Origin of the sequence: Paractinoplanes deccanensis (assembly GCF_016862115.1) — a bacterium.
Taxonomy (GTDB): domain Bacteria; phylum Actinomycetota; class Actinomycetes; order Mycobacteriales; family Micromonosporaceae; genus Actinoplanes; species Actinoplanes deccanensis.
Genome location: NZ_BOMI01000026.1, coordinates 1 through 50,060, shown reverse-complemented (window position 1 = coordinate 50,060; position 50,060 = coordinate 1). Strand labels below are relative to the sequence as shown.

Below are 50,060 nucleotides of genomic sequence, written 5' to 3'. Positions count from 1 at the left end.
ACATGCCGCGCATCCGCTCGGAGCGTCCGGCGTTCGACGCGAAGTTCCCCGAGCTGGCGGCCGGCGAGCAGTCCATCGCCGGCCCGCCGGAGGGCGGCGCCCGCCCGCTGACCAAGGAGTCGGACGGCGGGGCGACCTACGCCGAGGACATCAGCTCCGACCGGGACCGCTGAGCGCGGGCAACCGTACCGTGAAGGTCGTGCCCATGTGGGGTTGACTGGCCACCTCGATGCGCCCGCCGTGATCGGTGACGATGCGGTGGGCGATGGTCAGGCCCAGCCCGGTGCCGCCGGTGGCGCGCTGCCGGGCCGGGTCGGCCCGCCAGAACCGCTCGAAGACGTGGGGCAGGTCGCCGGCCGCGATGCCCACGCCGGTGTCGCGCACGGTCAGCACCGCCTCGCCGTCCTCGCGGCCCACGCGCACCACCACGCGCCCGTCGCGGTCGGTGTAGCGGATCGCGTTGCTCAGCAGGTTGCCGAGCACCTGGCGCAGCCTGTCCTGGTCGGCCTCCACCCAGACCGGCGCGGGCGCCTCCAGGACGAGCTCGAGGCCCGCCTCGGCGGCGCGGGCCCGGTGGGCGGTCACGGCGGCCGAGGCGAGCTCGGCCAGGTCGGCCGGCGTCCGGGTGTATCCCAGGTCGCCGGCCTCGGCCAGCGCGAGCACCTGAAGGTCGTCGAGGATGCGCCCCTGCAGCAGGGTCTCCTCGTGCAGCGAGGCGAACAGCTCCGGGCTGGGGTCCACCACGCCGTCCGAGAGCGCCTCGAGATAGCCGCGCAGGTTCGACAGCGGGGTACGCATCTCGTGCGCGACGTCCGCGATCAGCCGCCGCTGACGCTCCTCGCTCAGCTCCAGCGCGCTCGCCATGCTGTTGAACGAGGCGGCCAGCCGGGCCAGCTCACTCTCGCCCTTGATGCGCACCCGCACGTCGAGCATGCCCGCGGCGAGCATCTGCGACGCGCCGGTGAGCCGCCGGACCGGGCGGCTGACCTGCCGGGCGATCAGGAACGTGCCGATGAGCGCCACGACGACCAGGCCGGCGGCCCCGATCAGGGCCGGGCGGCCGAAGTCGGCGATGTCGACGGTGCCCCGGGCGCCGAGGTGCAGCCGTAGCGGCACCGCCGAGCTGGTGACCACCGTGTCGGCGTACGCGGCCTCGATGCACTTGCTGCCCAGCGGATCACCCACCAGACGGCGGGGCGCGCCGATGCAGTTGTCCAGGTAGTCCCAGTAGCTCGTGAACCACGCCTTGTCGCCGAGCACCTTGGCCGTGGCCTGTTCGAGGCACGTGGGCGACAGTGCCCGCTGCTGCGGGGTCAGGTACGGCGCCTGGTCGAGGCCGAGGGCCGGCTCGGCGCCGAGGCTCGCGTGGAGGCAGCGCACGTAGACCAGGCCGGTGCGATACTGCGCGGCCTGCCGGACCGCCAGCGCCGCCCGGCTGCCGTACAGCACGTCGGTGGGGGCCGGGCCGTACAGGTCCCGGGGAACGAGGTCGAGCCCCGGCCGGATCACCGACGACGGGCTCGCGCGCGCCGGCCCGGCCGACGGCCCCGGGGTCGCCGCCGGCGCGGGGTAGAGCTCCCCCGGGGCGGGCCGCGGGTTGATGTCGTACCCGATGGCCTGCACGGCGCCGGCGGTCCGGTGCGCCTCGGTGTCCGAGTCGACCAGCACCTGCCCCTCGGCGGTCTGCAACTGGATGTGCAGGTGGGTGCTGTCGGACAGCTGGGTCACCAGGCGGTTGACGCCGGGCCAGTTGCCGTGCCTCAGCCCGTACCGCTGGATCTGCTCCACGATCTCGGCACGGTGCCGGCTCTGCGCCTCGAGGGCGTCGGACACCTCGCGGGAGGCCAGGTTGAGGGTCAGCCACGCGGTCGCGCCGATGGCGCTGAGCGCCACCAGCATGACCAGCAGGAAGATGCGGACCCGGAAGCTCAATGCTCGGCCATCCGATATCCCCGGCCGTAGACGGTCTGCACGTAGAGCGGATCGGCCGGATTCTTCTCGATCTTGCGGCGCAGGTTGACGATGTGCGCGTCGACCGTGCGCTCCGAGACGTCGTGCTCGAAGCCGAACGCCTTGTCGATGATCTGGGCGCGGGTGAAGACGCGGCCCGGCTCCTTGGCCAGCAGCTCCAGGATCGCGAACTCCTTGGCGGTGAGCGTGACCGTGTCGCCGCGCATGCGCACCTCGAAGCGGCCCGCGTCCACCTCGAGGTCACCCACCCGCAGCGGGCCCTCGTCCGAGGAGCCGGCGCGCCGCAGCAGCGCGCGGACGCGGGCGGTCAGCTCGCGCGGGCTCACCGGCTTGGCCATGTAGTCGTCCGCGCCGATGTCCAGCCCGAGCAGCATGTCGTTCTCCGAGGACCGGGCCGTGACCAGCAAGATCGCCACGTTCGACTCGGCGCGCAGGATGCGGCAGACGTCCAGCCCGTCGACCAGCGGCATCATCACGTCGAGCACGAGCAGATCGGGCTTGCGCGTACGGGCGACGTCCAGGGCCGACCGGCCATCACCCACCGTGATCACCTGATGGCCCTCCCGCTCGAGATAGAGGCGGATGAGCTGGGCGTGCTTCGGGTCGTCGTCGGCCACGAGGATACGTGCTGTCACGGGCCGATTCTGACCGAGCGGGGCAACTTTCGACGACGAATGTTGGGTTCATGTGAAGGTCCCGACCGATTGCGATGAGGCCACAAGTTCTTCACAGGAAGCGCCCTACCTTTCCCGGACCGACAGGGGAGGTACGTCATGTGTGGGCTCAGCGTGTTCGTGAGCAGCCGTCCGGCCGCGGGGGCGCCGGACGAGACCTCGGCGGCCGCGTTCGCCGCGGCGCTCGAGTCGATGCACCACCGCGGCCCCGACGACACCCAGGTCGAGTTCGCCGACGGCGCCGCGTTCGGCTTCAAGCGCCTGGCCATCATCGACCGGGCCGAGGCGCAGCAGCCGGTGCACTACCGCGACCGGTGGACCGTCGTGTTCAACGGCGAGATCTACAACTACCGGGAGCTGCGCGACGAGCTCATCCGCGAGCACGGCGCCACGTTCGCGACCGAGGGTGACAGCGAGGTGCTCGCCGCGGCCTTCCACTTCTGGGGCCCGGCGGCGCTGCCCCGGCTGCGCGGCATGTTCGCTTTCGTGGCGTACGACCAGTGGACCGGCACCCTGCACGCGGCGCGCGACCCGTTCGGCATCAAGCCGCTCTACCTGCTCGAGACCGTCGACGGCCTGTTCCTGGCCAGCGAGCGCAAGGCGCTGCTGCCGTTCAGCGGCAACAGCCGCGCCGCCCTCGACACCGACGCGCTCGCGCACTACCTGACCTTCCAGTACGTGCCGGACCCGCTGACCCTGCACCGCCAGGTGCGGCGGCTCCCGCCCGGCCACCGGCTCGCCTGGACCGCCGGCGGCGGCGTGCGAACCGAGCGTTACTTCCGCCCGTCGCTGCGCCCGCTCGCCACGAAGGCCGAGGACGCCCAGGCGGCCATCCGGGACGCGCTGCGCGACAGCGTGCACAAGCACCTGCACGCCGAGGTGCCGGTCGGCGCGTTCCTGTCCAGCGGCGTCGACTCGTCGGCGATCGTGGCGCTGGCCCGCGAGAAGAAGCCCGACCTGCACGTCTTCACGGCCGGCTTCGGCACCGAGGGCTACTCCGAGATCGAGATCGCCCAGGACACGGCCGACCAGCTCGGCGTGAAGCTGACTCCCACCGTGGTCAGCGAGGACGACGTGATCCGCGAGCTGCCCCGCATCATCTACCTGCTCGACGACCCGGTGGCCGACCCGTCGCTGATCCCGCTGTACTTCCTGGCACAGACCGCGTCGCGCTATGTCACCGTGGTGCTGTCCGGCGAGGGCTCCGACGAGCTGTTCGGCGGCTACACCATCTACCGCGAGCCGATGTCGCTGGCGAACGTCGAGCGGCTCCCCGCCGGCCTCAAGCGCGGCCTGCGCGGCCTGTCCCACGCGATGCCCGAGGGCATGCGCGGCCGCAGCTTCCTCGACCGCGGCACCACGCCGATCGAGGAGCGCTACTACGGCAACGCCCGCATCTTCACCCCCGCGGAGAAGGCCGAGCTCCTGCGTTTCACGGCCGAACCCCACACGGCGATAACCTCCCACCTGTACGCGGAGACGGCCGACGTGGACGACGTGGCGTCCATGCAGTACGTGGACCTGCACACCTGGCTGCCCGGCGACATCCTGGCCAAGGCCGACCGCATGTCGATGGCCCATTCGCTCGAGCTGCGAGTGCCCTTCCTCGACCCGATCGTGTACGCGGCGGCAGCCGGCCTGCCGACCGAGCTGAAGCTGCCCCCGCACAGCCGGGTCACCAAGCACGCCCTCCGCGAGGCGATGCGCGGCATCGTGCCGGAGTCGGTCCGCGACCGCCGCAAGCTGGGCTTCCCCACCCCGACCCGGCTCTGGCTCAAGGGCTCCATCGGCGACTGGGTGGACGGCCTGCTCGCCGGCTCGGGCGCCCGCCACCTGCTCGACCTGGACTACGCCCGCAAGCTGCTCGCCGAGCACCGCGCGGGCCACGCCGACAACTCCCGCAAGGTGTGGACGGTAGCCATCTTCTGCCTCTGGTACGCCATCTTCGTCGACGGCACCATCCGCCCGGCGACGACGGCCTTGGCCCCGGCGACGGGCGCGCCGAGCCTGCTGGCGCCGGCCGTGCACGCGTAGGCCCGATCTGCCGGACCGCTCACCTTGCCGGACCATGTGGCGGTGCCCATGGTGATGGTGCGGTCATTTTGACGCCTTGATGGCGCGGGCGCGGCCGTACTCGGCGAGGGTGTGGAAGGCGGCCTTGGGCTCCCACGGCATCCCCGGGTAGGCGGTGCCCGTGCGGCCGCGGGGAAGGACCTTGACGATGCCGAAGCTGCCCCGGTCGAAGTCGCGCTCGGGGTCGTCGGAAGTGGGCAGGTGGCGGCAGGCGAACGTGTAGACGAACGCCGTGTCCACGCCGCCCGCCTCGTAGAGGTCGAGGAGCTCGCGCAGGTAGGCGGCCTGTTCCGCCTCGTTGCGCTCGACGGTCTCGGTGAGCCGGACGGCCCGCGCGGTGCGCTCGTCGTACCCGATGATGTCGCTGCGGCTGCCCCGGGCGGCGGCGCCGGTGAAGGGAGCGCAACCGAACTCGGTGACGGCGACCGGCTTGCCCTGTGCCCTCAGCGCGGCGAGGCTCGCGGGCAGCGCTGCGGCGTTGGTGGCGTCGCGGTACCCGGCGTCGGTCGCGATGAAGTCGAACGGCGCCCAGTCGACCGCCTCCAGAGGGAGCGAAGCGTACCCTATCAACCCGCCGAAGCGGCGGCGCGCGCCGGCCGCGGCCCGGGCCAGCAGCTCGTTGGTCCGCCGCTGCACGCCGGGCAGGATCTCGCGGGTCCGCGCGGGGTCGGCGAGAACCGCCGAGCGCTCGGTCAGGCTGTCGCCGGGCATGAGCCCGATCGTCATCAGGCTGATCTCCGAGCCGGTGAGGAACCGGACCGTCGCGCCCTCGCGCCGGATCCGCTCGGCCCGTTCGGCCGCGTCCAGCAGGAACGCTTCGAGTTCTTCGACGGTCAGGTCGTTGGTGAACGGGCAGTACCACACCTCGAGCCCGACGGCCGCCGCGTGCCGAGCCGCGATCTCCAGGCGATCGGCCACCCCGCCGGTGACGCGGACGGCGTCGGCGTGCAGCTCCTCGCGGATGATCCGCATGTCCTCGGCGACGACGCGGGAGTCGAACGGCTCGTGTGTGGTGGTGCCGACGTTGGTGAAGCCGGTGTCGTAGGTGACGCCCCAAGCACGCATGCTCCGGAGCCTACCCCGATTAAGGTACGATGCGTACCGTGGCAGCACAGCGGCGGCGGGGAGCGGAACTGGAGCGGGCGATCCTGCGCGCGGCCGCCGACGAGCTGGAGGCCAACGGGTACGCCGCCATGACCATGGATCGGGTGGCCCGGCGCGCTGGCACGAACAAGAACGCGATCTACCGCCGGTGGCCGCAGCGGGCCGCGCTGGGCGTGGCGGCGTACAAATATGTGGCCGACGCCCGCACCCCCACGCCCGACACCGGCAGCCTCCGCGGCGACGCCCTGGAGCTGCTGCGCCAGGCCAACGCCACCTGGTCCTCGCCCCGCGGCGCCATCCTCCGCGACCTGCTGGCGGCCGCCGCCGACGAGCCCGCGCTGCTCGACCTGCTGCGCGCGCAGGCGGGCGCCAGTGCCATGAGCGCCGCCTGGTTCACCCTGCTGGCCCGCGCGGTCGCCCGCGGCGAGGCCCCCGCCGAGTCGGTGCACCCCCGCGTGGCGTCGCTGCCCATGACCTTGCTGCGCGGCGAGTACGCGCTGCGGGGCATCCCCGCCGTCCCCGACGAGGTCCTGGTCGAGATCGTCGACGAGATCTTCCTGCCCCTGGTCCGCGGCCGAGCGCAGCCGGTCGCCTAGCGCAGATCGCGGGCGAGCGTGACCGCCTCCGCCGACAGGGCGGTGACCTCCGCCCAGTCCTCCTCGGCGAGCAGGTTGCGCGCCACCATCCACGAGCCGCTGACCGTTCGCACGGATGCCAGCCCCAGATAGTCGGGCAACGTCTTCTGGCTGACGCCGCCGGAGGGCACGAAGCGCATGCCCGGGAACGGCGCCGACAACGCCTCGATGTAGGCCGGGCCGCCCAGCAGTCCGGCCGGGAAGAGCTTCACCTCGTCGAGCCCGAGCGCCACGGCCGCCATCAGCTCCGACGGCGTCGCCACGCCCGGCAGCACGTCGAGGCCGCGCTCCCTGGCCCGCTCGACGACCGCCACCGAGAGTCCCGGGCACACGACGAACTGCGCCCCGGCCTCCGCGACCTGGTCGACATGCTGCGGTGTGAGCACCGAGCCCGCGCCCACCCGCAGCCCGTCGACCTGCCGGGCCCGCCGGATGCCGTCGAGCCCCGCCGCGGTGCGCAGCGTGATCTCGACGGTGTTGATGCCGCCCGCCCGCAGCGCCACCCCGAGCGGCACGGCCTGCTCCGCGTCGTCCAGAACCACCACAGGCAAAATCGGCCCGGTCATCGCACACCTCTTCCCGGTCGGCGGGACCCGCCACGGATGACGGGCCACCTCAGTCGTCCTACCAGTCGTGCATGGAGCCGTCGAGGGCCCGGGCGACCGGCAGGTACCTCGGCTCGTACGGGAACCGGGCGGCGGCCTCGTCGTCGTACGTGATGCCCAGGCCGGGGGCGTCGGACGGATACAGCATGCCGTTCTCGAGGCGCGGGGTGCCGTGGAAGACCTCGTACGTCTCGGGGGTGTGGCCCATGTGCTCCTGGATGCCGAAGTTGGGCACCGCGATGTCCACCGCCACCGCCGCGGCGACCGTCACCGGGGACAGGTCGCTCGCGCCGTGCGAGCCCGTGCGGATCTGGTAGAGGGCGGCCAGGTCGAAGATGCGCCGCAGGTGCGTGATGCCGCCCGCGTGGACCGCCGTCGTGCGCACGTAGTCGATCAACTGCTCGGTGATGAGCTGCTTGACGTCCCACACCGAGCTCAGCACCTCGCCGGTCGCGATCGGGGTGGTGGTGTGCCGGCGGATCAGGCGGAACGCCTCCTGGTTCTCGGCGGGCGTCGGGTCCTCCATCCAGAACAGGCGCAGCTCCTCGACGCTCTTGCCGAACCGGGCCGCCTCGATCGGGGTGAGCCGGTGGTGCACGTCGTGCAGCAGGTGCAGGCCGAAGCCGAACTTCTCGCGCACCTTCGCCAGGTAGAAGGGTGCGAAGTCCAGGTAGGACGAGGTGCTCCACTGCTGCTCCTCGGGCAGTGCGGTCGCCGCCGGCTCGTAGTAGGCGCCCTTGCGGACCCCGTACGTGCCGCTGAGGCCCGGCACCGCCGCCTGCGCCCGGATGGCCTTGAAACCCCTCTCCCGGTACGCCGCCACGTCGTCGAGCAGAGCGGCAACGTCCTCGCCGCTCGCGTGGCAGTAGACCAGCACGCCGTCGCGGGAACGCCCGCCGAGCAGCTCGTAGACCGGCAGCCCGGCGACCTTGCCCTTGATGTCCCAGAGCGCCACGTCGACCGCCGCGATCGCCGTCATCGTCACCGGGCCGCGCCGCCAGTACGCGCCCTTGTAGAGGTATTGCCACGTGTCCTCGATGCGCGCCGGGTCGCGGCCGATCAGCAGCGGCGCCACATGATCCTCCAGGTACGACGCCACGGCCAGCTCCCGCCCGTTCAGCGTCGCGTCGCCGAGCCCGGTCACGCCGTCCGACGTGGTGATCCGCAGTGTCACGAAGTTGCGGCCCGGCGACGTCACGAGCACCTCGACACGGTCGATCGTTGCCATTTTCTCTCCCCGGCCGTAACCGCGCCCGGCGGTCCCTCGTTGGTTCTGCATCATGGCAGGCGGAACCCCTCTCCGGCTGATCGTGCCCGCGCTGGTCGTGGTGATCGCTCATGTCGCCGCGTTCGGCAGGTTCCCCGTGGGGAGCGTGGCGGGCTTGCTGACGGCTGCCTCCGGCGTGGCCGCCGTCGCGATGGCGCGCGCCGCCTTCCGGGGCAGCGCGGCCGGTTCGCGTCCCCGCACCCTCGCCCTGGCCGCCGGCATCGGGCTCGCCGCGCTGGCCGGCGCGGGCGGCGCGATCGCCTCGGCGGTGGCGCCCGGCGTGCTCGTCGACGGCGTCCCGCTGCCCGCCGAGATCACGCTGGTCGCCCTCTTCCTGGTGGCCCTCCTCTTCGTACCGGCGATCCTGCGCCCGCAGCAGCGCCGCAGCGGGCTCGCCCGGCTGCGCGCCGGCCTCGACGTCCTCGGCGTCTGGGCGTGCCTGATGTTCTCGTCCTGGCTTCTGCTGTTCAGCAACGGCGGCGAGCGGCGCGGTGCCGCGATCACCGCGCTGATCTTCGGCGGTGCCGCGGCCACCACGGTCGGGGTCGCGGGCGTGCACGCCGTACGGCACAAGGCGGCTCTCCAATGGTGCGGGCCCGCCGCGGCGCTGCTGCTCGTCGGGATGGGTGCGCTGGTCATCGCCCTGGACTTCCCCGGCAAGACGAACGCGGCGATCGCGGCCGTGGTCGCCGCCGTCGCGATCGACGTGGCCGCCGGCCTGCTCTGGTACGCCTCCGTGCGCCTCTCCCCCGACGACAGCGCCATGCCGCCGCCCGGCAGCGAGCCCGCCGCGACCCTGCCGCTGCTGACGCTGCCCCTCCTCGGGTCGGCGCTGATCACCGTGTATCACCTGCTCAACGGCGGCCGGGTGGACGCGACGGCGATCATGCTGGGCTCGCTGGGGGTGGCCGCGGTGGCGACACGCGAGTGGGTGTCGGCCGTCGCCCTGCACCGGCAGGCCGGTCACCTCGCCGATCAGGGCAACCGGCTGCGGTCGCTCATGTACGGCGCCTCGGACGTCGCCGTGGTGCTCGACGAGAACCTGGCGGTGCGCTGGCAGTCACCGGCCGCGGTCCGGTGGTTCGGGCCGGCGCTCGGCCGCTCGGTGTCGGTCCTGGTCGACCCCGAGCAGGTCGACGAGGTCCACGCCTACCTGGTGGCCCGGATGACCGACCCCACGGCCGTCGAGGAAAGCATCGTGGTGCGCCCCCGGGACCGCCACGACGGACGGGAGACCGAGTGGACCACGAGCGGCGCCGACCCGGCGGAGCCCGGGCACACGCTGGTGGTGCACCTCCGCGACGTCACCAACGTGCGCACCCTGGAGCGGGCGCTCCGCCAGGCCACCCACCTCGACGCGCAGACCGGCCTGGCCAACCGCGAGGGCCTGCTGCGCGCCGCCGAGCTGATGCCCGACGCGGCCGCGATGATCGTCGTCGAGCTGGGCGGGCTCACCGCCGTCGGCGACGTGCACGGGCGCGAGCTCGCCGAGTCGGTCCTCGTCGAGGCCGCGCGCCGGCTCCGCGGCCGGGTGGCCGCCGCCGACGTCGCGGCGCGGGTGGGCGAGACCCGGTTCGCCGTGCTGACCCACCGCGGCGCCGTACGGGCCCATCTGCTCGCCGGTCAGCTCGTCAACGCGCTGTCCGCGCCCTACACGACGGCCGACACCGTGTCGCACCTGTCCGCCTGGGCGGGCCTCGCCGACCTGACCGGTGACGAGCCCGCCGACGAGGTGCTGCGCCGGTCTCAGCTGGCCCTGCGGTCGGTGCGGGCGGAGCCGCCGGGCGCCGTCGAGTGGTACGACGCCGAGATGGAGACCCGCCTGATGCGCCGGTCGACGCTGGAGCAGGACCTGCCCGGCGCCGACATCGACCTGCTCTTCCAGGTCATCGCCGACCCGCGCGACCGCCGCCCGGCCGGTGTCGAGGTGGTGCCGGCGTGGCGGCATCCGACGCTCGGCCCGGTGCCGGTGAGCGAGCTGCTCGACCTGGCGGACGAGCTCGGCATCCTGGCGAAGATCGGTCACCGGGTGCTGCAGACCTCGTGCCGCCTGCTCGCGGACTGGCGGCGCCGGCACGAGGGCCTCTGGCTGGCCGTCGGCGTGCGCCCGCGCCAGCTGCTCGACCCCGCCTTCCAGGCGAGCCTGCACACGGCGCTGGAGGATCACGGCCTGCCCCACTCGGCGCTGGTCGTGGAGATCTCCGAGGACGACGTGCGCAGCCCCGGCGTCGGCGAGCTCGCGGCCCACCTGGGCCGGCTGCGGGCCGAGGGTGTCCGGACGGCGATCGACAACTTCGGCACCGGCCCCACCTCGCTGAGCCGCCTGCGCATCCTCCCGGCCGACCTGCTGAAGATCGACCGGGAGGTCTTCACCGAGCCCGCGGTGATGGACGTCGCCGTGACCCTGGGCCGCCGCCTGGGCATGGAGGTCATCGCCCATGGCGTCGGCGACGCCTCGGACCTGGCCACCGCCGAGGCCGCCGGCTGCCATCTGGTCCAGGGCGACCTGCTGGGCCGCCCGATGCCCGCGGAGCGCCTGGAGGCGCTCCTGCAGGAGCACTGGGACGCGCAGCCGAGTTAGCCCTGCGCCTCGACCGCGAGGTGCTGCCACTCGCGCCACTCGGCGAGGCGCGACTCGTAGTCGGCGGTGGCGATGCCGATCGGCGCCGTGCCGAAGAAGACCCGCAGCGGCGGCTTCTCCGCATCCACGATCTTGAGGATCGCGCCGCGCGTCGCCCGCGGGTCGCCCGGGTGCGCCACCCGCTTGCTGCGGGCTTCCGCTGCCTGCGCACGCACTTGCTCGTACGCGGGAAGCTGCGTCGCGTGCTGCGCCGACGACCCGCCCCAGTCCGTGCTGAAGCCGCCCGGCTCCACCAGCGTGACCTTGACGCCGAAGAGCGCCACCTCCTGCGCGAGCGCCTGGCTGAACCCTTCGAGCGCCCACTTCGACGCGTTGTAGATGCCGATGTTGGCGAACGCCGAGATGCCGCCGATCGACGACACCTGGATGATGTTGCCGCCGCCGGCCTTGCGCAGGTACGGCAGCGCGCCCTGCGTCACCCAGAGCGCCCCGAAGACGTTCGTCTCGAACTGGGCCCGCGCCTCCTGCTCGCTGATCTCCTCGATCATGCCGAACTGCCCGTACCCGGCGTTGTTGACGATCACGTCGAGCCGCCCGAAGTGATCGTCCGCGGCCTTCAGCGCGTCGAGCACCGCCTGCCGGTCGGTGACGTCGAGCTGCAGCGCCAGCACGCTGTCCCCGTACTTCCGCACGAGCTCGTCGAGCGATCCCTTGGTGCGCGCCGTCGCCGCCACCCGGTCGCCCCGCTCGAGCGCCGCCTCGGCCCACTCCCGGCCGAAGCCGCGCGAGGTGCCGGTGATGAACCAGGTCCTGGCCATCGATGTGTCCCTTCTTCGGTTGTCACCCCCACCCTACGACCGCGCGATCGCCCGCTGCCCTGTGCGCCGCGCCGGCTCCGCGAAGGCTCGGGCGAGGCGGCGGATCAACGGCCTCGTCCGGTACGCCGTCTCGCAGCGCATCGAGATCATCGTGTTCGTGCGCTCCACGCCGTCGATCTCGAGGAGGCGGTTCGTGACGTCGTACAGGTCGTCGGTGTCGCGGGCGGCGATGCGCACGATGATGTCGAAGTCGCCCGTGGTGGCGTGGATCTCGAGGACGTTGGGGATGTCCCGCAGCGCCTCGAAGGCCCGCGCGCGGGCGGGCTGGCGCAATGTCATGGCCACGAAGGCGATCAGCGGGTGGTCGAGGGCCTCGGGGCGCACGCGGGTGGTGGGCGCGGTCAGCGCCCGCGCCTCGGCCATGCGGCGCATCCGGGCGCCGATGGTGTTGCGCGAGATGCCGAGCGTGCGCGCGAGGGCGAGCACGCCGGCGTCCGGGTCGGCGTCGAGGGCGAGCAGGATCCGCGCATCGAGCGGATCCAGCTGGTACGGGTTGTCGGACGGCACGGTTTCTCCTCGCGTTCCGGGCAATCGGTCAAGCGAATCGGGCGGAGGTTGCGCCGGCGCCGCGGGCGCCGTGATCCTCTCCGCATGATTGCATTCAATTCTTCGGTGACGACGGCGAGCGCGCCGGCGCCGCGGGCGCTCGAGCACGTCGAGGCGCTGCCGCGCTACGTCACGGCCGCGCCCGCGCCGGCGCCGGACGCGGTGCTTCTCGCGTCGAACGAGTCGCCGTTCGACCCGCTGCCGTCCGTGCGGCAGGCGGTGATCGACGGCAGCGCGCGGCTGCACCGGTACCCGGAGATGCACTCGGGGCAGTTGCGCGCCGAGCTGGGCACCCGGCTGGGCGTGCGGCCGGAGCGGATCGTCGTGGGCACGGGCAGCGTCGGGGTGCTCCAGCAGATCTTCACCGCCTTCGCGCGGGCCGGTGACGAGATCGTGTTCCCGTGGCGCTCGTTCGAGGCGTACCCGATCCTCGCCGGCGCCTGCGGTGCGACCGCCGTTGCCGTCCCCCTCGACGCCGCCGGCGGGATCGACCTGGCCGCGACGCGGTCGGCGATCGGGCCCGCCACCAAGATCGTGCTGCTGTGCCTGCCGAACAACCCGACCGGGACGATGCCGGCGCGCGAGGCGATCGCGGAGTTCGTCGCGGCGGTGCCCCCGCACGTGCTGGTCGTGCTCGACGAGGCGTACCTCGAGTTCACCGGCGCGGGCGACGAGACGATCGGCCTGCTCGCCCGGCACGCCAACCTGGTCCTGGTGCGCACGTTCAGCAAGGCGTACGGCCTCGCCGGCCTGCGCGTCGGCTACGCGGTGGCCCCCGCCGACGTCGCGGACGCGTTGCGCCGGGTGTTCCTGCCGTTCGGCGTGACCGCGCTCGCCCAGCTCGCCGCGCTCGCCTCGCTGCGCGCGGGGGACGAGCTCGCCGCGCGGGTGGCGGCCGTCGTCGCGGAACGCGAGCGGGTTCACCGGTTGCTGCGGGAGCACGGCTGGCGCGTTCCCCGGTCGTACGCGAATTTCGTCTGGCTCGCGGACCCGGGCCGGGCCGCGCCGATCGGCGACCGGCTGCGCGAGAGCGGCGTGCTCACGCGGGTGTTCCCGGGCGAGGGTGTGCGGCTGACGATCGGCACGCCGGAGATGAACGACCGCGCCCTCGCGGCGCTGTCCGGGGTGCGGCCGCGATGAGCGCCGTTCGGCGGCACTCGGCGGCCGAGGACGCTCTCGCCATGGTGACCGGCACGGTGCTGGCCGCCACGGGCGTCTACCTGCTGTCGCGCGCCGGGTTGGTCACCGGCGGGACGGCCGGGCTGTCGCTGCTGCTCAGCTACGCCTTCCCGATGCCGTTCGGCCTTCTCTTCGCCGCGGTGAACCTGCCCTTCCTCGCGCTGGCGGCACGCTCGCGCGGGCCGCGGTTCACGGTGTTGTCGGCGGCCGGCATCGCGGTGGTGCCGGTGCTGTCGGCGCACGGTCCGGCGCTGCTCGGCCCGGTCAGCCCGCATCCGGTCGTCGCCCTGCTGGCCGGCAACCTGCTGGCCGGCACCGGCATCCTGGTGCTCTTCCGTCATGGCTCCAGCCTCGGTGGGTTCAACGTCATCGCCCTGCTCGCGCAGGACCGGTTCGGCGTGCGGGCCGGATGGGTGCTGCTCGCCTTCGACACCGGTGTGATCGCCGGCTCGGCGCTGGTGACGTCACCGCCGGTCGTGCTGGCCTCGGCCCTCGGCGCGGTGGTGCTCAACGCGGTCATCGCCCTCAACCACCGCCCCGACCGGTACGTGGTGCCGGCGGGCGCGGCATGACGGCGGCGGCCGTGGACGGGCTGCACCCCGTTCACGGCCGCCGCGACCGGCTAGCTCTCGAGGTATCCCTCGACACCGGGGCTGCCAGGGCGGCGGCTCTGCCGGACCGCCCCGTAGACCGCGGCCGCCGCGGGGATCAGTGGCATCACGGCGAAGACCGCCGCGTCGCTGCCGGTCACGGCGCTGTAGTTGAGCACGATCAGCAGGCCGATGGCACCGAGCACGAGCGCCGAGACGGCCGGCGCGGCCCGCGAGGCGAACCAGCCGCCCGCGATGCGGCCCCGGGCGCGGGCCACCACGACGCTGACCGAGGCGGCGACCATCATGGTCACCAGCGACAGCGCCGTGATGCCGGAGATCGCCGGGAAGAGCGTCGTGAAGACGTCGGCGCGGAGCGTCACGAAGGGCGCGAGCAGCAGCACCGAGATCGCCACCTGGACCAGCGAGGAGACGTACGGCGACGCGTGCTCGCCGTGCGTGCGGGTCAGCACACGCGGCAGCAGGCGGGCGCGGGCCAGCGCGAACTGGTACCGCGCCGCCATGTTGTGGAAGGCGATCGCCGCGCCGAAGAAGCTCACCGTGATGAGCAGCAGGATCACGCCGCCGGCCCACTCTCCCAGGTAGGCGCTGCCGGTGGCGCTGACGATCGCCCCCGGATCGGCTGCGGCGACGCCGGTGATGTCGGGGTGTGCGGCCACCAGCGTCCAGGTGGAGATCACGAAGACCGCGGCGAGCAACGCCAGCGAGACGTACGTGGCGATCGCGATACCGCGCTGCCCGCCGCGCGCCTCCTCGGAATAGATGGTCGAGGTCTCGAACCCGCCGAAGCTGAGCAGGATGAAGACCAGGCTCAGCGCGAGATTGCCGGTGAACGCCTGGTCCGGCCGCAGCGGGGTGAGCTGCCAGCCCTCGGGCCGCTGCACCGCCACCGCGACGGCGAGAGCGGCCACGAAGACGAACTGGAGCAACGACGAGACGATCGTGACCCGCTCGGCGGTGCGCAGGCCACGCATGCCGAGCAGCGCGAGCAGCGCGAGGGTGACGACGGTGAACACGTACCACGGGACGCGCGCGCCGAGATACTGCTCCACGGCCAGGGAGGCGTAGAAGCCGGCCGCCGCGGACATGCCCGCGGCGGCGGCGTTGTAGGCGACGGTGGCGATGAAGGCGGTCGCGGTGCCCGCCGGGCGGCCCAGCCCGAAACTGACGAAGGCGGCCTGCCCGCCCGCGCTGCGCACGTAGCGGGCGAGCAGGAGATAGCCGGCCGCGAAGACCGCCAGGACGGCCGCGACGGCGACGAAGAGCCCGACCGTGCCGACGCCCACGCCGTGGCCGAGGCTCACGGCGATGTTGGTGGCGAGGGCGGTCAGCGGGGCGGTGGCGGCCACGATCATGAAGACCATTCCGGCCACGCCGATGCTGTCGGGCCGCAGCGCGACCGCGGTGGCCGGGGCGGCGATGGTGGGTTCGCTGGTCACCCGCGCCTCACTCGCCCAGGCCGAGGATGCGGCCGTTCTCGTTCCACTGCCAGTCCCGCTGCTCCGCCGACGGCGAGGGCTCCAGCAGCTCGACGATGTAGTGCGTGACGGTCGCGGGCCCGGCGTTGCGGATGCGGTGCGGGGTCAGGGGCTCGCCGGTGCCGACCGTCTTGAAGAGCACGAAGCCGGGTTCGGCCTGCTGGGTCAGGCCCCAGTCGTCGTCGCCGAGTTGCTGGGCCTGCGCGGTGCCGGCGTCCGGCCAGATGACGACGTGGTCGTGGTGGTGCTGGTGGAAGTCGTACATGCCGCCGTCGCCCGCGAGGGTCATCGCCCAGACGCGGACGCGGTCGTTCTCGAACAGAAGCTTGTCGCCGGGGGCGGAGGTGATGTCGGGATCGGTCATCGCAGCGTTCCTCTCCATTGCGATTGCATGCAATCAATGGTGAGGCTGCGCCCCATGAGACGGGTTACTGCGGGGTTAAATCGCCGTCACGCCAGTTCCTGGAGGCGCGCGACCATCAGGTCACGAGCGGTCTCCAGGTGAGCGAACGCGAGATTGCGTGCACGCGCGCCGTCGTGCAGCTCGATCGCCAGCGCGATCGCCTCGTGCTCGTTGGCGTTCTGCGACAGCAGGCGCACGTCGCCCTGCATCGCCGACCACGAGGTGTTGCGCGGCAGGCGATGGTGCAGCAGCTCGGACGAGGTGGTCAGCTGCCCGTTGCCCGCCGCCTCGAACACCGTCGCGTGGAACAGCGCGTTCGCGGCGTGCCAGCGGGCGCGGGCCCACTCCTCCGAGCGCCCGGCCCGCAGTCCCGACACGACCTCGCGGAACTGCTCGACGGCCCGGTGGAGCCGGCCGAGCTGCTCCGCAGAGGCGCGCTGCGCCGCCAGGTAGGCCGCGTGGCCCTCGAGCAGGCCGCGCACCTCGATCACCTCGGCCACGTCGCGCGCGCTCGGCAGCCGGACCCGGAACCCGCGGTTGGCGATGCGCTCCACCACGCCGAGCGCCTCCAGGCGGCTCAGCGCCAGCGTCGCCGGGGTACGGCTGACGCCGTACTCCTCGGCGAGCTTGGCCTGGCGGATCCAGGCACCCATCTCGAACTCGCCGTCGCTGATCCGGCGCGCGAGCGACTCCGCCACGGCGTCGACGGTGAACGCCCGCTCGGCGCGCACGGCTTGCGGGGACACGGCGTCGGTCATGGGGGCCCATTCTAGGAGTACGACGGTCAACGGCCGGCGGCGTAGCCGAGCCCTCCGCGCGGGTTCGCGGCGGCGGAGAGCTCGCCGGTGGCCGGGTCCCGCCCGACCGCGGACAGCCGGCCCAGCGACCAGGGGCCGCTCACCGTCACGATGTGACCTCGTCGCCGCAGGCCGGCGACAACCTCGTCGCCGAGGCGCTCCTCCACGACCAGGCCACCGGGCTCCCAGGTGCGCGGCCAGAACGAGCTGGGCACGTGCGTGGTGTGGAAGACCGGCGCGTCGATGGCCCGCTGCGGGCCGTACCCGCCGATCAGCCGGCGCAGCACGTACGGCAGCTGCCACTGGTCCTGCTGGTCCCCGCCCGGGGTGCCGAGCGCCTCGACCACCTCGCCGTCGCGCACCAGCATCGTCGGCGACAACGTGGTCCGCGGGCGCCGCCCCGGTCGCAGCGCCGCCGGGGCGCCCTCGTCCAGCCACGTCATCTGGAGCCGCGTTCCGGCGCAGAAACCGAGCTCGGGCACGGCCGGGGACGACTGGAGCCAGCCGCCGGACGGCGTGAGGCTGGCGATGTTGCCGTCCGCGTCCACGACGTCGATGTGACACGTGTCGCCGCGGGTCTCCCCCGAGGCCCGCACGGTCGGCTCGCCCACGCCGGCGCGGTCCGCTCCGTCGGGGGTGCGCAGCTCCGGCACGTACGGAAGGTCACCCCCGGGCCGCCATTCGAGGCTTGCCGCCGGCCCGATCAGGGCGCGCCGCCGGGCCAGGTAATCGTCGGCGAGCAGGGGCTCGATCCGCGCCGTCTCGCCGTAGTGGCCCTCCCGGTCGGCGAAGGCGAGCTTGAACGCCTCGGTCACGTTGTGCACCCCGGCGACCGTCGACGGGTCGAGCTCCGCGTCCGGAAATCCCGAGAGCAGCGCGAGCGCCTGCAGGAGCACCGGGCCCGAGCCCCAGGCGGGCGGCTTGACCACGTCGACGCCGCGGAACGGGTAGGTGAGCGGCCGTTCCCACGTCGGGCGGAACGCCGCGAAGTCCGCCATCGTGAGCACCCCGGCGTGGTCGCCGCCGTCGGCGTGCCGGTGCGGGCGTGCGAGCGTCGCCGTCACACCGCGCGCCACGAACCCTTCGCGCCACGCGACCAGCACGGCGTCCAGGCGCTCGGCCCGGCTCCGTCCCCGCCTCGACTCCTTCACCAGCCGCTCCAGGGTGGCTGCCCAGACCGGGTTGGTGACGGTCTCGCCGGCGCGCGGCACCCGACCGGAGGGCATCCACAGCTCGTACGACGACGGCCAGTGCTCCCGGAACAACGGCTCCACGGTCGCCAGGATGTCGGCCCACCTCCGGTCGACGGGCACTCCCGCATGCGCGTAGTCGATCGCGTACCCGACGACGTCGGCGAACTCCCACGAGCCGTGATCGCGCAGCAGCATCAGCAGCGCCGGGACGGCACCGGGGACGGCCGCCGCCAGGCCGCCCGCGCCCGGCACCGAGGTGAGCCCGAGCGAGCGCAGGTGCGCGATCGAGGCCCGGGCGGGCGCCGGCCCCTGCCCCGCGAGCACCCGGGGATCGCGGCCGCGCGGCGCGACCAGGCCGACCAGGTCGCCGCCCGGCCCGTTGAGGTGCGGCTCGGCGACGTGCAGCACGAAGCAGCCGGCCACCGCGGCGTCGAACGCGTTGCCACCGCGTTCCAGGACGCTCTGGGCCGTGCCGGTGGCCAGCCAGTGGGTGGCGGCGGCCATGCCGTGGCGCCCCTTGAGGGTGGGCCGCGTGGTGAAGGCCGGCGTCACCGCGGTCCCGTCCCCTCGACACCGGCCGAGCTCTCGTTGCGGGCCACGAAGGCGGCCACCAGGGCGGCCGTCTCGTCGCGACGCTCGAAGGCCAGCGCGTGCCGGCCGCCGGCCACGACGGCGAGCTCGGCGCCGGGGATCGTGCGGGCCAGGAACCGCCCGGACGAGAGCGGGATGACGGGATCGTCGTCGCCATGGATCACCAGCGTCGGAGCCGCGATCCGGCCGAGCAGCTCGGTGGTGTCGTGGGCGGCGAGGGCCCCGAGCCGCCGGGAACGCTGCTCGGCGGTGCGCTCCACGACCGAGGCCTGGACGCGGACGAGCAACGCCGGGTCCCGCTGGCCCCGTGAGCTGATCGCGCCGTCGATCAGCCACTGGCGGCGCTGGTCGTCCGGGACGGCCCGGCTGCGGCTCAGATAGTCCCGCACCGGACCGGGCGAGGCGGTGGTGGCGACGAGGATCAGCGAGCGCACCCGCGACGGGTGCCGCAGGGCCAGATGCTGGGCCACGGCGCCGCCGAACGACGTGCCCAGCACGTGGGCCTCGGCCAGGCCGAGCGCGTCCAGGAGCGCGGCGGCGTCGTCGGCGAGATCGCTCAGGCCGTACGGGCCGCTCGCCTCGTCGGCGCCGGTGTCGCGCTGGTCGTACGACAGGCAGCGGATCCACCCGGGCAGCGCCTCGATGAGGTCGAGGTATTGCCCGGCGCCGCTCTCGGCGCCGTGCAGCAGGAGAAGCGGGGTGCCGCTTCCGGTGTCGATGACGGCGGAAGTGTTCATGTTCCGGATCCTCGGGTCAGTGTCAGGTGCCCGGCGACGGCGACCGCCGCGGTGACGAGCGCGGCGACCCCCGCCCCGAGCGCGAAGTGGAGGGTCAGCAGCAGGGCGCCCATCAGCGCGCCGGCGCCGATGAGGGCGACCGCGAGCAGCCGCCGTTGCCAGGGCTGCGGCCGGCCGGCGCCGGCCCGGGAGTCGAAGGCCAGCCCCACCAGCGTCGACGTCACGACCACGGTGGTCACGTCCGGCACGGCGACGGTCCGGGCCGCGCCGGCCTGCAGGCCCATCGCGACGCCGAGCATCGCGGTGGCGATCAACGGCCAGGGCACCGTGCCGGTGGGCAGCGAGCCGGGAACGGCGGACGCGGCGAGCAGCACCGCCACGGCGGCCAGCAGCGAGGTCGTCCGGCCGCTCCAGCCGGGTGCGCCACCGCGAGCGGCCCGGCCGGCGAGGGCCGCACCGGCGACGAAGGCCGCCAGCGCGACGGCCGGGCCCAGCACGGGGAGGCCGTCGCCGCCGGCCAGGGCCATGCCCAGGATCACCACGTTGCCGGTCATGTTGCCGGTGAAGACGCGGTCGAGGCCGAGATAGCCGATCGCGTCGACGACACCGGTGGAGAAGGTCAGGGCGAGCATCGGCGCGGTCGCCACCCGCGGCGGCGCCGTCCGGCTGGTGACGGTCATCAGGCGGCGAGCAGAGGGAACCGGCTGTTGCGGGCGGCCAGCTCGGCGGCGGTCGCCGGCACGAGCAGGTCCCGCGCGTAGGTGACGCCTTCCTGGGCGCGCGTCACGTGCGGGCGCAACCGCCGCTCGTAATCGGCGAACGCCGTCGCGTAGCCGCCGGTCGCCGCGCCCAGCGCCTCGCCCAGCAGGGCCGCGCCGATCATCGCCAGCGACGTGCCCCGTCCCGAGAAGAGCGCGGCGGCGTGCGCGGCGTCGCCGGCCAGCACGACGCGGCCGGAGGACCAGGACGGCATGCGCACCTGGCTGACCGAGTCGAAGTACAGGTCGCTCGCGGAGCGGACCGCGCCGAGCACCAGCTCGCATCCCCAGCCGCGCTCACCGGCGAACGCGTCCTCGAGGAGCCGCCGCTGCTCGCCGAGGCTGTGGTAGTCGTACGGCCGCTCCGGGCTGCGGAAGGCGAGAAAGCCCAGCGTGCGGTCGCCGAAGTCGGAGACGCCCACCATGCGGCCGGGCGCGTTGTAGGTGATGCTCTCGCCGTGCACGCCGCAGCCGAGCGGCAGGTCCACGATGGCGAAGTAGACGTCGAGGTGCCGGCGGAACAGCCGCTCGGGCCCGAACACCGCGCGCCGCACTGTCGAGTGGATGCCGTCGGCACCCACCACCAGGTCGAAGCGGCGCTCGCCACCGCCGGCGAAGGTGACGTTCACCCCGCCGGGATCCTGCTCGACGCCGGCGACGGCATCGCCGAAGCGGAACTCCGCCCGGTCGCCGATCGCCTCGTGCAGGATCGCCACCAAACGGTCCCGGGCGATCTCGATGTCATCCTCGGAGTCCGCGGCCTCGGCGTTCGGCAGCGCCGCCACGGGAGCGCCGGCCGCGTCGACGAAGGTGGTGAACAGGGCCCGGCCGCTGTTCATCACGCGATTGCGCTGGATGTCGCCGAGGATCCCCATCCGCTCGGCCACCCGCAGCGCCGCGCCGCGCACGTCGATCGGTGATCCCGCCGTCCGGAGCGCCGGGGCCCGCTCCACGACGGTCACCTGGTGCCCTCGCGCGATGAGCTGCTGAGCGACGCTCAGGCCCGCGATGCTCGCGCCCGAGACGAGTACTGCCATGCCGGTGCTCCTCGAAGTCAGTCCTGTCCTGCGATGGAGCATTAATAGCATGCAATTGTGTCGCGCAAGTATCAGCTTATCCGAGAGCTCCCTCAGCAAGGCTCCCGCATTGCATGCATTCCAGACGCCCTCGATAGGCTCACGGCATGACATCGCTTGCCGCCCGCACCATCGCCGCCCTTCGCGCCGAGCATGACGAGCTCGCCGCCGCGGCCGCCGCTTTCCCGCCCGCTCAGATCGAGGGACCGTCCGGGGCCTCCGACTGGACCGTCGCGCAGGTCTTCTCCCACCTGGGCAGCGGCGCCGAGATCATGCTCGCCGTCTTCCGGGCCGGCCTGGGCGAGGGCACGGCGCCCGGCGACGGCTTCAACGAGCGCGTGTGGGACCGCTGGAACGCCCTGAGCCCCGCGGCCCAGGCCACCGGCGCGATCGAGTCGAACGCCGCGCTGGTGGCCGCCCTCGAGGCCGTGCGTCCCGAGCAGTACGACGAGATCGCGATCAACCCGGGCTTCCTGCCGGAGCCGCTGCCGCTGGCCTCGTTCGCCGGCATGCGGCTCAGCGAGGCCGCCCACCACGGCTGGGACATCCGCGTCGCCGCCGACCCGGCGGCCGCCCTGCTGCCCAGCTCGGCCGGCCTGATGGCCGAGCACCTGGCCGGCGGCCTGACCTTCTTCCTCGGCTTCATCGCCAAGACCGGCGCGGTGCGCGAGCCGGCCGTCGTCGAGGTCGCCGGCACCCCGTACCGCATCGCCCTGAGCGGCGAGGGCGCCCGCTTCACGGCCGACGCCACCGCCGCGACCGCCACCTTCCACGGCCCCCTGGAGGCGGCCCTGCGGCTGCTGGCCGGCCGGCTGAAGCCGCAGCACACCCCCGCGGACGTCAAGGTCACCGGCAACGTCACCCTCGACGACCTGCGCGCGGTGTTCCCCGGCTTCTAGGAACGGATCAGGTCGGCCGCTCGTTCGGCGACCACCATGACCGTGCCGACCGGGTTGACGGCGGGGATGGCCGGGAAGACCGAGGCGTCGACGACGCGCAGGCCGGCGATGCCGCGCACCCGCAGGTCGGGGTCGAGGACCGTGCCGATGCGGCAGGTGCCGCAGACGTGGTAGACGGTCTGGTGGGTGGCGCGCAGTGCGGCCGACAGGTCCTCGTCGCTGGTCACCGTGGGGCCCGGGAAGACCTCGCGGACCAGCCAGGAGCGGAACGGCTCCTGCTCGGCTATGCGGCGGGCCGCGCGGACGCCCTCGATCAGGATGCGCTCGTCGTGGCCGCCGGGGTCGGTGAAGTAGCCGTAGTCGATCTCGGGCGGGTCGGTGGGGTCGGGCGAGGTGATGCGCACGGTGCCGCGGCTGGCGGGGCGGGCGACGTTCGGGGCGATCTGCACGATCGTGTCGGGCAGGGTGACGCCGTACGTGACGGCGTGCACGGCCCACGCCTCGACCGGGAAGTGCAGCAGCACGTCCGGGCGGGTGGGGTCACCGTCGACGCTGAACATGCCGCCGGCGTCCCAGCCGCTGGCGCACTCCGCCGGCGGCCGCTTCACCGCCTCCCACAGGATCAGGCCCTCGGCGTGGTCCATCAGGTTCTCCCCCACCGGCAGGTCGGCCACGACCGGCACGCCGGCGGCATCGAGCACCGCGCGCGGGCCGACGCCGGAGAGTTGCAGCAGCCGCGCCGAGTCGATGGCGCCCGCCGACAGGATCACCTCGCGCGACGCCCGGAACATCCCGGACGAGGTCTGGACTCCGGTGGCCCGGCCGTCCTCGATGAGCACGCGCAGCGCCCGCACGCCGGTGTGCACGGTGAGGTTCGGCCGCGACAGCGCGTCGTGCAGGTAATGGATCGACGTGGACCCGCGGACGTTGGTGGCCGGCTCGTAGCCGACCTCGAAGAAGCCGACTCCCTCGGCCCGCGAGTCGAGCCGCCCGTCGTTCCATTTCTCCTGCACAGGTACGCCGAGCGCCTTCGCCGCCGCCTCGACCACGTCGGCGACGTAGGCGTTGCGGTCGGCGGGGGCGACCGGGGAGATCGGGATCCGGAGCCGGTCGTAGTAGGGCAGCACCGTCTCGGGGTCCCAGCCCGTGGCGCCGAGCGACACCCATTCGTTCAGGTCGGACGCGAGCGGCCGCCACGTGATCATCGTGTTGGCGGTGGAGCAGCCGCCCAGGATCCGCATGCGCGCCTGCCGGATGCCGCTGTTGCCGCGCGCCTGCGCAACGCTGCGGTAGTCGAGGTCGTACTCGCCCTCGAGCATCTCGGCCCAGCGGCGGATCGACCGGGCGCGCGGCTCGTCCTGGTCGGACGGTCCCCACTCCAGCAGCGTCACGCTGACCGACGGGTCCTCGGAGAGCCGGGCGGCGAGCAGGCTGCCGGCCGTGCCGCCGCCCACGATCAGATAGTCGGTCATCGGTAGTTCACCCAGGTGGTCTTGAGCGCCGTGAACTTGTCCAGCGCGTGCGGCGAGAGGTCGCGGCCGAAGCCGGACTGGCCGAACCCGCCGAACGGGGTGGTGACGTCGAGCGCGTCGACGGTGTTCACCGAGACCGTGCCGGCGCGCAGCCGGCCCGCGACGCGATGGGCCCGCGAGAGGCTGTCCGACCAGACCGAGGCGGCCAGGCCGTAGATCGAGTCGTTGGCGAGCGCGACCGCCTCGTCCTCGGTGTCGAACGCCTGCACGGCCAGGACCGGGCCGAAGACCTCCTCGCGGGAGAGCCGGCTCTCCGGCCCCACTTCGAAGATCGCCGGGGACACGTACGCGTGGCCGGAGCGCCCGCCGTCGAGCACGGCCCGCCCCTCGGTGCGGCCGATCTCCACGTACCGCATGACTCGGTCGGCCTGCGCCGCGCTGACCAGCGGCCCCATGGTGGTGGCGAGATCGAGAGGGTCGCCCTGCCGGATCTGCCGCGCTTTTTCCGACACGAGCGCCAGGAGTTGATCACGGACTGGACGCGCGACGAGCAGGCGTGCGTTGGCCGAGCACACCTGACCCGCGTTCGTGAAGATCCCGAAGCACACACCCGCGGCAACGGCGTCCACGTCAGCGGCGTCGGCGAAGACCACGTTCGCGCTCTTGCCGCCGCACTCCAGCCACACCTGCTTCATGTTGGACTGCCCCGCGTACTGGAGGAACAGCTTGCCCACCGGCGTCGAGCCGGTGAACGTCACCACGTCCACGTCCGGATGCAGCCCGAGCGCGCGGCCGGCCTCCGGGCCCAGACCCGGCACGACGTTGAGCACGCCCTCGGGCAGCCCCGCCGCCATGGCCAGTTCCGCGAGCCGCAGCACCGACAGCGGCGACTCCTCGGCCGGCTTGAGCACCACCGAGTTGCCCGCCGCGAGCGCCGGCGCGATCTTCCAGATGGCCATCTCGAGCGGGTAGTTCCACGGCACGACGGCCGCCACCACACCGAGCGGCTCCCGCGTGACGAGGGCCAGGTCGCCGCGCGCGGTCGGGGCGATCTCGCCGTACGCCTTGTCGGTCGTCTCCGCGTACCACTGGAGGATCGCCGCCGAGCCCGGGACGTCGACGGCCGACGTGTCGCCGATCAGCTTGCCCGCGTCGAGGCTGTCCAGCAGCGCCAGCTCGTCCGCGTTGGCCCGGATCAGCTCGGCGAGCCGCAGCAGCACCGCCTTGCGCTCGCCGGGAGCGGTGGCCGCCCAGCGCGGAAAGGCGCGCCGGGCCGCCGCGACCGCCCGGTCCACGTCCTCGTCACCGCACGCGGCCACCTGGGCCAGCACCTCGCCGGTTGCCGGGTTGACCGTGGGGAACCGCCGCCCGTCGGCCGCCGGCACCGGTTTGCCGTCGATGAAGGCGTCGGTGCGGGGCTCGACGGCGCGGGCGAGAGCGTGCCAGTCAGTCATGAGATCAGGCCTCCTGTACGGCCACCGCGGTCGCGGTGCTGGTGCTGCGCTTCATGAGCACGTAGTAGAGCGGGCAGATCACGGCGAGCCCGACGATCCACGAGATGTCGACGCCGCCGAGGCGCGACGCGATCGGCCCGGTGTAGAGCGTGGTGCTCAGGAACGGGATCTGCACGAGAATGCCGAGCACGTAGCAGGTGATGGCGACGGTGTTGAACCGGCCGTAGACGCCGCCGTCGCGCTCGAACAGCGACGTGATGTCGTAGCGCCCGTGCTTGAGGTAGTAGTAGTCGACCAGGTTGACCGCGGTCCACGGCACCAGCACGCACATCAGCAGCAGCATGAAGTTGGTGAAGTTGACCAGGAAGTTGTCCTTGCCGGCCAGGGCCATCACCATCGCCACCGCGAAAAGGGCGATCGAGATGACGGTACGGGCGGAAGCACCCGGCTGCCAGCGCGGGAAGAGCGTCTGCCCGACCGTGATCGACGAGAGCGCGCCGCAGTAGAGGTTCATGCCGTTGCTGACCGCGATGCAGAGCCCGAAGATCGCGATGACCAGCGAGCCGACGCCGGACGTGAGGTGGCCGAGGCCGGTGACCGAGTCGTCGGCCGGGAAGGCGGCGCCCACGAAGACGCCGAGGATCATGGTGAGCAGCGAGCCGAGGACCGCGCCGGACCAGGTCGCCCAGAAGGCCGGGCGGACGCCGGTGTCGCGCGGCATGTAACGGCTGTAATCCGAGACGTACGGGGCGTACGCGATCTGCCAGAGCGCCGCCAGCGAGAGCACCCCGAAGAAGCCCATCCAGCTGAACGAGCCGCTGCCGGCCGTGCCCGAGGGCAGCCCGTTGACGCCGAGCGCCCAGACGAACGCGATGACGAGCGCCGCGCCGGCGACCACGCTCATCAGGCCGCCGAGCATGTGCAGGAACCGGTAGCCGAGCAGCGGCCCCAGCACGCTGATCGCGCCCATCACCACGATCGACGGGGTTTCCGGAAGCCCGGTGACGCTGGCCAGGGCCTGGCCGCCGAGCACCATGTTCGAGGCGAAGAACCCGACGTACATCAGGATCACGATCACCACGACCAGCAGGCTGCCGTACGAGCCGAACTGTGCCCGGGTCTGCAACATCTGGGGCACGCCCATCTGCGGGCCCTGCGCGGCGTGCAGCGCCATCACGACGCCGCCGACCAGGTTGCCGAGGGCGAGCGCGACGATCGCGGCCCCGATCGGCAGGCCGTAGACGGCGGTCGCCACGGCGCCGGTGGCCACCGTCAGCAGCATGATGTTGGCGCCGAACCAGATGGTGAACAGGCTGCGTGCGGTGCCGTGGCGCTCGGTGACCGGGATGTGCTCGATGGTGTGCGACTCGACCTGGAGCGTCGAGGCGTTCTGTCCGTCCATGGCGTCTCCTGCACAGGCCGTGGGCTGCTACGTGACCTGCACTATCAGTCGTGGCCATCCCATCGGACAAACATTTGTAATCGCTGCTTTGCATCTGTTGAACAGATGCAAAGCGCACACGGCACCGGTCCGTAACAGCCCGGTCATCCACGCGGCGTCAAGGTGACGCTGAGATGTCCGGGCCATCGGCACTGCCGATGCTAAGCATCGGATTTTCGGTGGTAGACCTCTTTCGCCATGCCGACGAAGGCCCGGGCCCGGTGCGTCAGCCGTACGCCGCGCATCCAGGCCACCACGATCTCGAGCGGCTCGACCTCGTCGCGCAGCCGCAGCGCCACCACCGGGCGCCCGTCGTACGTGGTGTCGGCCGCCGGGCGCTGGTTGAGCAGCGCGTAGCCGCGGCCGTGCGCGACCAGCGCCCGCACCGTCTCGAAGCCCGTCGTGCGGTGCCGGACGACCGGCGCGACGCCGGTGCGCGCGATCAGCGCCTCGAAGTAGGCCCCGCTGTGCGGCAGGTCGAGCAGGATCATCGGCTCCACCGCGAGCTCGGCGAGCGAGACCTCAGCGCGCGCGGCCAGGCGGTGATCCGCGGCGACGATCGCGTACGGGGGTGAGGCGTCGATGACCTGCCGCTCGATGTCCTCGCCGAGGTCGTAGCCGTACGAGACCGCGACCTCGCACTCGCCCGCGCGCAGCGCCCGCTGGAGCGTGGCGTGCTCGGCCTCCAGCACGTCGAGGCGCACCTGCGGGTACGCCTCCTCGTAGCGGCTGAGCAGCCCCGGCAGCCGAAACGGCGCGAGCGTCGAGAAGCAGCCCACGGTGAGGTCGCCGACCAGCCCCTGACCGGCGTTGCGGGCCGACTCGGCGAGCTCCACCGAGTGGGCCAGGAAGCTGCGCAGCTCGCGGTGGAACGCCTTGCCGGCCGCGGTGAGAGTGAGGCCCCGGGCGTGGTGGCGCAGCAGCAGCTGCACCTTGAGCTCCTTCTCCAGCTGGGCCACGGCGGTGGAGACGGCGGACTGCGACACGCGCAGCTCCTTGGCGGCGGCGGTCATGCTGCCCAGCTCGGCGGCGGCCGCGAAGTAGCGCAGCTGGAGGAAGGTGAAGGCGGGGTCGGCCATGGGTCAGCCCTCCAGCTCGGCGGCGGTGGCCAGGGTCAGATACGACAGGATGTTGGCGCGGGCGCTCGCGGGGCTCACGTGCGCGTTGCGGCCGACGAGATGCAGGCCGTACGCGTCCTCGAGCGCGACCGCGTTCTCGGCCACCGTGCGGGCGGCCTCCGCGCTCAGCCCCAGCGCCCGCAGCACCTGCTGATAGAGCGAGACCTCGCGGTCGTAGAGCGCCGTCATCAGCACCGCGTGCGTGCGGTTGCGGGCCGCGTGGACGTGCAGCTCGTAGAGCACCCGGAAGGTCTCGTCGTCGGCGCCGGCCGGCACCCCGGCGCGGACCAGGGCGGCGAGCTGGGCGGCCGGGTCGCCGACGGCCTCGATGGCGTGCAGCCGCTGCCAGTAGAACCGGTCGACGGCGTCCTGGTGCACGTCGGCGAGCAGGTCGTCGAAGTCGCCGTAGTAGTAACTGACCGAACCGGGCGACAGGCCCGCCTCCCGTGCGACATCCTTGATCCGCAGGCCCGCGAGGCCGCGGTCGCGGATGGCCCGCCGCGCCGCGGCGACGATCTCGCCCCGCCGCGCGGTCTGCTCCTTCGGCCTGGCCACGGACGCTCCCCTACCTGCGCTCATGCGCGTTATTGATGCTGCGCATCAGAAAATCATTCTCGCGGATTCACCAGTTTGAAACGGAAGTGAGGCAGGGTCAACCGCCATAGTTTGAGACGCAGCGCAAAGAATGGAGGACGGGCGGTGACATCCGCGGACTGGATCTTCCACGGCGGCGCCATCCACACCATGGCCGGCACCACCGCCGAGGCCGTGGCGGTGCGCGACGGCGTCATCGTCGCGACCGGCGACGTGCGCGCCCTCCAGGGCCCCGGCACCGAGGTGGTGAACCTGGACGGCGGCGCGCTGCTGCCCGGCTTCCAGGACGCGCACGTCCACCCGGTGCCGGCGGGCCTTCAGCTCACCGGCTGCGACCTGGCCGAGGTGCACAGCCTCGGCGAGTACCGGGCGCTGATCGCCGCGCACCGGACGGACGGCGAGTGGGTGCTCGGCTCCGGCTGGTACGGCGACGTCTTCCCCGGCGGCTTCCCCGACCGGCACGAGCTCGACCGGCTGGTCCCCGACCGGCCGGCGGCCTTCATGAGCCACGACGCCCACGGGGTGTGGGCCAACTCGGCGGCCCTTGCCCGCGCGGGCATCGACCGGCACACGCCCGACCCGCACGCCGGGGTCATCCACCGCGACGCGGACGGCGAGCCCACCGGGATGCTCGGCGACGCGGCCGGCGACCTGGTGATGCGCCTGGTGCCGGAGCCGGGCCGGGCGGCACGGGAGCAGGCGCTGCGGACCGCGCAGGCGCACCTGCACGGGGCCGGCGTCACCGGCTGGCAGGACGCGGCGATCGGCGCGGTGCTGGGCGGCCCGGACCCGTACGACATCTATCGCTCCGCCGAGGACGCGGGATGGCTGACCGCCAAGGTGACCGGGGCGCTGTGGTGGGACCGCGACGCGGGGCTCGAGCAGATCGAGCGGCACCTGGCCCGGCGGGCCGAGACGGCCGGCGGCAGGTTCCGCACCACGGCCATCAAGATCATGCAGGACGGGGTCTGCGAGAACCTCACGGCCGCGGTGCTCAGCCCGTACACCAATGTGCCCCACACCCACGGCCTCAGCTTCCTCGAACCCTCGGCCCTGGCCGAGATCGTGAAACGGCTCGGCGCCGAGCGCTTCGACCTCCACCTGCACGCCGTCGGCGACCGGGCGGTGCGCGAATGCCTCGACGCCCTCGAAGGCTCGGACCGCGCGTGGGACCACCGGCACCAGCTCGCGCACCTCGACCTGATCCACCCGGTGGACGTGCCGCGGCTCGCCGCGATGCGGGTGATCGCGAACATCCAGCCGCTCTGGGCCCGCCACGACCCGGTGCTGGTCGAGACCAAGCTGCCCTACCTGACCCGCAAGCAGCGCGAGAACCACTTCGCGTTCGGGAGCCTCGCCGCGGCCGGCGCCGCCCTGGCGATGGGCTCGGACTGGCCGGTCTCCAGCCCCGATCCGCTGTGGGGCATCCACACCGCCGTCAACCGGACGGCGCCGGCCGCGGACCCGCACGCCCAGGACGTCCGGGCGCAGACCGAGCCGCTGCTGGCGAGCGAGCGCCTTGTGGTCGAGGCGGCGCTCGCCGCGTACACGATCGGCGCGGCCCGGGCCTGCCGCCGCGACGACACCACCGGATCGATCGAGGTCGGCAAGGCCGCCGACCTGGTCGTCCTCGACGCCGACCCGATGGCCGTGCCGGCGTCCGCTCTCTCCGCGATCCGCGTCCGCAGCACCTTCGCCGACGGCATCCCCGTCCACACGCTCACCTGAGGGGTACCCATGGACACGTCCACCAGCCTGGCGCGCGAGCAGACCAGCCGCTTGCACCGCAGCCTGGGCGCCTTCGACATCATCTTCCTGATGATCGCCGCGGTCGTCGGCCTGGAGACGCTCGGGCAGGTCTCCACGTACGGCGGGGAGGCGTTCACCTGGGCGCTCGTGCTCGCGGTCACCTTCCTGATCCCGTACGGCCTGATCTTCGCGGAAGTGGGCTCGACGTTCCGCGAGGAGGGCGGCGCGTACATCTGGGTCCGCACGGCCTTCGGTCGCGGTGCCGCCGCGATCGCCGCGCTGCTCACCTGGGTCACCCAGCCGGTGTGGGTGGGCGGGTCGATGGCGTTCCTCGCGGCCGAGACGTTCAGCGAGCACATCACGGCCCTTTCGCCGGGATCCTTCGCCGACTACGCGTTCAAGCTGATCTTCATCTGGATCACCGTGGCGGCGGCGATCGTCAGCCTCCGCCGGGGCAAGTGGCTGCCGACGGTCGGCGCTCTGCTCAAGGTCGGGCTGCTCGTCTTCTTCGTGCTCACCACGGTCATCTACGCGTTCCGCCACGGCACGGCCGGGCTGAGCGCCGGGAGCTTCTCGCCGACGCTGGCCGGCCTGTTCGGCTCGGTGCCGGTGCTGCTCTTCGCGTTCCTCGGCTTCGAGTCGTCGAGCAGCGCGGCCGGGGAGATGAAGAACCCGGCTCGCGACGTCCCGTTCTCGATCTTCCGCTCCTGCGCTGCCGCGGCGGCCTGCTACCTCATCCCGATCCTGGCGATCCTGCTGGTCATCCCCGCCGACCAGATCACCGGCATCGGCGGCCTGCTCGACGCGGTGGCCACCGTCTATTCCGTGTACGGCGGCGCGGCCGAGCCCCTGCTCACCCTGACCTCGGTGGTCCTGATCGTCATCCTGGCCAGCCAGGGCGCCGCCTGGATGATCGTCTCGGACCGCATGCAGGCCATGGCGGCGGCGGACGGCTCGTTCTTCGGCGGCTTCTTCGGCAAGTTCTCGTCCCGCCTGGGCACGCCGGTCCGGGTGAACATGCTCTCCGGCGTCGTCGCCACCGTCTTCCTGCTGGCGTCGATGCAGATCACCGGCGACAACGCGGCCGTCTTCGGCGTCGTGCTGACCATCTCGATCTCCACGTTCCTGCTCAGCTACCTGCTGGTCATCCCGGCCGCGATCAAGCTGCGCAAGGTCGACGAGCCCCGCCCCTACCGGGTGCCGGTCTCCGACCGCGGCTTCACGATCCTGGGCGCGATCTGCTTCGCCTGGGTCCTGCTCGGCTCGTGGGTGGCGGTCTTCCCCGGAACGCTGGAGGCCCTGTTCGGCCTGGACTACTCGTTCACCGACATCTGGGGCGTCAGCCAGGCGACGTTCGAGGCCTTCACCCTGGGCACCCTCGGCGTCCTCCTGGTCCTCGGCATCGCCGGCTACGCACGGGGCGCCCGCGTCCGCAACGCCACTCCCCTCGACGAAAAGAGCCTCGTGTGACCTCGCACCCTGCGGTCCCGCCCGCCTCTGACCGGGTTTCTCCGGCTCCCGCCGCGTCCGGTACCGCTCCCCCGGCGCCGCGCACCGTGAGCGAGGTTCCCCCGGCTCCCGCCACCTCCGGTATCGCCTTCTCGGCCCCGCCCACGGGCGAGGTTTCCCCGGCCCTCACCGCGTCCGGTACCGCTCCCTCGGCCTCGCCCGCCGCCGGCCCCATCCCGCCGTCTCCCCGTGAGCCGGGGCGCGATCGTGCCGGCGCTGTAGCGCCCCTCCCTTTCCCCACCGTGACCGGCCGGCCGGGCGACAAGTCCGGTCCCGCCCCTCACTCCGCTTCCGCCGACACCCTCGACCCGGCCGCCATTCCTTCCCAGGCTGCCCCCATTCCTCATCCGGTCGACCAGGGCCGCCCCACTCTCCGCCCCTCTCCCTGCGCCTCTCCCCACCCGCTCGACCGGCTCACCGCAGACGAGATCGCCCTCAATCGATCCGTGCTGGACAAAAACGGATTTATTAGCCCAACCACCCGGTTCCCGCTGGTCATGCTTGTGGAGCCGCCGAAGGCGGAGGTGCTCGCCGGCGCGGTGGATGACAGGCGTGTCAGTTCGGTGCTGCTCGACCGGGCGACCGGCGAGGTGCGTGACGTGCTCGTGTCGCTGCGGTCGGAGCGGGTTCTCAGCGAGCGCGTCGTGGACGTCCGCCGCGAGGGCCAGCCGCCGATCATGGGCGAGGAGTTCGATCTCGTCGAGAAGATCCTGTGGGCCTCCCCCGAGTGGAACGCGGCGATGGAGCGGCGCGGGCTCACCGAGCCGCGGCGGGTCAGGATCTCCGCGCTCAGCGCCGGCGTGTTCGGCATCCCGGGCGAGGACGGCCGGCGGCTCGTCCGGTGCCTGGCGTTCCAGCAGCTGCACGACGACGACAACGTGTGGGCGCACCCGATCGACGGCGTGGTGGCCTATGTCGACCTGATCACCGGCGAGGTGGTCGAGCTGATCGACGACGGCATCTTCCCGATCCCCACGGAGGCCGCCGACTTCCACCTGCCCCAGGCCGAACGGACCACCCAGAAGCCGCTGCACATCACCCAGCCGGACGGGCCCAGCTTCACCGTCGACGGCAACGTGGTCACCTGGGAGAAGTGGCAGTTCCGCATCGGCTTCGACCAGGTCGAGGGTCTGACGCTGCACCAGATCGGCTTCCACGACGGCGGCCGGCTGCGCCCGATCGTCTACCGCGCCTCGGTCGCCGAGATGGTCGTGCCGTACGGCGATCCGTCGCCGGTGCGGTTCTGGCAGAACTACTTCGACGCGGGCGAGTACTCGCTCGGCAAGGAGGCGAACGCGCTGACGCTGGGCTGCGACTGCCTCGGCGAGATCCACTACTTCGACGCGGTGATCGCGGACGACGACGGCAACCCCCGGCACCTGCCGAACGCGATCTGCATGCACGAGGAGGACTACGGGCTGCTCTGGAAGCACACCGACATGTACAACCGGTCATCGTCGGTACGCCGCCAGCGCCGCCTGGTCATCTCGTTCTTCATCACGGTCGGCAACTACGACTACGGCTTCTATTGGTATCTGTACCTGGACGGCACGATCGAGCTCGAGTGCAAGGCGACCGGCGTGGTCTTCGCGTCCGCGTACCCGGGCGAGGGTTACCCGTGGGCGAGCGAGGTCGCGCCGGGCGTCGGCGCCCCGTACCACCAGCATCTGTTCTCGGCGCGGCTGGACATGATGGTCGACGGCGTCGGCAATGCGGTGGACGAGGTCGACGCGGTCCGCGTGCCGGTGTCCGAGGCCAATCCGCACGGCAACGGCTTCACCCGCCGCGCGACCCGCCTGACCACCGAGTCCGGCGCCGCCCGCCTGGCCGACGGCAGCGCCGGGCGCACCTGGCACATCTCGAACCCGGCGGTCCGCAACGCGCTCGGGCAGCCCGTCGCCTACGCGCTGCACCCGGAGGGCCAGCCGACCCTGCTGGCGGACCCGTCGTCGTCCATCGCGCGGCGTGCGGCCTTCACGACGAAGCACCTGTGGGTGACCGCGCAGGACGACACGGAGCGTTACCCGGCCGGCCGTTTCGTCAACCAGAACGCCGGCACCACCGGCATCGACACGTGGATCGGCAAGGACCGCGACATCGACGGCACCGACATCGTCGTGTGGCACACGTTCGGGCTCACCCACTTTCCCCGGCCCGAGGACTGGCCGATCATGCCGGTCGACTACACGGGCTTCGTGCTGAAGCCGGCCGGCTTCTTCGACCGCAACCCGGACCTGGACACACCCGCACCTCGCGCCGCCCACGCCGCGGATTCGTGCTGCTCCACGCCACCCATGGCGTCGCCGACCACAGACCGGGCACCCACAGGCCCGGGGCCGTCCACAGCCTCCGCGCCGTCCGCAAGCTCCGCGCCGCCCACAGAGTCCGCGCCGCCCACAGCCTCCGCACCGTCCACAGGCACGGCGCCGTCCACAGCCTCCGCGCCGTCCACAGCCTCCGCACCGTCCACAGGCACGGCGCCGTCCACAGCCTCCGCACCGTCCACAGCCTCCGCACCGTCCACAGCCTCCGCGCCGTCCACAGCCTCCGCGTCGTCCACAGGCACGGCGGCGTCCACAGCCTCCGCGGCGTCCACAGGCACGGCGCCGCCCACAGGCTCCGCGCCGCCCGCAGGGTCCTAGCCGTCCGCAGGGCCTGCTGCATCAGCGAAACAGATGTAGTGAAGCAACAACATCTGTTGGACAGAACCACGGACGCGGGCGACGATTTTCGCGCAGCACGTGAAGGGGGAGGGTGGATGTCGAGCCAAGAGGTGGAAGTCCTCGTCGTGGGGGCGGGCCAGGCCGGCGTGGCGATCAGTGAGCACCTGGGCGACCGGGGGGTTCCGCATCTCGTCCTGGAGCGGCACCGGATCGCGGAGCGCTGGCGGTCGGAGCGGTGGGACTCGCTGGTGGCCAACGGCCCGGCCTGGCACGACCGCTTCCCGGGGCTGGAGTTCACCGACGTCGCGCCGGACGGGTTCGCCGCCAAGGAGCAGGTAGCCGACTACTTCGTGGCGTACGCCGAGAAGATCGGCGCCCCGATCCGGACCGGCGTCGAGGTGACGTCGGTGCGCCGCAACAAGGGCCGCTTCCTCGTGGAGACGTCGGAGGGCACCGTCGACGCCCGCTTCGTGGTCGCGGCGACCGGGCCCTTCCAGCGGCCTGTCATCCCGCCGATCGTTCCGGACGGCGCGGCGCCGGTGCAGATCCACTCGAACTCGTACCGCAACCCGGCGCAGCTGCCCGGCGGCCCGGTGCTCGTGGTCGGCGCCGGCTCGTCGGGCGTGCAGATCGCCGACGAGCTGCGGCGCTCCGGCCGGACCGTGTACCTGTCGGTCGGCCCGCACGACCGGCCGCCGCGCAGCTACCGGGGGCGCGACTTCTGCTGGTGGCTCGGCGTGCTCCAGAAGTGGGACGCCGAGACACCCCCGCAGGGCGCCGAGCACGTCACCATCGCGGTCAGCGGCGCGCGCGGCGGCCACACTGTGGATTTCCGCGAGCTGGCGGCCGGCGGCATCAACCTCGTCGGCGTGACGACGTCGTACGAGAACGGAAAGATACGGTTTGCCGACGATCTCGGCGAGAACATCGCCAAGGGGGACGCGAGCTACCTGGCGCTGCTCGACGAGGCGGACGCTTACGTCGTACGGCATGACCTCGATCTGCCCGAGGAACCGGGAGCCCGGGTGCTCGGACCCGCGCCGGCGCCCGCCACCCACGAGCTCGACCTGGCCGGCGTGAGCGCCATCGTGTGGGCGACCGGGTACGCCGCCGACTACGGCTGGTTGCAGGTCGACGCCTTCGACGAGAACGGCCGCCCCAAGCACCGTCGCGGCGTCTCGTCCGAGCCCGGCGTCTACTTCCTCGGCCTGCCCTGGCTGTCCCGGCGCGGCTCCAGCTTCATCTGGGGCGTCTGGCACGACGCCCGCCACATCGCCGACCACATCGTCACCCAGCGCGGCTACCTCGCTTACGCAGCATCCGCCCGGTGAGCCGCGCGCCGTCCCGCCATCCCCGGTGACCGTCAACTCACCCAAGCCCGTCAACACGTCAACACGTCAACACGTCAACCCAGCCGGTCAACGTCAACCCAGCCGGTCAACGTCAACCCAGCCGGTCAACTCGTCAACTCAACCCGTCCCAGCCCATCAACTCAGCCGGTCAACTCGGCAGCCCAGCGCCTCAACTGGTCAACTCAACCCGTCCCAGCCCATCAACCCAAGCCCGTCAACTCATCAACCCAGCCCGCCCAGCCCATCAACCCAGCCCGTCAACACGTCAACTCAGCCCGTCCCAGCCCGACAACCCGGAGGCCACCCTGTGAATCCACCCATCGTCGTCGGCGGGCACACCCGGATCCGGCCGTTCAACACGCGCGACACCTATCCGGAGCAGCAGCTCGACAACGACCTGTGCCAGGCGGTCGTCGCCGGCAACACCGTCTATGTGCGCGGGCAGATCGGCCAGGACCTCGACACCAGCGCATCGGTGGGCGTCGGCGACGTCGTGGCACAGACCGAGCAGGCGATGGCGAACATCGACATGCTCCTCACCGAGGCCGGCGCGACGATGGAGCACCTTGTCAAGCTGACGATCTACATTGTGGATCCGCGCTACCGCGAGGCCGTGTACCGCACGATCGGGCGGTGGACGAAGGGTGTGCATCCGATTTCCACAGGGCTGGTCGTCTCCGGACTGGCCCGTCCGGAATGGCTGGTCGAGGTCGACGCGATCGCGGTCATCCCGTCATGACGTTCAGCATCGCGGCCGCCGACGGCACCGGCGCCCTCGGCATCGCCATCTCCTCGTCCAGCCCCGCGGTCGCCGCGCGCTGCGCACACCTGCGCCCCGGCGTCGGCGCCGTCTGCTCGCAGAACGTCACCGACCCCCGGCTCGGCCCCCTGCTGCTCGACGCGCTCGCCCGGGGCCAGGAGCCCACCGCGGCCCTGGCGTCGGTCACCGCCGGGCGGGGCGACATCGGGTTCCGGCAGCTCACGGTCCTTTCGCCGGACGGGCTGAGCGCCCACTTCACCGGCGACGCCGCGCTCGGGATGACCGGCGCCGAGAGCGGCAAGGGCGCCGTGGCGGCGGGCAACATGCTCGCCGGCCCCGGCGTGCCGGCCGCGATGATCACAGCGTACGAGAGCTCCTCGGGTGATCTCGAAACGCGCCTGCTCGCCGCGCTGGCCGCCGGCCTGGACGCGGGCGGCGAGGCCGGCCCGGTGCACTCGGCCGGCCTGATCGTCGTACGCGAGGTGCCCTGGCCCGAGACCGACCTGCGCGTCGACTGGTCGGACACCCCGATCGCCGATCTCACGAGCCTCGTCCACATGTGGATACCGCAGCGGGCGGACTACGTGACCCGCGCGCTGCGGCCGTCCACAGCGCCGTCGTACGGCGTACCGGGAAATGAGTAAGCAGGCGGCGGCCGCGACCGTCGCGGCCCTGGCGCCGGACCTGATCGGCCTGTCGGAACGTCTGCACGCCCACCCCGAGACCGCGTGGGAGGAGCACCGCGCGGCCGCGTGGGTCGGCGAGCTCCTGGCCGGCGCGGGGTTCACGGTCACCCCGCGCTACCTCGGGCTCGACACGGCACTGCTGGCCACGTACGGTTCCGGGCCGTTCCGGCTCGGCCTGTGCGCCGAGTACGACGCCCTGCCCGGCCTGGGACACGCCTGCGGCCACAACCTCATCGCCGCCATCTCCGCGGGCGCGGCCCTGGCGCTCGCCCCGCTCGCCGACGAGTACGGGCTGACCGTCGAGCTCTACGGCACCCCCGCCGAGGAGGGCGGCGGCGGCAAGATCGAGCTGCTGGAGCGCGGCGCCTTCGCGGGCCTGGACCTCGCGATGATGGCGCATCCGGCCCCCGTCGACGTGGCGGAGGCCGAGCCGTTCGCCGTCTCCCACTCGCATGTCGCGTTCCGGGGCAAGGCCGCCCACGCCGCCGCCTATCCCACGCAGGGCCTCAACGCCGCCGACGCGTTCACCGTCGCGCAGGTCGCCATCGGCCTGCTGCGCCAGCAACTCCCCCACTCCGTGCGGGTCCACGGCATCATGACGAACGGCGGCGAGGCCCCGAACGCCATTCCCGCCACCACCGAGGGCCGCTGGTACGTCCGCGCGTCAACCCTCGCCGAACTGGCCGCCACCGAGGAAAAGGTCTGGCGCTGCTTCCAGGCCGGTGCCCTGGCCACCGGCTGCGACCTCGAGATAACCCCCGAGAGCAAGCCGTACGCCGAGTTCCGCACCTACACGCCCGCGCTCGACGCCTACCGCCACAACGCCGAAGCCCTGGGCCGCGTCTTCGACAGGCACTCCCCCGCCCGCGAGATGAACCGCGCCTCCACCGACATGGGCAACGTCTCGCAGCTCGTCCCGGCCATCCACCCGTACGTCGGCATCGGCTCGCTGCCCGCCCTCAACCACCAGCCGGAGTTCGCCGCCCACTGCATCGGCCCCGACGCCGAGAAGGCCCTGCTCGACGCCGCGACGGCGCTGGCATGGACCGCCTTGGACGTCGCCCGCGAAGCTTCACTCTGTTACGTTAGCGCTATATATTGAAGTAGTGGAAGGCAGATGGTCAGCGGCGCTCGCCGTCGCCGACGAGCAGTGGGGACTGATCACCAAACAACAGGCGGACAGGAGCGGAGTCGCCTGGACGACGCTGACGCGCCGGGTCGACCAAGGTTTCCTGGAACGGGTCGCGCATGGTGTCTACCGAGTGCGGGGCGGTGGCGAACCGGATCACCTGGAGCTTCGCGCCGCATGGCTGCAACTTGACCCGAGCATCCCCGCCTGGGAACGCACGCCGGCCACCGGAGTCGTGTCGCACCGGTCAGCGGCCGCCCTCTACGAGATCGGGCACCTGCCCGCCGACAAGCACGAGTTCACCCTTCCGGCGAGGAAACAGACACGCCGAAAGGACATCCGGTTGCACCGAGGCGACGTGGGCAGCGACTGCGTCACCGTGCGGGGCCTGCCCACCACCCGGCCGAGCCGGATCGCGGCGGACCTGGTGGCAAGCCGGGAAGACCTGGGAGCAGTCGCTCAGGTCATCACCGACGCCCTGCGGTCCCGCTTCGAAGAGCCCGCCGCGGTCGCCACGGCGATCGCCCCCTTCGCCGCGACATACGGCCTGCTTCGCGGCGACGGCATCGGTTTTCTCGGCTGGCTGCTCGAACTCTCCGGCGACCCGGACCGGGACAGATGGCTCCTCGAAGCGGTGGAAGTCAACTCTGACGACCCCGAAAATCCGGGCGGAATCCCGTGATGCCACCACGCTATACGACGCCGGACGCAGCACGCCGGGCCGTCACCGACAAGCTGCGAGCAGAAGGAGCGCACGCACCCTGGTCGTTGGCCGACTTGCAGCGGCAATACGCCTACGACCAATTGGTCGAACGTCTCTACAGAACCGACGAAGGATGGGTGGTGAAGGGCGCGACTGCCCTTCTGGCGCGCCGCCTTTCGGCTCGCCACACGATCGACATCGATCTCTATCGCGCAGGCAAAATCGACGACGTCGAAGCTCAACTGCGCGAAGCAGCGCGACTCGACATCGGCGATTGGATGCGGTTCGAAGTCGGTACGTCGGTCAGAATCAAGGCAGCCGGCGCCCAAGGGGCTCGAGTGAAGATTCAGTCGCTCATCGGCACAAGAGTATGGGCCGGGTTCCAGGTGGACATCGTGGCGGACGGCATTCAGATGAGTGCCGAGCCGGAACCTGTACGCCCCTTGACCTCGGTGTCCGCAGTCGCGCAGGAGCGGAGACCGTGGCGCGCATATCCTCTGGTCGACCATGTTGCGGACAAGGTCTGCGCGATACTCGAGCGACACGGCGGCCGACCGTCGACAAGGTTCAAGGACCTCATCGATCTCGTCACCATCGTCGAGGGCGCCACCGTGTCGGCCGAATCGCAGATGCGGGCACTAAGCAAGGAGAGCCGGCGACGGAAGTTGGAGTTGCCTCCTCTCTTCGACCCACCCGACCGCAAACTTTGGACGTCCGGCTATCGCGCGGAGGCCGGCCGCGCGGTTGGCCTATCGGCGCGCGAACTCGACGACGCACTGGCCGTCGTCCGGCCGTTCCTCAACCCACTCCTGGCGGGATCCGCCGTCGGCACCTGGAGCACCGACCATCAGGCTTGGTTACCGACCGCTTGACGCCGCGGCCGGCACACCTAGGTTCGGCCGGCCTCCACCTTCTCCGGCTCGGTGAGGGCCTTCGCGTCTCGGCGGTTGGCGATCACGCTGGTCATGGTGACCGTGATCAGGGTGAGGGCGATGAAGCCCAGCGAGGCCAGCGTGGGCACCTCGGGCACGGACTTCCAGATGCCGTGCGCCCAGTGCAGGACCAGCTTGACGCCGATGAAGGCCAGGATGATGGCCAGGCCGTAGTTGAGGTGGCGCAGCTTGTCGAGGACGTTGCGCAGCACGAAGTAGAGGGCCCGCAAACCCATCAGGGCGAACGCGTTGGTGGCGAAGACCAGGTACGGGTCCTCGGTGACGCCGTAGACGGCGGGGACCGAGTCGACGGCGAAGACGATGTCGGTCATGAAGACGGCGACCACCACCACGGCGAGCGGGGTGAGGGCGCGGCGGCCGGCCTCGCGGACGACGAGCTTGGCGCCGCGGTAGTCCCTCGTCACCGGGAAGAAGCGGCGCATCAGGCGTACGCTGCGCATCTGGTCGATGTCGATCTCGTGGTCGTCGCCCCGGACCGCGTCGCGCATCACCTTGATCGCGGTGAGCAGGAGGGCCGCGCCGAAGAGCAGGAACGCCCACGTGCCGGCCTGGAGCACGGCCGCGCCCGCCGCGATGAAGACGCCGCGGAGCACCAGGGCGCCCACGATGCCGTACAGCAGAACCCTCTGGGCCAGCGAGGGTGGCACCGCGAACGCGCCGAGCAGCAGCATGAAGACGAACAGGTTGTCGACCGACAGGGACTTCTCGACCACGAAGCCGGTGTAGAACTCGATCGCCGGGCGGCTGCCGTACACCCACCAGAGCACCAGCCCGAAGACCGCGGGAAGCGCCATGTAGAAGACCGACCAGCCGACCGCCTCGCGCATCGGCACGTCGTGGGGCCGCCGCGTCACGACGAAATCGGCCGCCAGCAGGGCCAGCAGCACCACAATGCTGATCGCCCACAGTTGGGGGGACGCGATGGATGGGAGCATCGGGGAAACCTCCTCGGAGACGCGATGCATCGTCCGAGGTCTCCCTCACCCGCGTCGGGCGGGTGTGCGCACGGGGGCATACCGGGACGCCCGTGATGACCGCAACGCTCTTGGCGAGGTACTCCCCTCGCCGGGCACGGTAGCCAACGAACCTGAACGTCCGCTGATAGCGGGCGGCCCCGCGCGAGACGCACCTCGCGCGGGGACGCCGGTGGTCACTGGCGCTCGATCCAGATGTTGCGGTACTGCACCTTGTTCCCGTGGTCCTGCAAGCGGATCGCGCCCGTCGCCGGGCCCTCCGGGATGTTGCCTCCGGTGCCGGCCGGGATCTCCACGTCCCGGTGGATCGTCCGGCCGTTCCACACCACGCTGATGCGCGCGTTCGCGGTCTTGGCGCCGGCCGCGTCGTAGCGCGCCGCGCGGAACGTGATGTCGTACGTCTGCCAGGTCTCCGGCGCGGTCGCCGCGTTCACGTCCGGCGGCTTGAGCTGGTAGATGGCGCCGGCCTCGTTGTTGGCGAGCGTCGTGTCCCCGTACGAGTCGAGGATCTGAAGCTCGTAACGCTCCTGCTGGTAGACACCGCTGTTGCCGCGGTCCTGCCCGGTCACCTCGGGCGGCAGCAGCGGGACCTTGAACTCGACGTGCAGCTTGTAGTCGCCGAAGGCCTCCTTGGTGCGCAGATCGCCGCAGCAGACCTCGGTCGCCCCGCCGGTGACCGCCGGCCACTGCGGCCGCCGCCCGTCGGTGTGCTGCCAGTTGTCCAGGCCGTGGCCGTCGAAGAGCACGATCCGCTTGCCCGGCTCCCGCACGCTGATGAGGTCGAGGTTGACGTGCCCGGTGTCGAGCGCGTCCACCCGGTACTGGATCTTGTTGACGCCCTTGCCGAGCCGCAGCGTCTCGGTCGCGGTGGCCCATTCCTCCCAGGTGACCGTCGAGGGCAGCGAGATCTGCCGCACCTTGCGGTCGTTGACGTGCACGCTGACCGTCTTGGTGCCGCTGAACGGGTTGGGGCCGTTGGAGTAGCGCAGCCCGACCAGATAGTCGCCGGCCTTGTCGACCGTGACGTGCGTGGTGGTCGACGCGTTGAGCGAGCCGAAGCCGGCCACGAAACCGACGCCGGAGTAGCCGCCGTGGTCGGTGGCGAGCGAGGCGCTGCCCTCCCGGTATCCCTCCTCGGCCTCGTAGAAGACCTCCTGCGCGTGCTTGCCCGGGATCTCGTTCAGCGTGTACCACGCCTCGGTGCTCCACAGTGTCTCGCCGTCGCTCGCGGCGAACGGGCGAGGCGAGCGCAGGTGCACGACACGGTCGCGGCGAAGGCCCTCGACGGTCAGCGTGACGGTCTTCCGGTCGCCGGAGACCTTCGCGGCGGTCACCTTCAGCGTCTCCTTGTCGACCTCCGGCCCGCCGTACTGCGCGGTCGGCACGTACCGCCATTGCTCGATCTGGTACGCCGCCGGCAGTTTCGCGACGGTCTCGGCGGACAGCGGCTTCGTGTACTCGATCGCGAACCCCGTACCGGTGGCCCGCATGGTCTTCATGTCGAACACGGTGGTGCCGTTCGGCGTGAGCTTCTGGAGGCCGTAGCGGAGCTTGCCCTCCTGGCCCCAGTTGCCGTCCGCGCCGAGACCGCCGACGTAGAGCGCGCCGTCCGGCCCGATCGACACCCGGTTGACGCCCGCCTCGAGGCCCTGCGTGTGGCGGAAGACGGCGCCCTGCTCCTGGCCGTTCACCTTTTCGACGTACGCCCGCTGAAGTCCGCCGTAGGTGACGTCACCGATGAGGAACTGGCCCTTGTACGGCCCCGACTTGAGCACCACCGGAGTGCTCGGCGAGTTGGCGATCTGGTTCTGCGGCAGCCACAGCACCGGCCGCGTCACCGGCTCGGCGTCGAACGGCCCGTCCGGGTTGGTGTAGTGGTTGTAGAACGCGCCCTGCTCGATTTTGACGAGCTTGGACGACGGGAGCCAGCCGCCCTGGTTGTCGGTCACGTAGAGGCTGCTGCCGTCCGGGCCCCAGCCGATGCCGTTCGGCGTGCGCAGACCGCCCGCGATCGTGGAGACCTGGCCGCTCTTGCGGTCGACGACGACGGTGGTGCCGCGACCGCCGACCGGCTGCGGGTCGGTGGTGGCGCCGCCGAGGTCGATGGCGACCGACAGGTTCAGGTAGAAGTTGCCGTTCCTGTAGAGCAGGCCGAACGCGAACTCGTGGAAGTTGCCGCCGAACGGCCACACCGCGACCGTGCGGCGGGCGTCGAGCACCTGGTCGCCGTTGGTGTCCCGCAGCTCGGTCAGCTCGTGCTTCTGCGACACGTAGACCAGGCCGTCGACCACGGCGATGCCCATCGGCTCCTTGAGGCCATCGGCGATCTTGCGGTACGTCACCTTTTGGGGCGTGGTCGCCCCGGTCACGTTCTCGACCAGGTAGATCTCGCCGGTCACCTTGTCGGAGCCGCCCCAGGTGGAGAGCACCATCTTGCCGTCCGGCCGCCAGGCGATGCCGGTGACCTGAGGCTCGAAGCCCGGCGGGCGCAGGTCGGTGAGGTCATAGCCGGGATGCACGGCGGTGAGCGGCAACCCGTCGCCGGGAGCGTCGGTGCCCGCGACGCACTCCTTCTGGCCCGGGGCGGTCACCCGCACGACGCCGGCGTCGGTGCTCAGCGCGCCGGCCGGCACCACGGCGAAGTCGCTCGCGCCGGGCGGGCGCCACGACAGGGTGAGCCGCTGCCCGCCCGTACGGTCGAAGTGCTCGACGCGCAACGGGTGCATGCCGGCGGCGAGTTCGATCGTGCCCTCGCCGGGCGGCTCGACGTCGTGCAGGCCGTCGTGGTCGATGACGAGGTCGTCGCCGATGAACAGCTTCGAGCCGTCGTCGCTGACGAGCCGGAACGCGTACGCCCCGGCGGTGGGCACGGTGAGGTTGGCGATCGCGTGCGTGACGAAGTTGTCGCCGAGCCCGAACTGCTCGATCGTCGACCAGTCCACTGTGGGCATCAGCTTGTCCACATTGGGGGTCTGGCCGGGCTTGAGCTCACAGACCCGGTTCATCGGCAGCCCGATGTCGTACGTCCTGAGCGTCACCCCCGGCTCCTGGGCTGGCGGGTCAGCGGCGTACGCGGGCGCCGCGGCGAATGTTCCGACGAGCAGAGCAGCAACGAGCAGACGTTTCATCGACGCTCCCCGGTTACGGGCTCGATTCGAAATTGTGAATATCCTGAGCCACTTTCGCTCGAGCGTCCATAGCTTTCGCCGAACGTGCCCGAACTTTCCTCCCGCGAGCCAAAAGTTCTGTCCGGGCGCGCTTGTCCCAGGGTGCGGGCATGCAGTCGCCCGTGGACAGACGCGCCCGGGAGCGCTATGAGAAACCGGTCAGCCGGTGATGGTGAAGGCCAGTCGCGCCTGCGCGGCCCGATACTCCGCGGACGGGCGGACCGGGGGGCCGCAGCTCGCGGAGCCCAGGCCGGTCACGCCGGCGGCCAGGTGGAGCCAGAGGAGGTCGCCCTCGGTCAGGTCGGCGGCGTGGCGGGCGCGTTCGAGCTGGGCGGTCGACCACGGGCGTACGGCTGCCTCGAAGGGGTGGTCGCCGTCGATGCGCAGGTCGCCTTCGGGGTTGGAGAGGATGAGGCGGGTGACGCCGGCGCGGTTGCCGTTCTCCTGCGGGACCACGTACGGCGTCTGGGCGTCCTGGACTGTCATGCCGTGGCGGCCGAAGCGGACGGCGGACCGGGAGTCGGGATAGCTCTCGCCGGGGCCCAGGCCGAGCCATTCGAACCACACCGAGCCGGGCGCCGGGGTGCGCAGCGCGAGTGCCACGCCGAGGCGGGGCAACGGGATCCGCCACTCGCCGAGGCGGTCGATGTCCACCTCGAAGCGCAGCGCCTCGCCGTCGGTGGCCCAGCGGTACTCGACCTCGAAGCCACTGTCGAGGCCGGGCGGGGCGTAGCGGCAGCGGCGGCGCCACCACGTGCCGTCCTCGCGCTGCTCGACGGTGCGCTCGATGAGCTGGTCGAGTCCCGCGTCGCGCCACCGCTTCTCCAGCGAGACCGTGTTGCCCCGGCCGGGAAAGCGGTCGTTCTCGATCGGCGCCCGCCAACTGTCCAATGTGAGCGACGCGATCGGGAACGGGCCCAGGCGCTGTGGCCGCGCCGGGCGCAGCGTGCCGAGCACCGGCGGGGCCGGGGGCACCACCCGTTGCACGCAGGACAGCACGCTCCCGTCGAGGGTCGCCGTGACGGTCAGTGTGCTGCCCTCGATCGCCGGCAGGGCAACGCGTTGCGACGACAGCGGCCCGATCACCGGCACGTCGAGCACGCCCTCGTCGACCACCATGTCGTCCGTCTCGGCGGTCCAGGCGAAGACCACCTTCTCGGTCGTGGTGAAGCTCCACCGGTTCTCGACGACAAGGTCCACCCCGTCGAGGCCGAGGCGTACGGGGGTGATGACCGCCGCGAGCTCCGCGAGCCCCGGCGACGGCGTGCGGTCCGGCAGCACGAGCCCGTCGATGACGAAGGACCCGTCGTGCACGGTCTCGCCGAAGTCGCCGCCGTACAGGCCCTCGTCGCCGAGCCCGTGGTCGATCCACTCCCAGACGAAGCCGCCGGCCAGCCGCGGGTACGCGTCGATGACGGCCTCGTAGTCGGCGAGCCCGCCCGGGCCGTTGCCCATCGCGTGCCCGTACTCGCACATGATCATCGGCAGGGCGCGGCGGCACCGGTCGCGTTCCGGGTCGGCGAGCTCCGGCTCCTCGTGCCGGCCGATCGCCGCCAGCTCGTCGTAGCTCGGGTACATGCGGCTGTAGACGCCGACGCTCTCGCACTCGGCGTCCTGCTCGTAGTGAAGCGGCCGGGTCGGGTCGCGCTCGGCGGTCCAGCGCGCGTTGGCGGCCAGGTTGCGCCCCCAGCCGGCCTCGTTGCCGAGCGACCACATCACGACGCTCGGCGCGTTCTTGTCGCGCTCCACCATGCGCCGCATCCGGTCGAGGTAGACCTCGGCCCAGGCGGGGTCGTCGGACGGGTTGCCCCGCCAGCCGGCGAGCGCGAAGCCGTGCGTCTCGATGTCGCACTCGTCGATCACGTAGAGCCCGTGCCGGTCGCACAGCCGCAGGAAGTACGGGTCCGGCGGGTAGTGGCTCGTGCGTACGGCGTTGATGTGATGCTGTTTCATCAGCGCGACGTCACGTTCCATCCGCTCCCGCGAGACGGCGCGACCGGTCTGCGGGTCGAAGTCGTGCCGGTTGACGCCGCGGAACACCAGCGGCGCGCCGTTGAGGGTGAGACGATCCCCGTCGACGCGTACGGTGCGGAAGCCGACGTCGAGCGAGACGGTCTCGGCGTCCGTGCTCACCTCCACGCGGTAGAGACGCGGGCTCTCCGCCGACCACGGCTCTATTGTGGACAGGTCGGGGCCCTTCCACCGTACGGGTGAAGCGCTCGACGCCTCGACGGTGAGCGTGCCCGCCCCGGTCGTGTGGTCGTAGCCGGCCACGACCCGGACGTCGTCGACGCAGCCCTCGGGGCGGTGCAGGAGCGCCACCGAGCGGAAGATGCCGGACATCCACCACTGGTCCTGGTCCTCGACATAGCTGCCGAAGCTCCACTGGTGCACCCGCACGGCGAGCACGTCGTCCCCGCCGGTGAGCAGCTCGGTCACCTCGAACTCGACGGTGAGCCGGCTGCCCGACGCGCGCCCCGCGGACACGCCGTTGACCCAGACCTCGAACCACGAGTCGACACCGTCGAACCGCAGGAGCACCCGCCCGCCGTCCCAGTCCTCCGGCCGCCGCACGATCCGGCGGTACTCCCCGGTCGGGTTGGCCTCCGGAACGTGCGGCGGGTCGATGGGGAAGGGATAACGCACATTCGTGTACGCCGGTGAGCCGTACCCGTAGAGCTGCCAGTGGCCGGGCACCGGGATCTCGTCCCACCGCTCCCCCGGATCGCCCGGATCGCGCCCGGTCTCCGCCGTCGGCGACCAGGCGAACCGCCACAGCCCGTCGAGCGACAGCACCCCCGCCGTGGTCTCGACCCGCGCCCGGGCCGGCAGAGCGCCCGTCGGCGGCGCGATGATCTCGTAGGCGTTCACCGCAGCTCCCATCAACGGCCGTATATCTCTTCACCCTGACGGTAGCCCGCCCGCGCGAGGCGCCGATCAGGCGGTGGCCACGGCCCGCTCCGACGGCGGGCCGAAGCCGCCGACGTTCTGCGCCCGCACCCGGAAGCCGATCATGTCGCCCGCGGTGAACGACAGGGTGGCCGACTGGGTGCCCTCGTTCATCGGGCCGAATCGGGTGGCCTGGTCCTCCGTCTGGCCGGCCGAGATGTTCCAGTGGTCGATGAAGTAGTAGACCTTGTCGGAGGGGCTGGTCACCCTGTCCCAGCGCACCTCGATCCGGCCCGGCTCGACGCGGGTCGCCACGACGCCGGTGACCTGGGCCGGCGCCTGCACGGTCACGGTGCGCTGCACCACGTTGGAGGCCGGCGCCTCCTGATTCGTGGGTGAGCCGTTGGCGAACGGCACGACGCGCCACTCGAACGTGTGGCCCTGCTTGCCGGGCTCCATCACCGGGATGTCGGTCATCGACGTGCCGGTCCGCCACAGCGCGGGCCTGCTCCAGGCCGCGCCGGCGGTGACGTCACGCGACTCCACCCAATACCACATGTCCTGGCCGTAGTCGCTCCAGGCGAGGTCCACCGTGCCGTCCGGCTTGACGGTCGCGTCGAGCGTCGTGGGATCGGTGAGCGGCGGGCAGCCGCCGTTGGCGCGCTGGGCGGGCGCCCACGAGTCGTACCAGCCGTAGTCCGCGGCGAGCTCCGCCACCGGCGCCGGGCTCGCCGACGTGGCCGGGAAAGTGGGGTCCAGCCGGCCCAGCGGCACCTCCAGGAAGCGCGGCCGGTAGACCGACCCGTCGTGGTCGCTGAGGCTGCGGCAGCCGACGCTGACCGCGGAGGTGTTGACGTTGTACGACACGATCAGCCGGCCCCGCGCGGCGAGGCCCGGGTGGATCCGCGCCTCGTAGTAGAACTTGTACCTGTTGCCCGCGCTGCGGATGCCCTCCGGCGGCGTGTAGAGGATGGTCCGCCGTGCGGTGAAGCCCCAGGGCAGGTCGGCCGCGTGCGCGACGATGTTGCCGCCGTCGAGGTTGGGCTCGTGCTGCACCAGCCAGTAGCGGCCGTTGACGTACGCGACGCTGAATCCGTTCTCGACGAAGAAGTCGTTGGCGACCGGCACGGCGGCGCCCTGGTTGCCCAGCGTCGACCAGGTCCCGCCACCGGCGTAGAAGGCCCAGTTCGACGGGTTCGTCAGCCCGGCCGGCGTGGACTTGGCGAGGTACAGCTTCCGGTTGTTCTGCGCGTCGACGATGCTCGCGCCATAGATCAGGACCTCCGAGCCGTACGGGACCAGCGCGAGCCCCCAGTTGATCGGGTGCTCGCCGTACGTGTATCGCGGCGGGATCGTCGTCGGCTGGATGTTCAGCGTGGCGCTGCCGCTCTCCAGCGCGCTGATCGGGATGCTCGCGACCGCGCTGTGGGTGTCGGTCCAGAGCCACGGCTGGGGAATGTTGCGGTAGAAGAACTTCACCACGTTCGACCCGACGATCATCGCGTCGCCCGGCCAGTAGAACGCGTTCGAGCCCGGCTCGGCGAACGGGGTGCGCGCGTATCGCTCCAGGAACGGCAACGACTGGTCATGCTCGCGGCACGTGTTGCCGCCGGTGATCGTCCGGAGGCTGGAGCCGTTCTGGACGACGACCGAGTTGCGCAGGCTGCTGCGGAAGAAGCCGGCCCGTTCACCCGGGTTGTTCAGGTAGGTGTCGGCGAAGAACCACGCGCGCTTGCCGCTCGGCAACGGCACCGACTGCGTGGCGTCGGCGCCGCTCCAGTCGGCGCAGCCGGCGTTGTTGCCGTAGTTGTTGAACAGGTTCTCGAGCGACGACTGGGGCACGACGTTCTGACGCGCGAGGTAGAGCAGCCGGTTCGGCGAGCCCTTCGGGTCGACGACGACACCGGTCGTGGCCACGTCGACGAGCGCGGCGTGCACCTGGGCCGGCGTGGCGCCCGGGTTGGACTGAAGGTGCAGGGCGGCCGCGCCGGCGACGTGCGGAGCCGCCATGGACGTACCGCTGGCCAAGCGGAGGTCGACGGTGGAACGCCAGTCGGCGGACTTGATCGCCTCGCCCGGCGCGAAGAGGTCCACGCACGCACCCCAGTTCGAATCGGACGCCCGCCTGTTCGGCTCGCTGACCGAGGCCACCGTGAGCACCGGCCCGAGCCGGCCCGGCGAATGATCGCACGCGTTCCCGTTGTCGTTGCCGGCCGCGACCACCACGGTCACGGAACGGTTGTTGATCAGCCGGGTGATGGCGGCCTCCATCGTGACACTGGTGCCGTTCCGGTGGCCGATGCTGAAGTTCACGACTCCCGGAGTGCCGGCCGGGTGATTCGACGTCACCCAGTCGAACGCGGCGATGGAGTCGTCCGTCGCCGCCTCACCGGCACAGTTGAGGACGCGCAGCGGAATGATGCGGGCCTCCTTCGCCACCCCCGCGGTGGCGCCGGCCGCGGTCCCCGCGACGTGCGTGCCGTGGCCGTTGCAGTCGGCGGGGTCGTAGTCGTCGTCGACGTAGTCGTATCCGGTGTCGACCCGGCCGGTGAACTCCTGATGCGCGCGGTTGATGCCCGAGTCGATGACGTAGACGCGCACGCCCTGCCCGGTCGCGGTGTACTTGTACCACTTGTCGACCGACACCGGCTGGTCGATGCGGTCCAGGCCCCACGACGGCGGATTCGGCTGTTCGCCGGCGCCGTGCCCGACCAGAACCGGCTCGACGTGCACGACGTTCGGGTCGCGCCGCACCTCGGCCAGGGCGTCGGCCGAGAGCGTGGCGGAGAACCCGTTGAGCGCGGCTGTGTACTGGTGCCGGACGGTCGCGCCGCGCGCCCGGGCCCGTCCCACCAGGCCGCTGCGCGCGGAGGCGGGCGCGGCCCCCTTGAGCATCACGATGTAGCGGTCCTTGACCACCTCGGCGCCGGCCGGCGAAGCGAGCAGCGGCGCCGGCTCGTCCCCGGGCCGGGCCTGCGCGGGCGCGGCCTGCGCGGGCGCGGCCTGCGCGGCCCCCGCCGGGCCGGCCAGCACGGCGACCACGGCCGCGACGATCGAACGACGGACGGTCACTAATCCATGCGGATTCCTCACGACTTCCTCCCCCGTGGAGTAACCATGAATGTGATGCACGTTACATCGAAGGGCGCGACATCCACATCGATAGATCGGTGGACCAGTGCCCGACGGGCAGCTCATCGAGCCGAACGTGGCGCCGGCGGCCACCGGCCCCGCCAGGCGGATCGCCAGTAACCGCACCTCACTCCACCGCGGTGGCAGCCGCCGGCCGCGTATCACTCCGCGGCAGCGGCACAGCCGACCCTCAACCATCACCCACCGCGCCATCCGGACAAATCCGGCCGTGGAGGCGCAGTCCCGCGAGGACAAATCA

General features: G+C 72.0%; 38 protein-coding genes. 15 read left to right on the top strand and 23 right to left on the bottom strand.

Annotated elements, in window-relative coordinates:
- Positions 1–150 precede the first annotated feature (150 nt).
- Together Ade02nite_RS08420 and Ade02nite_RS08415 are read right to left on the bottom strand one after the other, a co-directional pair.
- The gene (locus Ade02nite_RS08420) at positions 151–1,932 is read right to left on the bottom strand and encodes a sensor histidine kinase (RefSeq protein WP_203760980.1); all 1,782 of its coding nucleotides are present in this window, start codon (positions 1,930–1,932) and stop codon (positions 151–153) included.
- On the bottom strand, positions 1,929–2,606 hold the full coding sequence (locus Ade02nite_RS08415) for a response regulator transcription factor (protein WP_203760979.1): 678 nt from the start codon (positions 2,604–2,606) through the stop codon (positions 1,929–1,931). The genes Ade02nite_RS08420 and Ade02nite_RS08415 overlap by 4 nt, the downstream gene beginning before the upstream one ends.
- Before the next feature lie 138 nt (positions 2,607–2,744).
- Here Ade02nite_RS08415 and asnB point away from each other — a divergent pair, with 138 nt between their 5' ends.
- Positions 2,745–4,679 carry an asparagine synthase (glutamine-hydrolyzing) gene (asnB, locus tag Ade02nite_RS08410; protein WP_275409890.1) on the top strand — a complete coding sequence of 645 codons (1,935 nt, stop codon included), beginning with the start codon at positions 2,745–2,747 and terminating at the stop codon, positions 4,677–4,679.
- A 63-nt stretch (positions 4,680–4,742) separates the two neighbouring features.
- Here the strand turns inward: asnB and Ade02nite_RS08405 are convergent, their stop codons facing one another.
- Positions 4,743–5,783: a hypothetical protein gene (locus Ade02nite_RS08405; RefSeq protein ID WP_203760977.1), complete on the bottom strand. Its 1,041-nt coding sequence runs from the start codon at positions 5,781–5,783 to the stop codon at positions 4,743–4,745.
- A 38-nt stretch (positions 5,784–5,821) separates the two neighbouring features.
- On the opposite strand from Ade02nite_RS08405, the gene Ade02nite_RS08400 reads away from it, so the two are divergent.
- Positions 5,822–6,418, top strand: coding sequence for a TetR/AcrR family transcriptional regulator (locus Ade02nite_RS08400; RefSeq protein ID WP_239168629.1), 597 nt, complete (start codon positions 5,822–5,824; stop codon positions 6,416–6,418).
- Here Ade02nite_RS08400 and eda read toward each other — a convergent pair.
- Both eda and manD read right to left on the bottom strand, forming a co-directional pair.
- A complete protein-coding gene (gene eda / locus Ade02nite_RS08395; RefSeq protein WP_203760975.1) occupies positions 6,415–7,023 on the bottom strand; it encodes a bifunctional 4-hydroxy-2-oxoglutarate aldolase/2-dehydro-3-deoxy-phosphogluconate aldolase in 609 nt (202 codons plus the stop codon). The two genes, Ade02nite_RS08400 and eda, sit on opposite strands and share 4 nt — an antisense overlap.
- Positions 7,024–7,081: 58 nt before the next feature.
- On the bottom strand, positions 7,082–8,290 hold the full coding sequence (gene manD, locus Ade02nite_RS08390) for a D-mannonate dehydratase ManD (protein ID WP_203760974.1): 1,209 nt from the start codon (positions 8,288–8,290) through the stop codon (positions 7,082–7,084).
- Between the two features lie 52 nt (positions 8,291–8,342).
- On the opposite strand from manD, the gene Ade02nite_RS08385 reads away from it, so the two are divergent.
- Positions 8,343–10,910, top strand: a complete 2,568-nt coding sequence (locus Ade02nite_RS08385) for a GGDEF domain-containing phosphodiesterase (protein ID WP_203760973.1) — start codon at positions 8,343–8,345, stop codon at positions 10,908–10,910.
- On the opposite strand, the gene Ade02nite_RS08380 is transcribed toward Ade02nite_RS08385, so the two are convergent.
- Both Ade02nite_RS08380 and Ade02nite_RS08375 read right to left on the bottom strand, forming a co-directional pair.
- Positions 10,907–11,728: an SDR family oxidoreductase gene (locus Ade02nite_RS08380; protein WP_203760972.1), complete on the bottom strand. Its 822-nt coding sequence runs from the start codon at positions 11,726–11,728 to the stop codon at positions 10,907–10,909. The two genes, Ade02nite_RS08385 and Ade02nite_RS08380, sit on opposite strands and share 4 nt — an antisense overlap.
- Positions 11,729–11,761: 33 nt before the next feature.
- Complete coding sequence (locus Ade02nite_RS08375; protein ID WP_203760971.1) at positions 11,762–12,295, bottom strand: Lrp/AsnC family transcriptional regulator; 534 nt, start codon at positions 12,293–12,295, stop codon at positions 11,762–11,764.
- Between the two features lie 84 nt (positions 12,296–12,379).
- Between Ade02nite_RS08375 and hisC the strand changes: the two genes are divergently transcribed.
- Positions 12,380–13,474 (top strand): histidinol-phosphate transaminase, encoded by a 1,095-nt coding sequence (gene hisC, locus Ade02nite_RS08370; protein WP_203760970.1) that lies wholly within the window; start codon positions 12,380–12,382, stop codon positions 13,472–13,474.
- Complete coding sequence (locus Ade02nite_RS08365; RefSeq protein ID WP_203760969.1) at positions 13,471–14,085, top strand: YitT family protein; 615 nt, start codon at positions 13,471–13,473, stop codon at positions 14,083–14,085. Before hisC ends, Ade02nite_RS08365 begins: the two co-directional genes overlap by 4 nt.
- Before the next feature lie 50 nt (positions 14,086–14,135).
- Here the strand turns inward: Ade02nite_RS08365 and Ade02nite_RS08360 are convergent, their stop codons facing one another.
- The 7 genes from Ade02nite_RS08360 to Ade02nite_RS08330 all read right to left on the bottom strand — a co-directional run bounded on the left by Ade02nite_RS08360 (position 14,136) and on the right by Ade02nite_RS08330 (position 21,118).
- Positions 14,136–15,563, bottom strand: a complete 1,428-nt coding sequence (locus Ade02nite_RS08360) for an APC family permease (protein WP_203760968.1) — start codon at positions 15,561–15,563, stop codon at positions 14,136–14,138.
- 7 nt (positions 15,564–15,570) lie between these two features.
- A complete protein-coding gene (locus Ade02nite_RS08355; protein WP_203760967.1) occupies positions 15,571–15,966 on the bottom strand; it encodes a hypothetical protein in 396 nt (131 codons plus the stop codon).
- Between the two features lie 86 nt (positions 15,967–16,052).
- Entirely contained in the window at positions 16,053–16,763 is a 711-nt protein-coding gene (locus Ade02nite_RS08350; RefSeq protein WP_203760966.1) for a GntR family transcriptional regulator, read from the bottom strand.
- Between the two features lie 26 nt (positions 16,764–16,789).
- Positions 16,790–18,547: a gamma-glutamyltransferase family protein gene (locus Ade02nite_RS08345; protein WP_239168628.1), complete on the bottom strand. Its 1,758-nt coding sequence runs from the start codon at positions 18,545–18,547 to the stop codon at positions 16,790–16,792.
- The gene (locus Ade02nite_RS08340) at positions 18,544–19,323 is read right to left on the bottom strand and encodes an alpha/beta fold hydrolase (RefSeq protein WP_203760965.1); all 780 of its coding nucleotides are present in this window, start codon (positions 19,321–19,323) and stop codon (positions 18,544–18,546) included. The genes Ade02nite_RS08345 and Ade02nite_RS08340 overlap by 4 nt, the downstream gene beginning before the upstream one ends.
- Positions 19,320–20,003: a YoaK family protein gene (locus Ade02nite_RS08335; RefSeq protein WP_239168627.1), complete on the bottom strand. Its 684-nt coding sequence runs from the start codon at positions 20,001–20,003 to the stop codon at positions 19,320–19,322. Before Ade02nite_RS08335 ends, Ade02nite_RS08340 begins: the two co-directional genes overlap by 4 nt.
- Positions 20,003–21,118 (bottom strand): FAD-dependent monooxygenase, encoded by a 1,116-nt coding sequence (locus Ade02nite_RS08330; protein ID WP_203760964.1) that lies wholly within the window; start codon positions 21,116–21,118, stop codon positions 20,003–20,005. The genes Ade02nite_RS08335 and Ade02nite_RS08330 overlap by 1 nt, the downstream gene beginning before the upstream one ends.
- 146 nt (positions 21,119–21,264) lie before the next feature.
- Between Ade02nite_RS08330 and Ade02nite_RS08325 the strand changes: the two genes are divergently transcribed.
- Positions 21,265–22,056 carry a maleylpyruvate isomerase family mycothiol-dependent enzyme gene (locus tag Ade02nite_RS08325; protein WP_203760963.1) on the top strand — a complete coding sequence of 264 codons (792 nt, stop codon included), beginning with the start codon at positions 21,265–21,267 and terminating at the stop codon, positions 22,054–22,056.
- Here the strand turns inward: Ade02nite_RS08325 and Ade02nite_RS08320 are convergent.
- The 5 genes from Ade02nite_RS08320 to Ade02nite_RS08300 form a co-directional block, all read right to left on the bottom strand.
- Entirely contained in the window at positions 22,053–23,528 is a 1,476-nt protein-coding gene (locus tag Ade02nite_RS08320) for a GMC family oxidoreductase (protein WP_203760962.1), read from the bottom strand. The genes Ade02nite_RS08325 and Ade02nite_RS08320 overlap by 4 nt on opposite strands.
- The gene (locus tag Ade02nite_RS08315; RefSeq protein ID WP_203760961.1) at positions 23,525–24,982 is read right to left on the bottom strand and encodes an aldehyde dehydrogenase family protein; all 1,458 of its coding nucleotides are present in this window, start codon (positions 24,980–24,982) and stop codon (positions 23,525–23,527) included. The genes Ade02nite_RS08320 and Ade02nite_RS08315 overlap by 4 nt, the downstream gene beginning before the upstream one ends.
- A gap of 4 nt (positions 24,983–24,986) precedes the next feature.
- Positions 24,987–26,384, bottom strand: a complete 1,398-nt coding sequence (locus Ade02nite_RS08310; protein ID WP_203760960.1) for a purine-cytosine permease family protein — start codon at positions 26,382–26,384, stop codon at positions 24,987–24,989.
- Between the two features lie 200 nt (positions 26,385–26,584).
- The gene (locus Ade02nite_RS08305) at positions 26,585–27,502 is read right to left on the bottom strand and encodes a LysR family transcriptional regulator (protein ID WP_203760959.1); all 918 of its coding nucleotides are present in this window, start codon (positions 27,500–27,502) and stop codon (positions 26,585–26,587) included.
- 3 nt (positions 27,503–27,505) lie between these two features.
- A complete protein-coding gene (locus Ade02nite_RS08300) occupies positions 27,506–28,096 on the bottom strand; it encodes a TetR/AcrR family transcriptional regulator (RefSeq protein WP_203760958.1) in 591 nt (196 codons plus the stop codon).
- A 144-nt stretch (positions 28,097–28,240) separates the two neighbouring features.
- On the opposite strand from Ade02nite_RS08300, the gene Ade02nite_RS08295 reads away from it, so the two are divergent.
- From Ade02nite_RS08295 to Ade02nite_RS08255, 9 genes are all read left to right on the top strand, one after another.
- Positions 28,241–29,863, top strand: coding sequence for an amidohydrolase (locus Ade02nite_RS08295; protein ID WP_203760957.1), 1,623 nt, complete (start codon positions 28,241–28,243; stop codon positions 29,861–29,863).
- Positions 29,864–29,872: 9 nt separating this feature from the next.
- Positions 29,873–31,354, top strand: coding sequence for an APC family permease (locus Ade02nite_RS08290; protein WP_203760956.1), 1,482 nt, complete (start codon positions 29,873–29,875; stop codon positions 31,352–31,354).
- Positions 31,351–34,035: a primary-amine oxidase gene (locus tag Ade02nite_RS08285; RefSeq protein WP_239168626.1), complete on the top strand. Its 2,685-nt coding sequence runs from the start codon at positions 31,351–31,353 to the stop codon at positions 34,033–34,035. Before Ade02nite_RS08290 ends, Ade02nite_RS08285 begins: the two co-directional genes overlap by 4 nt.
- 116 nt (positions 34,036–34,151) lie before the next feature.
- Positions 34,152–35,387: a flavin-containing monooxygenase gene (locus Ade02nite_RS08280; protein ID WP_203760955.1), complete on the top strand. Its 1,236-nt coding sequence runs from the start codon at positions 34,152–34,154 to the stop codon at positions 35,385–35,387.
- Positions 35,388–35,715: 328 nt separating this feature from the next.
- Positions 35,716–36,147: a RidA family protein gene (locus Ade02nite_RS08275; RefSeq protein ID WP_239168625.1), complete on the top strand. Its 432-nt coding sequence runs from the start codon at positions 35,716–35,718 to the stop codon at positions 36,145–36,147.
- Entirely contained in the window at positions 36,144–36,812 is a 669-nt protein-coding gene (locus Ade02nite_RS08270) for a DUF1028 domain-containing protein (protein ID WP_203760954.1), read from the top strand. Before Ade02nite_RS08275 ends, Ade02nite_RS08270 begins: the two co-directional genes overlap by 4 nt.
- On the top strand, positions 36,805–37,956 hold the full coding sequence (locus Ade02nite_RS08265) for a M20 family metallopeptidase (RefSeq protein WP_203760953.1): 1,152 nt from the start codon (positions 36,805–36,807) through the stop codon (positions 37,954–37,956). Before Ade02nite_RS08270 ends, Ade02nite_RS08265 begins: the two co-directional genes overlap by 8 nt.
- A 4-nt stretch (positions 37,957–37,960) precedes the next feature.
- The gene (locus Ade02nite_RS08260; RefSeq protein ID WP_203760952.1) at positions 37,961–38,665 is read left to right on the top strand and encodes a type IV toxin-antitoxin system AbiEi family antitoxin domain-containing protein; all 705 of its coding nucleotides are present in this window, start codon (positions 37,961–37,963) and stop codon (positions 38,663–38,665) included.
- A gap of 86 nt (positions 38,666–38,751) precedes the next feature.
- Positions 38,752–39,558, top strand: coding sequence for a nucleotidyl transferase AbiEii/AbiGii toxin family protein (locus Ade02nite_RS08255; RefSeq protein ID WP_203760951.1), 807 nt, complete (start codon positions 38,752–38,754; stop codon positions 39,556–39,558).
- Between the two features lie 17 nt (positions 39,559–39,575).
- Here the strand turns inward: Ade02nite_RS08255 and Ade02nite_RS08250 are convergent, their stop codons facing one another.
- The 4 genes from Ade02nite_RS08250 to Ade02nite_RS08235 form a co-directional block, all read right to left on the bottom strand.
- Positions 39,576–40,574 carry a TerC/Alx family metal homeostasis membrane protein gene (locus tag Ade02nite_RS08250; protein WP_239168624.1) on the bottom strand — a complete coding sequence of 333 codons (999 nt, stop codon included), beginning with the start codon at positions 40,572–40,574 and terminating at the stop codon, positions 39,576–39,578.
- 215 nt (positions 40,575–40,789) lie between these two features.
- Positions 40,790–43,741, bottom strand: a complete 2,952-nt coding sequence (locus tag Ade02nite_RS08245) for a 3-keto-alpha-glucoside-1,2-lyase-like domain-containing protein (RefSeq protein WP_203760949.1) — start codon at positions 43,739–43,741, stop codon at positions 40,790–40,792.
- A 198-nt stretch (positions 43,742–43,939) separates the two neighbouring features.
- Positions 43,940–46,651, bottom strand: coding sequence for a glycoside hydrolase family 2 TIM barrel-domain containing protein (locus tag Ade02nite_RS08240; protein ID WP_203760948.1), 2,712 nt, complete (start codon positions 46,649–46,651; stop codon positions 43,940–43,942).
- 66 nt (positions 46,652–46,717) lie between these two features.
- The gene (locus tag Ade02nite_RS08235; protein ID WP_203760947.1) at positions 46,718–49,762 is read right to left on the bottom strand and encodes a DUF5005 domain-containing protein; all 3,045 of its coding nucleotides are present in this window, start codon (positions 49,760–49,762) and stop codon (positions 46,718–46,720) included.
- Positions 49,763–50,060 lie beyond the last annotated feature (298 nt).

What these genes read in the sequence shown, in the direction of transcription:
- asnB (WP_275409890.1), top strand. Translation starts at nt 2,745, where the DNA reads ATGTGTGGGCTCAGCGTGTTCGTGAGCAGCCGTCCGGCCGCGGGGGCG.
- Ade02nite_RS08405 (WP_203760977.1), bottom strand. Translation starts at nt 5,783, where the DNA reads ATGCGTGCTTGGGGCGTCACCTACGACACCGGCTTCACCAACGTCGGC.
- eda (WP_203760975.1), bottom strand. Translation starts at nt 7,023, where the DNA reads ATGACCGGGCCGATTTTGCCTGTGGTGGTTCTGGACGACGCGGAGCAG.
- manD (WP_203760974.1), bottom strand. Translation starts at nt 8,290, where the DNA reads ATGGCAACGATCGACCGTGTCGAGGTGCTCGTGACGTCGCCGGGCCGC.
- Ade02nite_RS08385 (WP_203760973.1), top strand. Translation starts at nt 8,343, where the DNA reads ATGGCAGGCGGAACCCCTCTCCGGCTGATCGTGCCCGCGCTGGTCGTG.
- Ade02nite_RS08380 (WP_203760972.1), bottom strand. Translation starts at nt 11,728, where the DNA reads ATGGCCAGGACCTGGTTCATCACCGGCACCTCGCGCGGCTTCGGCCGG.
- hisC (WP_203760970.1), top strand. Translation starts at nt 12,380, where the DNA reads ATGATTGCATTCAATTCTTCGGTGACGACGGCGAGCGCGCCGGCGCCG.
- Ade02nite_RS08365 (WP_203760969.1), top strand. Translation starts at nt 13,471, where the DNA reads ATGAGCGCCGTTCGGCGGCACTCGGCGGCCGAGGACGCTCTCGCCATG.
- Ade02nite_RS08355 (WP_203760967.1), bottom strand. Translation starts at nt 15,966, where the DNA reads ATGACCGATCCCGACATCACCTCCGCCCCCGGCGACAAGCTTCTGTTC.
- Ade02nite_RS08350 (WP_203760966.1), bottom strand. Translation starts at nt 16,763, where the DNA reads ATGACCGACGCCGTGTCCCCGCAAGCCGTGCGCGCCGAGCGGGCGTTC.
- Ade02nite_RS08340 (WP_203760965.1), bottom strand. Translation starts at nt 19,323, where the DNA reads ATGAACACTTCCGCCGTCATCGACACCGGAAGCGGCACCCCGCTTCTC.
- Ade02nite_RS08335 (WP_239168627.1), bottom strand. Translation starts at nt 20,003, where the DNA reads ATGACCGTCACCAGCCGGACGGCGCCGCCGCGGGTGGCGACCGCGCCG.
- Ade02nite_RS08330 (WP_203760964.1), bottom strand. Translation starts at nt 21,118, where the DNA reads ATGGCAGTACTCGTCTCGGGCGCGAGCATCGCGGGCCTGAGCGTCGCT.
- Ade02nite_RS08325 (WP_203760963.1), top strand. Translation starts at nt 21,265, where the DNA reads ATGACATCGCTTGCCGCCCGCACCATCGCCGCCCTTCGCGCCGAGCAT.
- Ade02nite_RS08320 (WP_203760962.1), bottom strand. Translation starts at nt 23,528, where the DNA reads ATGACCGACTATCTGATCGTGGGCGGCGGCACGGCCGGCAGCCTGCTC.
- Ade02nite_RS08315 (WP_203760961.1), bottom strand. Translation starts at nt 24,982, where the DNA reads ATGACTGACTGGCACGCTCTCGCCCGCGCCGTCGAGCCCCGCACCGAC.
- Ade02nite_RS08310 (WP_203760960.1), bottom strand. Translation starts at nt 26,384, where the DNA reads ATGGACGGACAGAACGCCTCGACGCTCCAGGTCGAGTCGCACACCATC.
- Ade02nite_RS08305 (WP_203760959.1), bottom strand. Translation starts at nt 27,502, where the DNA reads ATGGCCGACCCCGCCTTCACCTTCCTCCAGCTGCGCTACTTCGCGGCC.
- Ade02nite_RS08290 (WP_203760956.1), top strand. Translation starts at nt 29,873, where the DNA reads ATGGACACGTCCACCAGCCTGGCGCGCGAGCAGACCAGCCGCTTGCAC.
- Ade02nite_RS08280 (WP_203760955.1), top strand. Translation starts at nt 34,152, where the DNA reads ATGTCGAGCCAAGAGGTGGAAGTCCTCGTCGTGGGGGCGGGCCAGGCC.
- Ade02nite_RS08270 (WP_203760954.1), top strand. Translation starts at nt 36,144, where the DNA reads ATGACGTTCAGCATCGCGGCCGCCGACGGCACCGGCGCCCTCGGCATC.
- Ade02nite_RS08265 (WP_203760953.1), top strand. Translation starts at nt 36,805, where the DNA reads ATGAGTAAGCAGGCGGCGGCCGCGACCGTCGCGGCCCTGGCGCCGGAC.
- Ade02nite_RS08250 (WP_239168624.1), bottom strand. Translation starts at nt 40,574, where the DNA reads ATGCTCCCATCCATCGCGTCCCCCCAACTGTGGGCGATCAGCATTGTG.
- Ade02nite_RS08245 (WP_203760949.1), bottom strand. Translation starts at nt 43,741, where the DNA reads ATGAAACGTCTGCTCGTTGCTGCTCTGCTCGTCGGAACATTCGCCGCG.